The organism is Psychrobacillus mangrovi (assembly GCF_037104765.1).
GTDB lineage: Bacteria > Bacillota > Bacilli > Bacillales_A > Planococcaceae > Psychrobacillus > Psychrobacillus mangrovi.
Map to the genome: position 1 here is coordinate 1 of NZ_JBAWSY010000006.1, position 57,671 is coordinate 57,671.

Sequence of the window (57,671 nt, forward strand, 5' to 3'; positions counted from 1 at the left end):
TGTTCGTCGAGCCAAGATTTTATTCCACGCTTCCTCTAGCCCTTACCTCACGATAAGTACCTTGCGCTTCCTTAGTGGTTGGTCGATGTGTACCCCCACAGTGGACTTTCACCACCTAGATAGTTGCCATGCCTGGCACACATAAAAAAGAGGAGAAAAAATATTCTCCTCTTACGTAACTATTAGAAAGCTGGATAGTGACAAGCAACCCAGTGATCTTTTTTCACTTCTCGGAAGATTGGTTGTTCTTCTCGACAACGAGCAGTCGCAACAGGGCATCGTGTATGAAATCGGCAACCCGATGGTGGATTGGCAGGTGATGGAATTTCCCCCTTCACAGTAATTACCTCACGTTGTTGGGATAGATCAATACCCGGTATAGAGTTAATGAGCCCTTTTGTATAATGATGGGCAGGTCTCTTAAATAGAGTTTCACTGTCTGCTATTTCTACGAGTTGACCTAAGTACATGACTCCTATACGGTCTGAAATATGGCGAACAACATTTAACCCATGACCGATAAATAAATAGGTTAAATCTAATTCTTGTTGTAAATCCTTCATTAAATTTACGATTTGAGCTTGAACGGATACGTCTAGAGCAGATACGGCTTCATCTGCTAAAATAAATTGAGGATTTATCGCAATCGCTCTTGCAATAGCAATACGCTGACGTTGTCCTCCAGAAAACTCATGGGGATAACGATCATACGCTTTTCTCCCTAACCCTACCGCATCTAGAAGCTGTTCCACTTTTAGTCGGTTCTCTTTAGAAGTAAATGATTCATGAACCTTCAATGGTTCTTCAATAATATCTCCCACTTTCCAACGTGGGTTAACCGAACCGTATGGATCTTGATAAATCATCTGCATATGTTTACGTTTTTCGCGCAATTCTTTATTACTGAGTTTAGCCAAATTCGTACCTTGGAAAAACACTTTTCCTTCACTTGCTTTTTCTAATTGTAAAAGCAATCTACCTAGCGTTGATTTGCCACTACCTGATTCCCCTACTAAACCAAATGTTTCCCCCTTTCGAATTGTAAATGAGACATTATCTACTGCACTTACATACGATTGAGGTTGGAAGAAACCACGAGTCCCAATTGGATATGTCTTACTTAAATTTTCTATAACAAATAATTCCTCTGCTGAAACATCCACCGAATTTAGTTGAAGAGGCTCCTGAATTGAACTTTGAAAAACTTCACTGCTAGAATCAGTCTGATTCCAATCATTTCTTTGAACTAATTCCTCAGCATACCAGCACGCTGTTTTACGACCGTTTACTTCTCTTAATGAAGGTTTTTCCATTCTACATTTATCCGTTGCAAAAGGACAACGTGGATGAAATAGACATCCAGTTGGCAAATTAGATAACGAAGGAATGGTTCCTTCTATAGAAAATAGCTTTTGGCCCCGATCACTATCCATTTTGGTGATAGATTGAAGTAAACCATTCGTATATGGATGATGTGGTAATTCGAAAAGTTGAGAAACGGTCGCTTGTTCTAGAATTTCACCGGCATACATCACAATGATTCTATCGGCCACTTCAGCGGCAATACCCATGTCATGTGTAATTAATAAAATAGACATATGAAACTCTTCTTTTAATTCCTGCAGGAGTTGGAGTATTTGAGCCTGAATGGTTACATCAAGTGCAGTTGTCGGCTCATCTGCAATAAGTAAGTCAGGCTCACAAGCAAGAGCCATCGCAATCATTGCCCGCTGTAGCATCCCTCCGGATAGCTCATTGGGGTATTGTTTGAATCGCAACTCTGCATCCGATATCCCGACTCGATCCAATAAATATATTGCACGTTTTTTCGCATCCGCTTTGTTTCCTTGCTTATGTTCGATTATTGTTTCAATAATTTGTTTCCCAATTGTAAACACGGGGTCAAAAGCGGACATCGGTTCTTGAAATATCATCGCCACTTTCTTCCCGCGTATTGCCCGTAATTCCTTTTGTGTGAGTCTGGTCAAATCCATACCGTCTAGTGTAATACTTCCATCGGTAATTTTCCCATTTTCGAAATCAATTAATCTCATAATGGACTTTGAAGCTACCGTCTTTCCACTTCCCGATTCCCCAACTATACAAACCGTTTCTCCAGCTTTTATTTGCATCGTAACATCTCTAATCGCTGTCAAATAACCGTCTTTTGTAATAAAGTCTACTTGTAAATGCTGGACATCCAGTAATTGTGTCATTAGCTAATCACCTATCTTCCCCTACTTATTTTCGGATTTGTCACATCTTGAAGTTTATCCCCGATAATATTAACGGAAAGAACAAATGCAGTAATTGCAAGTCCAGGGAATGTAGCAATCCACCAGGCAACTGTTAAATAGTTTCTTCCTTGAGAAAGCAATGCACCCCAATCAGGTATTTCCTTGATCACACCTAAGCCTAGAAAACTTAACCCCGCACCTGTTAAAATAGCTGTCCCAAGACCGATTGTTGACATAACTAGCAGTGGAGACAAAGCATTTGGTACGATATGCCACCAAAGAATTTTTCCACTTGAAGTGCCAATAGAACGAGATGCAGCAACGTATGGACGTTTTTTAATACTCATCATCTGTCCACGCATCAACCGTGCATAGCCCGGAATTGAGGCAATCGCAATGGCAAAAACAATATTTTGTAAACTTGGACCTAGAGCTGCTGCAATAGCTAGTGCAAGCAGAATTCCTGGAATCGTCATTAATATCTCAATAATTCGCATAAAGATTGTATCAATAATTCCACCCAGATAACCGGAGATAGCCCCGATGCCACCACCAAGTATTAATCCGATTAACACTGCAGAAACCCCTATAATTAAAGAATCTTTACTACCATAGACAACAAGACTAAACACATCTCTCCCGTAATGATCCGTACCGAACAAGTGAGAAAGGCTAGGTGTTGCTAATATTTTCTCTGTATTCATGGCTGTTGGTTCATAAGGTGCAATCCAAGATGGAAGTAAGGCACATACAACGATAAACAATAAAATTAGACTTGCTATGAAAACGAAAAGGTTTGATATAGATAATTTTACTTTTAACTTAGATAGATTCCATTTTGGAAATTGTACGACTGCTTTTGTATTTGCCAAGTCTTTCATTTTACAATTCCCCCTTTATTAATTTCACGAATCAATGTGCTCTTCGGATACGTGGGTCAACTAACGAATAAGATAAATCTACTAATACATTTACAGTTACGTATACGATTGCACTAAAAAGAATTACACCTTGTATAACAGGCATATCCTTGACCATTATCGCATCTCCAATTACTCTACCAATTCCTTGTCTAGAAAAAACTGTTTCGATTACAACAGTTCCTGCTAACAATTCACCAATATGTAATCCCATAACGGTAATCGCCGGAATAAGTGCATTTCGTAATGCATGACGGAACATCACAATTCTTTCAGATATCCCTTTAGCACGGAGCGTTAAAATGAATTGTTCATCCATCACTTCCACCATGCTATTTCGAACCATTCTAATAATAAAACCTGCCCCTACCAAACCTAGCGCAAGTGAAGGCATTATAAGTGTCTTCCATCCTTCCGACCCCATAATTGGCAACCAGTTGAGTTGAACACCGAAAAGAAGGATAAGTAGAATCCCAGACCAGAACGTTGGCATAGAAATTCCAAACAAAGCTATTATACGAATAATTACATCCACCCATTTATTGTGATAAATAGCTGAAATAACACCAAATGTTACGCCAATAACAACAGAAAGTACCATACTTGTAAGTGTTAAGAGGAGTGTTGCTGGCAAATGGACGATTATCTTTTGTAGTACTGGCTCACTTGTAATCCGAGATTGACCAAAATCCCCTTGAAGTAAGTTCTTAAAATAATCTGCAAACTGAACATAAAATGGCTGATCCAGTCCTAATTCCTTGCGAAGATTTTCTATCGCCTCAGGTGTTGCTGTATTAGGATCCAGCATAGATAGAACCGGATCCCCTGGCAGCATATAAATTATGCAGAAAACAAGGACTAAGGAGCCGAAAATGGATAGTAATGCATTTATAAGTTTTTGTAATGTCTTGCTGACTAAAACCATAAACAAGCTCCTTTCTACTTTTTACTGTTTGATAAATGCATCATTAAATAATGGATAACCTAAAGCATCAAACTTAATTCCATCCACTTTTTTAGATGCTGCTACTGTATAAGGAAAAACATATATTGGAATAACATACGCTTGATCAATAATAATTTTCTGTACCTCTTTATATATTTCTTCCCGCTTCGCAGGATCAGATTCTACCGTTCCCTTTTCTAACAACTCATCCAGTTCTAAATTAGATGTTCCACCCAAGCCTTTACGAGTAATATTTTCAGGAGGTGTATGATATAAGCTACGTAGGGCATTTGGATCTGAATTCACTTGACTATTGCCGTACAAATCATAATCGGCGTTTTGATAGATTACCGTTAAATAATCTTGAGTTATATTAACCTCTACATCTACTCCTATTTTTTTCAATTGTTGTTGTATTATAGCGGCAATATCATTTCGTTTTTCGCGATTCGGAGAGACATCTACATAATTGAGCGTCAACTTTTTCCCTTCTTTTTCTCGGACACCATCTGCTCCGATTGTATATCCTGCTCCATCTAGTAATTTATTTGCTGCATCGACATCATATTTCCAACTATTTTCAAGCTTTTCATCATACCCTAAAATCCCTGGTGTTATAGGTGACCAAGCTCTTTCATACGTATCAAAGTACAAGGTTTTCAGAATTGCGTCGACATCAACCGCTTGTAAAACAGCTCTGCGGACATCTACATTATTCCAAGGTTCTTCCCTTTGGTTAAAAAAGAGTGTATACGGTAAACCAAGTGTATTAACCTTTAGTATTTGAGTATTTGGATCATTTTCTAGCGATACAATATTTTGTGGTGGAATGGTTTCTGCCGCAAGCACCTGCCCGCTTTGTACACTACCTACACGAGTCGCTTCCTCTGGAATAATTTTAAATGTAACTTTATCCAGATAGGCTTGCTCTTTGTTCTCTACACTTGTAGGTCCCCAATTATATTCACTGTTTTTTTCCACCTGGATATCTGCATTTTCTGTCCAACTGACAAATTTAAATGGTCCTGTTCCAATCGGATTTTTCCCAAACTGATCTCCGTATTTTTCAGCTGCTGTAGGTGATACAATTCCTAACATCGCTTGACTTAGATTTCCTAAGAAAGAGGAAGAAGGGGTAGATAGATTAAGTTTTACTGTAAATTCATCAACAACCTCTGAAGATTCGTATGGATCAAGTAATGCTGTTGAATTCCCTGCTTTCGTTTCTGGATTAAGTATTCGGTCAAAATTGTATTTAACCGCTTCTGCATTAAAAGGGGTTCCATCATGGAACTTCACATCATCACGCAACTTAAACGTATAACTTTTACCATCCTCCGATACGGCCCATTCTTTTGCCAGCCATGGTTGGATATTGTTATCCGCATCTTGGACAACAAGACTATCAAAAATTGTTCTAAATACACGAACGGACACAGCTAACCCACTTCGATGTGGATCTAGCGTATCTGGGGACGTTGCAAGTGCATAAGACAGCTCGCCACCTGAAACAGGATTAGATGAAGTATTATCCGTCGCCGAAGTTTGTGCACCTTGATTGGTCCCTGATGATTGACTGCAACCAGATACTACTAGTATTAATGCTGTAAATAATGTAAAAAAGATTGATTTTGACCTTTTAAAACCCATCATTATTATTACCTCCACACTTTTAAAATTAATGATTTTTAATCATATATGTTTAGTAAGTTTAAATTTATAAAAAAATAGAATCTCTATGAAATCCTTATATCTCTGGTTGACCTGCAGAGTTTAGAAAAAATCCCTCTAATTCTTTTGTTAATCCTCCAGGACCAAACTTAACCATGTTATGTTGATTTTGATTTAGCTTACTTTCATTGATAAAGCTTAAAAAAGACAATAAAAACGTTCTACGTTTATAGATATTTACTAACCCACGTTCATAAAACCATTGATCAATTGTGTTGTATATGCCGCGGTTTATACTGTAAGTTTCATTGCAAAAAGTATAAAAGAGCAAATCCGGTAGATTTAAAATTTTGTTTATATCATGAGATTGAAGACTTGGTAGGGTATTCGAATTATATGTGCTGTTATATTCTTTTACCTTCACTTGGAGTCCCCCTTTACGCATTTAAAATATTAGGATTATAAATATGGAAACTTCTATTTATTAACTACTTCCTTCGCATAACGGTTTATCGGATAAGGGATACCTAAGTTTCCTCGCAATGTATCAGACTCGTATTCTTTACGGAAAATTCCTCGCTCTTGAAGAATTGGCACAACTAGGTCAACAAAATCATCAAAACTACTTGGTAAATCATATCCAACAATAAAACCATCTGCACCTTGACCTTCAAACCATTCTTGTACACGATTTGCAACTTGTTCCGGTGTCCCAATGAACGGCGTACGTGGAGTAGCAGAACTTAGTGCCACTTGACGAAGTGTTAGATTTTGCTCTTTTGCCGTTTGTTTAATACGATCCGTTTCACTTTTAAAACTGTTTGAACCTAAATCTCCAACGTCCGGGAATGCTTCATCCAATGGATATTGAGAGAAATCATGATGCTCGAAAAATCTTCCTAAAAAGGCAAGTGCCTGTTCTATAGAAACTAAATTTGCAATTTCCAAGTATTTTTGTTCCGCTTCCTCTACCGTTTTTCCTATGATTGGACTTATTCCCGGCATAATTACAACTTCATCTGGATTGCGTCCGAATGCTATTGCTCGATTTTTTACGTCTTTATAAAACTTCTGTGCATCTTGCAAATTACCATGACCAGTAAAAATCGCATCCGCTTCCTTTGCTGCAAAGTTCTTACCATCTTCGGAGGAACCTGCTTGGAAAATGATTGGACGCCCTTGTTTTGAGCGACCGATATTAAGTGGACCAGCAACAGAGAAATATTCTCCTTTATAATTCAACTCATGTAACTTTTCTGAGTCAAAGAACACACCTGATTCTTTATCTCGAATGAACGCATCATCTTCCCATGAATCCCAAAGACCTTTTGCAACTTCCAAATATTCAGCAGCAATTTTGTAACGCGTTGGATGATTCGGATGCTCTTCTACCGTTTTACTATAATTTAGTGCCGTTTTTTCTAAAGGGGAAGTGACAATGTTCCACCCAGCCCGACCTCCACTAATATGGTCTAGTGATCCAAGCTGACGAGACACATTAAACGGCTCGCTATACGATGTGGATACAGTTCCGACAAGTCCGATATTCGAAGTCACGGAAGCAAGCGCAGATAGAATGGTCAAAGGTTCAAAACGATTTAAGAAGTGGGGAATTGATTTTTCATTGATATATAACCCATCCGCTACGAAAGCAAGATCAAACTTGCCTTCTTCTGCTTTTTGAGCACGATTTTTATAAAAATCTAGACTTACACTTGCATCCGTTTGTATTTCAGGATGTCTCCAACCAGAAATATTTCCACCAACTCCATGAATGATTACTCCTAGCTTCAACTTCTTTTGCTCTGTCATTATTTTTCCTCCTTTTATTGTTAGAGATAATTTGAACAAACAAAATGGTCCTTCAAATAAGAAGGACCATGCATAAAAAAGTCTCCTTCTTATCTACCAAGTTTTATACTTGCTGGAATTAGCACCGTGTTATTAACTATGTAATAACTGGTTGCTGAGGCTTCATAGGACCAGTTCCTCGACCTCTCTTGATAAGAATTTAAAATATGAAATTGTCTTTTTAATAAATACCTTTTCTACTCTATTACTCTAAATAAATTATTCGCATCGTTATAGTAGGGATTAGGTAAAAAAATAAAATACTTTCGTATTATATTTTCTTTCCAACTCTTCAAATTAGCCTAACTTTTAACAATAATTATTAATATGTATCCTATCACTTTTCATGACAAATTTGCAATACTTTGAATGATAGAATATTTTTTTCAATTGATAGTAAAATACTATGAATCATTAACTCATTTTTACCTTATCCTCTTCAACAAAAGAAAAAGGAAGAGCTATTTTGGCTCTTCCTTTTGATTATTATTGATTGCTTGCTTCAGCAAATGCAGCAGAAACCTTTTCGAATTCCTCGTCAACCTCTATAAAAGACAATTCTCCTTCGTCTTCTAATCGGAAAAAGAAAACATCTATGTCATCTTCCGTTTCTGCTTGAATATCTTCTACAAAACCGACTGCAGCATATTCAACTTCATCCACCGTCAACAGACCAAGCACTTCCATATCTTGCTCTTGATCGTTTTCATCTAGCACCGTAAAGATATTACCAATTTCAATTTTCCCCTGATTTTCTTCCATTCTAAAAAACCTCCTCAAACTATTTTTGCAAAATTACTCTTTCTGCTTTCAATTAATTATCCGTTAAAAACGAATTATTAGCAAAAAAGAAAATCTCTCTAGTTTTTGTCTTTGGATTAAGTTCTTTTTATCCATTCATTCCTCTAAAAAAATAAAAAGGGCATTATAATATGTAGGCGGAACAATTGCACAGTTGAACTATCCAATATCTCTGTCTTCAAACAAGGATGATTGGTTCATCATTATTCCTCCCACATAGAATTACTTATACATAGTATTTCAACCGCTCTTGTTTTCATCCTTTCTACTTATTACTTTTTATGCAAAACAAATTTAATAGATTCAAGACAGGCCTAAAAATTCTTTTTTTTATTGCATAGGTTGTAATTGAGCCGATGAATTTGCCTAATCACTTTAAATTTGGCTATACGATGAGGGGAAGTGTACCAATATTGAAATCAAGGGGAATATGTAAGCCTTTTGCTTTGTTTACTAGTCTACTACTGATTGTTGCAATGTTCCTATCAGCCTGTTCTAGCAATAACGAGGCTGAGTCAAAAACAACTACCAAACAATCAGTTAGAATAGGATATCAGAAAAATGGTCCATTAATTATTTTAAAAAATTTAGGGACATTGGAAGAACGATTAAAGTCTCTCGATTACTCGGTCGAATGGTTTGAATTTCAAGCTGGGCCGGCTTTACTCGAAGCTTTAAACGCTGGGAGCATTGATTTTGGTAGAACAGGTGATTCACCTCCTATATTTGCACAGTCCTCAGGGGCTACTCTGAAATATATCGCAGTAGGAAACCCAAAATTTAAGGGCTCAGGAATTCTAGTTAAGAACGATTCCCCAATTAAGACACTTGTGGATCTTAAAGGAAAAACTATTGGCTTCGCTAAAGGCTCAAGCTCTCACTATTTACTTGTGAAAGCATTGGAAAAAGCTGATCTTCTCTATGAAGATATAACACCAGCGTACTTATCACCTGGAGATGCACGAGTTGCATTCGAACAAGGAAATATTGACGCTTGGGTAGTATGGGATCCGTTTACAGCAGATACAGAAATGGCAACCGATGCCCGTCTTTTAGTGAACGGAGAAGGACTAACATCTGATCGAGATTACTTTCTTGCTTCTTCTGATTTCGCGAAACACAGTGACATCTCAAAAATCATCATAGAGGAAATCCAACATTCAAGTGAATGGGCAAATGAACATCCAGAGGAATTAACCACTATGCTTTCTAGTATTCTCGGTATCGATGAGTCCTCGATGAGGTTGGCTGTTGAAAGACGAGTATACGGTGTACAAGAAATTACGGCAGAAATCATAAAAGAACAGCAAGAAATTGCAGATACGTTCTATGAATTAAAAATTATCCCAAATAAAATAAATGTTGAGGATAGTGTTTATTCATTTGAAAAGGATGAAGGAAATTGAAGCATTCTTTTTCTTCTATCCTTTCTAAAACACTCCCTTGGATTGTACCTTTCTCACTACTTCTTCTATGGCAAATTTCTATAAAAACAGGCATACTCTCAACTAAAATTCTGCCAGCCCCTACTGATGTTTATTTTGCAGCTATAGAGCTAATGAAAACTGGTGAGTTGTTTCATCACGTTTGGGTAAGCCTTTGGCGAGCATTAATCGGTTTCTTTATTGGTGGTAGCATTGGTTTTATACTTGGTCTACTAAATGGATTGTTTCGTACAACTGAAATGCTTACGGATACATCTGTTCAGATGTTAAGGAACATTCCACACCTAGCTTTGATACCCCTCGTTATATTGTGGTTCGGCATCGGAGAGGAGGCAAAAATATTCCTTGTCTCTTTAGGTGTTCTCTTTCCTATCTACCTGAATACGTATCATGGAATTAAATCGGTTGACCAAGGTCTGATTGAGATGGGAAGAATCTACGGATTAAACAAATTTTCCTTATTTTTAAATATAATTTTTCCAGGTGCTCTCTCTTCCATCTTAGTTGGTATCCGTTTTTCATTGGGCATGATGTGGATTACTTTAATAGTTGCGGAAACTATATCCTCTACTTCCGGCATTGGTTATATGGCAATGAATGCAAGGGAATTTATGCAAATGGATGTCATTATCTTAAGTATTTTAATGTACGCTTTTCTTGGTAAGCTTTCAGACATTATCGCCAGGTTCCTTGAAAGAAGATGGTTGAAGTGGCATCCAGGTTATGCAAAGCATTCTTAGAATTGAAGGGGAAAGAGAATGAAAGAAGAAAAAGAAAACACTAGCCACTCTCATATACACCTGAAAAATTTATACAAGTCTTATAATGGTACCCAAATATTAAAAGATTTGAATCTCGCTATTCGCAAAGGAGAATTTGTTGCAATCGTAGGAAAGAGTGGCTGTGGAAAGAGCACCTTGCTTCGATTACTTTCCGGACTTGAAAAACCAACAGACGGGAAAATTCTTGTGGACGAGAAAGAATTGATGTCCATCAACAGGCAGTCATGTATGATGTTTCAAGACGGACGGCTTCTTCCGTGGAAACGTGTACTAGAGAATGTAGAATTGGGATTAAAGGGAATTCATCGAGAAGAAGCGATGGTGGTTTTAAGAAATGTCGGATTAGAAAATCGGATTCATGAATGGCCCTCCAAACTCTCAGGTGGCCAAAAGCAAAGAGTAGCCTTAGCCAGAGCCCTAATTCACAATCCAAGCCTCCTTTTGCTTGATGAACCACTTGGAGCTTTGGACGCATTCACTCGGCTAGAAATGCAGAGTTTAATAGAAGATATATGGATTAATCAACGTTTTACAACTTTGCTTGTGACTCATGATGTGGAGGAAGCTGTTGCACTTGCAGACCGCGTCATTTTATTAAAAGAAGGTAGAATTGCTCATAATGTACCAATTCCATTACCAAGACCTAGACAAAGAGATCATTCAGTTTTTACTACCACAGTTAAACAAATTTTAATGCAAATCATTGATCATCCGGATCATAAAGGACGTAATGTAGCGGAAGATCTGAACTATCCTATTCATCCTATTCCGAAAGTAGTTTTATAAATATGTAAAATGGCTGGTAATTCTGCTTAACTCATTAAAAGAAGAGTTATCAGCCTTAATAATGTCATTCCTAATAAAAGATAAGCATACACTTTTAGAACACGCAGTTTCATGTCTAATTTAGGATGATGTCATGTGAAAAGAAAAGATGATAGACAAGCTTCAGGGATCTTTCGACGCTTACGCAGAAAGTACTCATTAGTTATAGTAGGAGCAATAATTCAAGGTTTTGCAATGGGCGTATTTCTTTTTCCTAACTTCATTCCTTCTGGAGGTGCGGGTGGTTTTACAGTATTGCTAAATTATTGGTTTCATATGCCGTTGAGTATCGCATTATGGCTAGTTAACTCCTCCATGCTGCTATTTGCATTCCACTATCTTGGAAGTGGTAGTGCAATTGGTACTCTTTTTGGTATTACAATGACTTCTATTTCCGTAAATATATTTAATGTATATTTGGAAACGCCTTTTTCAAGTGTATGGGTAGACTTATTAGTCGGTTCTGTCTTCCTTGGTACTGGAATTGCTATACTTTTAAGACAGGGAGTTTCAAATGGTGGTGTTGGGATAATTGCTTTAATCATTGCCAAGTATAAAAATATTAACCCAGGGAAAACATTATTTTGGATAAATGGTTTGATTTTCATTATCACAGCTTACATTATTGATTGGCAAATTATTATCCAGGCAATCATCTGTCAATGGCTGTCTACTACAATTGTCAGTTGGTTATATGTCGTTTCTATTCCAAGAAAATCTCTTATATTTAATTTAATTTGGTTCAAAAAGTAAGCAATACTTTATAACTTTAGGCTTTGTTAAACTTTATTGTTATTTTTCTTGCCACAAGCTAAGCAGGAGCCACAGCAGGGCACTGAAAAACTCTTCAAGGTATCTCTTAGAAAGGATGTGAACGTTTACATCCTCGCTTTTTGTTTGGGCCTCGTTGATTCCGGTCTTGGCGGAAGCTTTAACAAATCCTAACTTAAAAAAGCATTAAACCTATTATTAAGGTTTAATGCTTTTTTCAATTAGCTTGACGTAACGAATTAATCGTCGAACCTACTGTTTATTCTAGATCTTCTCTAGCTTCAATAAATGCTGCAGATACTTTTTCAAATTCCTCGTCATTATCGATCAATGATAATTCCAAAGATAATTCATCCTCTTCAATTCTAAAAAGGTACACTTTTAAGTCTTCTTCAGACTCTTCTTGATTTTCTTCCGTAAATCGCATAGCAGCGTAAACAATATTATTGACAGTCATTAGATCTAGCACTTCAATTTCTTGCTCTTGATCATTTTCATCTATCACTGTAAGAATTTTGCCTACTTCAATTTTATCCGTTCTCTCTTCTATTTCTTTCAGCTCCTCACATTATTTAATTAGTCGTCGATAATCTTCCTACCTTTCGATTACCGCTTCACTCATTATTAATGTATTCTGCATGATAAGAATTTTCTCCAGCATGAACGACTAACAGTGTATCTGCATATCCAACTAGTCGGTTAATTAGTTCTTCAGCTATACTATAAACGAGATAGTGGAGTTCCGAGTCATGTAATTTAGGGTCATCAAAGATGATAGTTGTATTTATAAAAACATCTTTATTTCCAAATAAATCATATTGAATAATTGCTTTTCCAGCTGCACCGCCTGTTTTAGGTTCATGATAGTGAGGTAAGAAGATATACCATTCTTCTGCACTTGAAGAACGGAAGTTTTTTGTAAATGACAATCCATTAAGTTCAGCCTGAATGATATCTTGCATTTCTGGTCTTATAAAATTTTCCACCGTATTATTTTTATCCATTCCAATACTCCCACTCTAAAAAAGCTATTACTTAGCTTTTACATCGTCACTACTTCTATACTTAAAAAAGTGTCAGTTGCCATGACAAAATGAATTTGATTTGGCACTGACACTTTAATTAGTTGGAGTTTTCGGTTAACCATTTTTCAATCATAGGATGGATTTCATTAATCGCTTTACTTCCAGTGACTACAGAAACATGGCCAGTATTCACTAAGTGATATGTCTTATTTTCACTTGAGATTTTCGCATTGAGTGGTTCTGCTTGCCTTGGATTAACAATGACATCCTTCTTCCCAGCAATATTTAATAGGTTTGCTGTAATGTTTCTTAACTCTACCTTTTTTCCTCTTATATAAAGATCGTCGTTTATTAATTTGTTTTGTTGATACAATTCACCAATCCATTGTCTATATGCTTCACCAGTAAAAGGGATTCCATCCGTTAGCCACTTTTGCATTAGCTTCCAGTTGGCAACGAACTTTTCATTGTCCACACGATCGGCAAGACTAATGTATGGTCCGTAATAATTTCCTATTGGGTTCAATAATTTGTTTCCAAAATCAATCATATCGGGAGGAATTAATCCAAGTGTGTCTACTAATTTATCGACATTAAAATAACGTTCATCCAACCAATTTGTATATAATCCTGCATCAGAAAAATCAATAGGACTCGTCAATAATACAATGTTTCGAATAGGTAACTCTGGGTGTAGTGCTGCAAAGATTGTAGTCATCGTTCCGCCCATACAATAACCTAATAAACTGATTTCACTTGCTTCTGACGTTTTGAGAACTTTTTTAACGGCTTTCGGAATATAATCTAAAATATAATGATCCAACTTCATATGCCTATCCTCATAACCAGGTGTTCCCCAGTCTAGTAAATATACATCGTGCCCTTGATTAGTTAGATATTCAATTAAGCTATTTCCAGGAGATAAGTCTAAAATATATGGCTTATTGATCAATGCATAGATCATTAAAATTGGTACACGGTTCGTTTTTTTACTCTGCGGTTGATAGCGATACAATTTGGCTTTATTTTTAGTCCAAACGACCTCTTTGGGAGTTTGACCAACTATTGGATCAGGTTCTTTTGTCATAACATCCACTACTCGTTTATATCGTCGATAACTATTTTTCACTTCATCCGGTAATGTATTTAACCAGCTATCTAATTGATTTGTGTTGGAATACACCATGATTACCCCCTATCATTTTTAGGGGAACTCCACTTGGAGATCCCCCATTATATATAAAATTACAGGTTACATATATAAGCCGCCATTCACGTTAATGGATTGACCTGTAATATAGTTTGCTTGAATAAGAAATAATACCGCTTCTGCAATTTCATCCGTTTTTCCTAAACGCTTCATCGGTATTTTGGAAACGATATTTTCTCTCACATTCTCTGGCATTTCTTCCACCATCTCCGTCTCTATGAATCCCGGGCATACAGAATTGACGGTTATTCCATTTTTAGCAGTTTCTAAAGCAAGAGATTTAGTTAAACCAATAATGCCTGCTTTTGAAGCTGCATAGTTTGTTTGTCCAAATCCTCCCGCTTGTCCGATAATCGAGCTTATATTAATGATTCGACCATAATTCTGCTCCAACATGTGATTTATTACTTCGGAGGTTGTATAAAATACACTGTTTAAGTTAACATCAATAACCTCGCCCCATTCCTCATTGGACAGTTTACGGAACGTTCGGTCTCTTGTAATTCCAGCGTTATTAATAAGAATATCGATTTGTCCATATCGTTTAATTACTTCTTCAATAAGGTTTTTTACGTCGTTCGGCTTGGATACGTCGGACTGAATGGCACAAGAAAAACCGCCTTGTTCTTCAATTTCCTTCACGACAGCCTTTGCACAGTCCATTCTTAATTGATAATTAATGACAACGTATGCTCCATTTTTTGCTAGTACTTTTGCGATTGCAGCTCCAATACCACGAGAGCCACCTGTTACCACCGCCACCTTACCTGCTAGCGGTTTATTAATTGGGTTAAATAGAGTTAATTCAGCTTGACTCATTGTCACAGACCATCATTCCAATCCACTTTTTATTTTTTGATTCCACTATTTTTCAGTAACTTCAAAAGCGTTAAGTAGCTTATCTATTTTTTTGTCTAAGCTAGAAACAGCTATTTTTAATTGATTAATTTCTTCTTCCAATCCATCTTCCAGAGCGTCCAGTTTGCTTTCTACATTAATGACAAGTGAGGCAACATCTGCAACTTCACTACGGGTAGGCAAATTGACACTTTTTAAAAAGTTTTCCGATTTCTCATTCATCAGCTTTTGCGCTTGAAGGTATTGGTTTAATGTCTCTCCCATGCCTTCGGAGAAAGATTCCTTTTTTAACATTTCTTGAATCGCACCGGTCCAGTTCGCATCAGTATGTTCATAAAAAGTTTTCCACATGGTGAATGGATCAAATGGCAATGTTTTTGTCAAAAATCTCATCTCCCTACATATAATTTGCGTGTTATAGCCATTCCTTTGAAACGACTTTATTACTCTATGAACGAGTATGCTAACATATGCACAAAAAAACTAATCTATTTATTTATTTTTCAAGTCATATTTTTTAGACCCTATGTGTAAATTACATATATGGGATACAGTTTTTCCCCTAGCGTTGGAACATTTTTTTGCACCTATGTGTACATTACATGTATGAACTTATTTCGATTGGTGGTGATAACAGGTGGAAAGAAACAAGGAGTCCAATAGTAATGGAAAAAATGCTAATTTAGGTACTCCGAAAAACTTCCTTGTACCAATCATGCTTTTGCATCTTCGCGATTTTAATGCCCATGGCTATGAACTAATGCAAAAGATTTCACAATTCGGTTTCAACGCAGTGGATCAGGGAAATCTTTATCGGATTTTACGACAACTGGAGAAAGATGGGAAGGTTACTTCTGAGTGGGATACAGCGTCTGACGGGCCAGCAAAACGGATATATTCGATTACGGATGCAGGTGAACAATACTTAGAGATATGGGCAAGTTCTCTGGCAAACTACCAAAATATGATTAATCAATTCTTTAATTTGTACCAACCTTTTTTTCCCTTTCAACCAAAAGAATCAGATGCAGAGAAGTAAAAAATGGTACCAGTGCACTTGGTGCATAGCATATAGCTTACAATTCGCTTTACAATCAAAAGGAGGAAAATGGAATGAGTAATGTAGAAACTAAAAATCAAAAACCTAACGGGGTGGATTTAATACTGGATGGTTGGTTGAACAGTTTTAAAGTATTTCAATCTTTTCAAACGGAAATTGCAGAAAAATCATTACAGCATCTTCATACGCAGAGAGACATTCTAAATTCAACTCGAGAGACACTAAGTAAAATAGAAGAGGATAAAAATAAATTTGAAGTAGAGTGGAAAGCTGTATTACAAAATACGATTAAATCAATTAATAATGAACAAATTGAACGATTATTATCAACTTGGGTCAATCAAATTGACGAAATAAACAATTCCGTAAAAGAAATTTCAGGATTACCCAATCAAGCTATTTTAGACTTATTTGCACAATCCCAAGTTCAATTAGAGGCTAATGTGAAGACGGCACTTGAACAACAACAAAAAAACAGTGTAGAAGTATTCAAAAAAATTGAATTGCTAACAGAGCAAATAAAACAAGCACATCATGTTTTACTTCCAACTGTTTAAAAAACACAAAGACTACCTCCGATTTTTATAGGAAGGTAGTCTTATTTCATCTTACTTTCTTTCATTAGTTAATATACGCATCCTATAGGAATTCATTGCAGTCTCTCCCAGTTGGTCGAGCAAATTATAATTGGCAAATGCCCCAACCACTGCTCCAATACCAGGTACTAATTGAAACATCTTAACTAAATCAATGTAATCCCGGTATTCCTGTTGGAAGTCACGCCAATCCATATCGGAAATTAAATGCTTTTGTTGTTCCCAGTTTTCAATGATAAATAACGTCTCTTTTCGTTTATCCTCACTTGAAAAAGCTAAAAGGAAAATATGCAAGATGAAGAGACGCTCTTCATAATTCTTTGTGTCATATCCATAAATCGCAGCAGCTTCAAACAGAAATTTCATTTTAATGGATAAAAGTAATGGAAAGTCAGCGAGACCAAGCAGTAACCCTCCTGCTCCGGTTCCAGCACCTTCAACAACAGCTGTTTTTCTATAAGTTGAAAGCTTCTCTCTAAGTAGTTCGTCTCTTTCAAAGAGGCTTAGATCTAATGATGAACGTTTTTTAGTTGTAACATTTGATCCCACAAGCGTTGCTTTCACCATATTTTTGATGCTTTCTGTCATCACTTGATGAAACTTTTCTGGAATTAAACCATTAATCTTTGTCTGAGCGGCCTTAGTTAAACGACCGATTCGACCAGATTCTTTGGTCATTTTGCGCTTCCAAAAATAAAGTTCCCTCTCTACTTCTATTGTATAGTCAACCATATGCCCTTCCCTTTCTACACAATTCCTATTTATCTCCTTATTATAATGTATTAGAAGTTAATAAAAAAATGTACTTAGGTGGTGTTTACATCTAAGCCTAGAGTCGTAGCTGCTTTATTTTACAAAAAGTTTGTTTTTAGAAAAAAGAAAAACATCTGGATATATAGAATTCTATATTTCGTTTTTCTTAGAATATAAATAAACATTGTAGTGTTCAGGTTAAGCTTATATAATTATTAAAGAAATGTAGAAAAACGATCTTGTAGCTCAGTTGGGAGAGCGCCACCTTGACAGGGTGGAGGTCGCTGGTTCGAACCCAGTCGGGATCATCTTTTGAAAAAAGCTTGCAAATGCTGATATTTCAGTGTTTACAAGCTTTTTCTTTTACTAAAATTAACAGACATACACCTCTAGTTTTTGATTTGTCCGCAATTTTACCGCAAGATTAATCTAAAAATTTGTCATTTTCTTTGACTTTATTTTGAATAGCATCATGAAAAATGTCAGCAAGCGGTTATCGTCCTCAAAGGATGTGCAAAACTAAATTTTAATTTTTGTCACAAAACGCCCTTTCCATTCGCCTTATTAGTAAACAAAGAATGGAGTGTTTTTTATGAAACAGTACGATGTTGCAATTGTTGGCGGGGGGATTTCCGGGTTGGTAGCATCTATTTACGTAGCAAGGGCCGGTTACTCTGTGATTCTTTTGGAAAAATCCAGCCAATTGGGGGGGCGCGGGCTGACAATAAGAAAGAAGAGCGCGATGCTGAATTTAGGAGTGCACGCTTTTTATCAGGATGGGGCAGGTGAAAATATTTTAAAGGAATTAGGTATTTCATTAAAAGGGGCGAACCCTTCTGCTTCAGCGGTCGGGGTATGGAAAAACAAGGTTTATTCCATTCCAACTGGACCACTTCAGCTTTTGTCCGATAAGTTATTTTCACTAAAAGGAAAAATGAGTCTTACGCGACTGATGATGACGTTGAATAAGATCAATACTGATGAAATTGGTAACATTAGCTTAAAAGAGTGGGCTGAGAAGGAAATTGACGTTCCAATGGTTCGCTTCTTATTATTTGCCATTTGTCGTTCCAACTCTTTCGTCCCTTATCCGGATCTTCACCTTGCAGGACCCGCCTTACAGCAAATGCAGCGGACTTTTAGCGGCAAAGCTTTTTATATTACTGAAGGTTGGGGAACACTCGTTGAGGACCTTAAAATTCAGGCTTCTTTAGCAGGAGTCACGATCATGAATCGTCGTAACGTAATTGAAATTAAGCATGATATGAATGTTCAGAGTATTATATTTGGCAATGGCGATACATTAGAGGTACCCTACGTTATCGTTACTGCAGGACTTGAAGAAACGTACAATCTTGTAAAAAACGCGGAACATACTAAACTGGAGCTGTGGAAAAGCCAAGCACGTCCAGTAAATGCAGCGTGTTTAGATCTGGTTTTGCGGAAGCTTCCGAAGCCAGATGTCAATTTTATCGCAGGTTTCTGGATGGATCAGCCAATTTTCTATAACAACCCGACCTCTGTTACGAAAATGAGCGAAGATGGCTCCGTTGTGATTCATCTTGTCAAGCACCTCGGGACGAATTCAGGGAATGCGAAGTTGGATTTACTCCAATTAGAAAAAGCGATGGACGTTGTTCAACCCGGCTGGAAAAAAGAAGAAATTACTCGCCAATTTTTACCGCACATTACCGTAAGCCACGATTTTAACTCGCTCGATCGCAATGACCTTTCTCCAGGTCCGTCTGTCCCAGAGATTCCCGGTTTGTATGTTGCAGGAGATTGGACCGGGCGCGGCGAAATGTTAGTTGACGCATCATTAGGCAGTTCTAAACGGGCGGCACTAGCCATTATTGAAGAATTGAATGCGAAGGGAGACATTCATGAACACAGAGAAGTTATATAATGAATTTAAACCACTACTATTTTCATTGTCATATAATATTTTGGGCAGTGTATCAGATGCAGAGGATATGGTTCATGAGGCGTTCCTTTCATTAGAAAAAATACCGGAAGAAGATATACGCAATGTAAAGTCTTATATGTGTAAGATAGTGACACACAGGTCCATTGATTTACTAAAATCTGCTAGTAAGCAACGTGAAACTTATATGGGACCCTGGCTGCCGGAGCCTCTCTTGACAGATTCGAATCTTCACGGTGATCTTAATCCTTTGGAGAACTATTTGTTGAAAGAATCTCTTTCTACGGCTTATATACTTTTGCTCCAGCATTTCTCGGAGACTGAGCGGGTCGTTTTTTTATTGCGAGAGGTCTTTCAATACAGTTATCACGACATTGCGGGAATTGTAAACAAAAGTAGTACCAATTGTCGACAGATCTACCATCGCACCAAAAAAGCTATTGGTGATCTCCCAAAGGTAGATGTCTCAAGAAAAGCTGAAACGTACGCCATGTCAGAAAAATTTGCGAATGCCTTGATGACGGGAAAAATGGATCAACTGTTAGATGTATTGAAATCGGAGGCTGTGTTGTACACTGATGGTGGAGGGAAGGTACAGGCTGCTTTGCGTCCTATACATGGTTCTGATAAAATTATCCGGTACTTTAACGCGATTTTCCCAAAAGTGCCTAAAGGGTTCACTTGTGTATTATATGAGATTAATGGACAAACAGGGATCCTCATAAAAATTGGAGATATCACTTTCACAGTAGTTACCTTCCAATTTAAAGGTGACCACGTTTCGGATGTTTATATCGTTATGAATCCAGAAAAACTCACCCATTTTAATAACGGAAGAGAAATTAATATATATGAAAATGAACAGAAATAATTATTCGACAATGTCGAGATTTTAGAGGATTATGCTTAAACTAGATACTCAATACCTCTATACCCTATAATTTTCACAAGCCAAAAGTATACAAGTTATTATACATAACAAAGTATTTTTGGCTTGCTATTTTTCTTGACTCAAAAACCTCATTTACTTATGGTAAGATTCACCGTAATGTATCTAAATGAGGTTTTTAAGGTTAGGTATTTCACAATAAACTATTCATAACTAACCTATTATTATCATTATTCACGTTGTATCATTTGATAAGGATTCTCCATTTCCTCCCAATCTTATATACCCATTATAATTCACACATTCACATAATTTTATCGTTATTTAGAAGTGGATCATGAATGAATTATCCATTAACCCGATGGAGGGACGGGGGTTCCTTGTTCCAAAATAACTATCTAGAAGAGGCTAAAATAACTTCAAATATTAATTTACTTCTCCTATTAATTGAGATACATATAACAACGTATTTTACTTTGAACCTAAATACGTTTTTACCAAACTATTATCCCTTAATAATTCTCGTGATTCTCCATGCAACTTCACCTCGCCTACTTGTAAAACATATGCTCGGTCAGATATAGCTAAAGCAGCCATGGCTAATTGCTCGACAACCATAACCGTCTTGCCAGATTTCTTCAACTCTATCAGAGTATCGAATATTTGTTTTACAAATATAGGTGATAAACCCATGGATGGCTCATCAAGAATGACCAAATCAGGATCAGACATAAGTGCTCTAGATACAGCTAGCATCTGTTGTTCTCCACCACTTAATGTACCAGCATGCTGCGATCTTCTCTCCTTTAATCTTGGAAATCTTTCGTATTCTCTTTCTATAAGCTCTTGAATTTTTTGTTTCTCTTTTTTAATCGTAAATGCACCTAGAATTAGATTATCCTCTACCGACTGATCACCAAAGACCTGACGACCTTGAGGGACATGGGATAGACCATATCCTAAAATTTTATGAGCTGGAGTACCTAAAATCTCATTACCCTTATATAGGATAGTACCCTCCTTCGCCTTCAACAACCCCGTTATCGCTTTTAATAGTGTAGTTTTCCCAGCCCCATTGGGACCAATAACAGCAACAATTTCACCTTCATTTACTTCCAATGATACCCTGTGTAAAGCGGACGCTTGACCATAACTAACCGATAGATCTTGTACCTGCAACAAGCTGGTTCACCTCTTCCCCTCCAAGATAGGCCTCAATTACCCTTGGATCGTTTTGAATAGTTTCAGGAGTTCCCTCACAAATTTTCTTACCGAAATCTAATACGGTAATATAATCACAAACATTCATAACTATATCCATATGATGCTCAACCAAAATAATAGACAATCCTGCATTCTTCAGACGTTGGATCACATCCATGATTTTTTCAATTTCTTTTGGGCTAGCCCCTGCTGCTGGTTCATCTAGAATAAGTAAATCAGGTTTTAAAGCTAACCCCCTTGCTATTTCAACTAATCGCTGTTCACCATATGGTAAGTCAGACGCCTTTTCATGGGCTCTTTCTTCTAAGCCAACAATTCGTAGTAGATCATAAGCTTTTTGTGCATAGTATCGCTCTTCCTTAGATACCTGACCTAGATATAATAGGTTTTTCAGGAATCCTGTTTTGAAGTGACGATGAAAACCAACCATGACGTTTTGTAAAACGCTCATGTCCTCAAATAATTGAAGGTTTTGGAATGTTCTGGTAATTCCCTCTTGTGCTATACCATGAGGAGCATATTTTGTAATGTCCTTTCCTTTCCAAAGAAGGTTTCCGCCAGTCGGCATATAGACTCCACTTAGGACGTTAACAGTGGTACTTTTACCCGAACCGTTTGGGCCAATAATCCCATGAACAGTTCCACCTAAAACCTCAATTTCAACATCGTCGATAGCTTTTAATCCACCAAAATGCATAGAAATATTTTTAAGCTCTAAAAGCTTACCATTAATCCCATCAGGTAAATCTATTGTGGCCTTCCGATCATCATGTAAAATTCCTAAATCCGTATTGACTTTTTTACTAGAAAACTTTTTAAAGTATGAAAGTTTGGTGAAGGCACCCACGATCCCATCGGGTAAAAGGATAAGTGCGATTAATAATATTCCACCAAAGATCATTAAGTGATAATCTACAAAGTTATGAAGGAATTGCGGTAACCCAATGATAACCGCTGTACCTATAATAGGACCTATCTTTGTTCCTGATCCTCCGATAATAACCGCAATAAGGAACATAATAGAAAGATTCAATTCAAAAGTTGTACTACTTATAAATTGATTTTGAAAAGCAAACAGTCCTCCACCTACACCTGCTAAAAAAGCAGAAACAGAAAAGGCTAATATCTTCCAGTTTCGAACGTTAATCCCTAGCACCTCTGAAGCAACTTCACTATTTCCAAAAGCAGTAAAGGTCCTTCCAAAACGACCTCTAAAGATATTCGTTGCGCCTGCTGTAAATATTATAGCCAAAAGACCAATAAACCACATATATTGAATTTGCCCAAGCTCAAAACCAAATAAGGATGGTACCGAAGTTTTGATTCCTGCAGGACCGCCCGTGACATTTACCCAGCGGTTAGCTATAATACTAATCAATTCTCCAAATGCAATTGTTACCATTGCCAGATAAGGACCTTTCGCTCGTAAGGACAAAAGAGCTACAATCGCTCCAAATACAGCAGCTATTAAGCCAGAGATCAAAATACTTACGAAGAAATTCAATCCTACTGTCATGGTAAGTATTGCAGAAGAATATGCTCCTATCGCATAAAATCCTACATGCCCCAAGGAAAGCTGATTGGAGAGTCCCACAAGTAGATTTAACCCTACGATGACAATGTAGGTAATTAAAAATGTCTGGGCTACATGAATGGTATGAGCATTGTTAAAAAACCAGGGAAATGCATATAAGAGGACGAGCGGTATACCAATTTGATAAATCCACCATTTCGCTTTTATCATATTAGAATTTCTCCTTTACTCGTTTTCCAAATAACCCCTGAGGAAGGACTGCTAAAATGACAAGAATTAAAAAGAACGCAGCAGCTTCTTTCATGGATGTACTATATAAAGTAAAGAGATTTTCTAATACACCTAGTAAAAGTCCTCCGATAAAAATACCTCGTGGATTCTCGATACCACCAATAATTGCAACCGCAAATGCTTTTAATCCTAGGAAAAGACCAATAAATGCACCTGGATGTACCATAGGTCCGACTAAAACTCCACCTACTCCTGCTAGGATCCCCGCAATTATAAAAGCAATGGAAGCCATTAATCGAGGATTGATTCCCATTAATGAAGCAGCTTCTCTATTAAAGGCAACCGCTTCAAGCGCCTTTCCAAATAATGATTTCTTTAGGAAGACATATAAAAGTAACATAATAACTGCAGCACTAACTAGTACAAATATATCATGATAGCGGATTTTCAATATACCCAAATCTAAAATAGCGCGTCCAAATGGAGATGGGGCCATTAAAACATCTCTTCCCCATATAAGCATAGCTACGTTTCTCACAATCATAGAAACGGCCACAGTACTTAAAATCCAACCAATGGAATGCCAGCTTTTTAACGGACGGATCGCGACTTGTTCCAATCCCCAACCACAAATACCCAGTATGACGATAACCAATAGTAATGATGCTATAAAGGCAATCCAAACACCTCCACCTGTAGCAGTTATTGTCATAAAGGTGGATAATCCTATAAGTGAACCAAGCATGACGAAGTCACCTTGACCAAAGTTCAAAGTTTTTGTCGTAATAAAAGTAATATAGTAGCCCTGGGCAATAATTGCATAAACGCTTCCATACACTAACCCATTAATAATGGCTTTTAATATATCTGTTAATTCCAAAGCAAACGCTCCCCCTTGTGTAGTTATACTACAAATATCAAGAAATGGTGAAAAGGGAAATCCTCATATGGACTTACCCTTTACACCAGTTAAAAGATTTATATGATGACTCTATTACTCTGCTGCGACAATTTGTAAATCATCGTTATATGTGGCAATGAATACTTCGTCAATACCAAATGCTTCATGGTTATCCTTAGTAAAAGGTGCTGATTTAATTGCTGTTACACCTTCAAAGTCCGTGAAGGATTCAATTTGATCACGAATTTTTTCACTATCTGTACCAACCTTTTTTATAGCATCTAAGATAAGTTTTGCACTGTCATATCCTTGTGCCGTAGCAATTGGGAATACGTCTTCACTATACGCATCCATTACTTTTTCATGGAATTTTTTTGCTGCTTCATTTTGATCAATCGTATATGACTGTACAAAGAATAGATCACCCTTCACAAGATCTCCAACTAGTTTTAAAACAGTAGGATCACCTGTAGCCCAAGTCGCGTAAATAGGAGCATCCAACCCTTCATTGAAACGAGCTTCAAGTAACTTTGCTGACTGTGGTGCAAGCCCGTAGAAGATAACTGCTTCCACCCCTGCATTATTCATTTCACGAATAGAAGGCTCTAGATTCAATTCCTTTGGATCAAAGGCTGAAATAACAGTCGGTTCCAAATTGTAGTTTTCCTTCATTTGCTTAACAATATCTTCTCTTCCACCTTGCCCGTACCCTTCCGTATCATGGATGACACCAAGTTTCGTAAGTCCTTGTTTATCAATAAGCTCTTTTAAAATAGCGGACACTTGAACCCCATCAAGCGGAGCCACACGGAAAATATAGTTTTTATCAGCATCTTTAAACTCTTGTGTGATTTTTGAACCTGTAGCTACTGGAACAACTTCAGGAATTTTTGCCTCTTGAGTAAATTGAATGTGAGCCATGGCATTCCCAGAGTTAGCAGGTCCAACTAAGGCTACAATTTTATCTTGACTAATTAATTTTTGAACAATCTCGACAGACTTTTCTGGTTTAGCTTCATCATCATAAAGGACTAGGTTTGCATTTTGTCCCTCAAAGCCGCCAGCATCGTTAAACTCTTTAACAGCTAGGTCCACACCTCTTTTTACTCCTTCACCAAATAGAGCTGTCCCCCCCGACATAGAAATAGCTAAACCTATGTTAAAGGACTCCTTAACTGAAGAATCCCCAGAATTACTACTAGCTGCGGAATTTGTTTTTGTTTCTTCTACCTTCGGACTACATCCTGCTAAAATTGTAAATAATACCATAAAAACCACTAGAAAGATTGCACTTGATTTTTTCAAAAAAATTCCCTCCCTTTTTGATAAACCTAAAGTTAACTTATTGATAATAACAGCTAAATGAAAGAAAAATACCATTTACTAATACTCTTTCTTATTGGACTATGTAGCCACCATCAATAACAATCGCTTGTCCAGTAATACCCTTTGCTTTTTTAATTTGTCTATTTTTCAATAAGTCCCCTATCCCAATCGTAAACCCTACAATTATTGAAATAATCGTAAGTTCCTTTAACCCCCTTTCAATATAACCCCAAGATAAATTTTCCAGGTATACCTCTAGTCCAAATCCTTCAAAGAGAAATGTATTTCCGTCTTTGATCAATCGGAAAGTAATTCCATCCATCCAATTAACCTCCATTAAATTAAATAGAAAGGCTCTCTTTCACATTCTCAGCAAATAACGTTGCTTCTGTTGATTGAATGGCGTCTTGGATTGTATATCCTTCAAACACTTCTCTTAACTCAAGTCCACGTACTGTAACTTGACCTTTCTGTAATAATTTTATTGACCACCCCTTTCCCTGTTAGAGGTAATGAACATTCCATTTTAATTTTTGGTGAACCATCTTTTGAGACATGATCCATTATGATAATAATTTTTTTGGCACCATGAACTAAATCCATTGCACCTCCCATGCACTTAATCATTTTTCCTGGAATCATCCAATTGGCTAAATCACCTTGTTCAGATACTTCCATACCATCTAATATGGCAACATCAATATGCCCACCGCGAATCATCGCGATTGATTCCGAACTTTAAAAAAATGGGAAACCAGGTATTGTTGTCTACTATATAAAACTAGTATTTTTAGAAAATATTGTTTTAAAGCGCTTTCAATAGTATTAAAACAGAATATTTTAACAATTGCAATATTATGTGTCAGAACTGTGACGAAGAATAGGTTTAAATATTCCGAGAAATCGGAATTTATTACTAGAATAGATTTGAAAAATAAGTAAAAATGAAAATAAAAAAATCCGATATTTTGGATTTTTGTCCAAGTTATCGGAAATTAGGTCATAAGTTGTGTTTTTTATTTTTCATAGGGGGTTGAACGCTATTGGGTAAATTGAAAAGTTATTATATTCACAAAAATAAACCTTACGAATTAAAATGTAAAAAATAGACCGTGACTCTATCACTACCAAAGAAGAAAAATAGTAGTTAAATAGATAATAATAAATATGGAGTTTCATTAAGTACTATTCATTAATAAAATCACCATCACCTTTAATGAGTGGCCTGCTAATTTGATAGTAAAAGTTGCTATTTAAAACGCTGGAAACTAAAGAATGTTGGCAATTGGTTAAAGGGGGTTGAAAAATCTATAAGACATATGTAAGCACCAGTTATTAAATATCAATCTAATCACTTTGTCTTCCTCTTAAACCGGGCGCACGGTAATTTCATTCACATTTACATAACTTGGTTGTGTTACAGCATATATTACTGCCCTTGCACTATCCTTTGTTTCTAACTTTTTACGTTCGATATTCCATGAATTTTCAGTACTTGAAGACGTGTCCACCATACCAGGAGAGATATTGGTTACACGGACACCAGTATTCGCCAACTCTTTTTCAAATCCCATGGAAATAGCACGAACCGCAAATTTCGTTACACTATAGACAATACTTACTTTCGTTAATTCTAACCCAGAAACAGATGCGATGTTAATAATATGACGACTTGATCGCTCCAGCATGGATGGCATTACAGAATGAATACCAAAAAGCATTAGTTTTTATTTGTCAATTATTTGTTCCCATTCTTCTACTTTACCTGAAAGGACTGGGGATGTTAGCATTTGCCCAGCATTATTCACCAAAATATCAACGTGATTGAATGCTTCTTCGGCTTGTCTCACTAATTCCTCAACGTCATGCTTATTCGTTATATCTGTTTGAATAGCAAGTACCTTGCATCCCTGTATTTTATATAATGATCAAAGTTCAAAAACTACACTATACCCTGCAAGCTTGTGTTTAACGTTTAAAAATAAGATAGATGACCGTCAGAATTACCTGCCAATCCTTCGTTAAAATCAAGCCATTTTTCTTTTTCTCGCTCTACTGCTCGATTTTGCCATTCAAACCATACATTAGAACACTCACTACAATGACTTTCCACACCACTATTTTTGTTCAGATCTCTTCGTGTAAATAAGGACTTTTTGCGGCAGTTGTAGCAATAAATTAATTTATCATCTAGTATCATTATTATTTTCCCTCCAATATACACTATTTATTGTCTATTATTTGGCAGCTTATACTTTAACCAGATAATTTTATAAATAAATAGACTGTTAATAATTATTAGAGGTAAAATCTTAACTTTTATCTTTTGATTCTTTACACAATAATCACAGAATCCCTTTATTACTATTTCAGTATTGTTATTGAAGGTCAATTAGGTACAAAAAAATGATGTAATTTAAATGTTTAAACGAGAAAAAAATAAAAGTACCCCTCTTTTGGCGGTACTTTTTGTTATACATTTTTACTGACATTTAAAGTTTTGTTGTATTCGTGTTCAACTAAAGCATCCGATAGCTGATGAACTCGTAGTTGTGCTTTGTATTAAACAGTAGTGATTTTAACCTATCAAATTATTAATTGGTTATCTTAGATTGAATCAAAAAAATACACTAATCATTACAAGTTCCCTCTCTCAAACATGCAGGAAACTACAACGAGTGTATTTTCAGTAACTTGATTTATTTTTGTTCACTTTAGAATTCATAGAGAAGTCCTCCTGTTTGATGATGAGTCAATGACAGTTGACACTCAGCATCATACTAGAGGGCTCTCTTTCAAGACCCCGAACATCTCCAAACAGGAATGCTGCCCTTGGATAATTGAAGATTATTCGCGATATGAGGTTAATTTTAACATCTAACATACTTGCGTTTAAAACCAAGCTTTCCTTGATCGAATTTTTGAATACTCTCGTAAGCATTTAGGAAACTGTTTTTTTTCTTGTCTCGTTTAACTTCTACTGTACCTATTGCCTTTGCGGTCTCTACTGCCTTTTCGTGTAGCGGCAAATATGAAATACCGACGGTGTATAGAAAATTATTCATAGCGGATTTCGTTCGTTCTGGCGAATCGTGGATCGTATTTTTCACAATATCAAGCATATTGGAAATCTTGCTTACTGAAAATTCAACGTCTAGTCGATTCCCTAAAAGCCAACAGTAGCAACTCCAGCCCGCTGACATTCTCAGCTCTTCACCGCTTGCAATCCATTTATCAGCAACTTCTTGTGCAATATCTGACTCTGATAAAGTTACGGCAACTACAAAATCGGATAGCATATAAAAATACGCCGTATCCATCCAACGATCATAATCCGACTCAGTCATGGCTTTTGGGTCTGCAATAATGCCTGCAAAATACATTGCATCGTAGTTCCCTGTGGCATAAAGCTCTTCAGCTAAACGCTGATTTATTTTTATTTTCTTTGCGATCGGTTTCATAGCGCCCGTAGCCACGCCAAAGAGCGGCTCATGAGCACCATTGGATATGTATATTTTTTTAGTTCGTTCCTTACCAAGGGCTTCAAGCTCCTGTATAACCATTTCTAAATTCATCGTTTAGCACTTCCTTCTTTTGGAGTTTTTCCCCTAATATTTTACCCATTAAGTACATCATAATTATCATATAACAAACTACCATTATTTTGTTGCAAAAATTATGTTTATATATGTCTTTTATACCTCAAGAAGCATAGCCATCTGCTTCTTCCTAGTATTGGAACTTAGAACCTTTTGCTTCATTGTATCAATATTGACTCGCTGTTCTAATCTGTTCTTTTAGTATTGAAAAAAGTGGGAAATGAGGTATAACCTTTATTCAAAAACATTAGTTACACCATACTTCTATATGAAAATACATGTAAATATTGTGCGGGGTATGATATGGTAAATTATCGACAACTAATGATTAGAAGGTGAAGACCATGCTTGAAGTAAGTGAAAGTAAATTAGCACAGTATGTCGTTCATTATGTAAGCGATACACTTGTTTTGGGAGAAGAGGCATACTCTCAGCCGGAGGTCTTGCTAGAAGCAGCCCTTACACAATTAGCGTTTAACAAAATCGATTTGGAGCAGCAATACGAATTTTTTCACGAAACAGATATTGGATTAAATGAAGTGTATACATATGTGAAATCTATTTTCGATCAGGAGAATAGTTTCTTTGAACAGTCGAAGAATATCGCCTCACACTTACATAGTGCATCTCAACATCCTAATATTAAGAGTGGAGAATTGTTTATTGGATTATTCGAAAATTGTCTTTGGCATACAGATGTTAAAAAGGCTATTGCCATTGTAAAGATTGACGAAAAAGAAATATTTTTAGATGTGAAAAACGAGCAAAACAAAATGATTGTGAATGGCATCGACGGTATTAATGTTAAGAAACTTAATAATATGGCCGTAATCGTGGATATGGGGCCAGATGAAGCACCTGCTGTCTTTATAAAAACAAAAAAGAAAGAAGATGTTGTCTACTGGCAAGAACGCTTTTTAAAAGTTAAGGTAGCGGATGAACACTATCATAAAACGAACTTAGCGTTAACAGAATGTAAGAAATATATATTAAAAGAAGAGAGTTTTACGAATACTGAGAAATTGGGATTTTTAAACAAAACGCTTGATTATTTTAGAAGTGAAGAAGAATTCCAGGTAAATGACTTTATTGAAACTGTATTTGAAAAGGCAGATCCTGTACAAAAAGATATCATTGTAAATTCGGTAAAGCCATATGAAACAGTAATTTCCGAAAGTGCGATTGAAAAAGTGGAAAAAACTTATAAACGTAAAATTAAACTCGATTCCAATATTGAAATTCAAGTAAACGTTCGTAATATTGAACAAGTAGATGAACTAATTGAAGTTGGCTATGATGAATCAACAAATCGAAAGTTTTATAAAATCTACTTCCAAGAAGAGGTATAATTATAGGTAGTATTTTAAGGTCAGCCAGATATTTCTGACTGACCTTAAAATGCCTTTTATTTTTTACACTCAAATGAATATTCACTTGTGAGACTATTATGGATTTCTAATATGACTTTTCCACCAATTTCATGGCAACGAATACTAGCTAAATTTATTTCTTTAGTATTGAAATAACTAATAGCAATCGTTGTAAAAATGACTCCAAACAAAGCGATAACTAAAATCGACAAAACCCCTATAAAATGTTTATTTTTATACACAGTAATTTTCTGAACCCCCTTATTTAGATTGAACTAAATTGCCGATTACCCTAATACGTTTGAATCGAAAAGAAGTTCCACTACTGATTGATAGAATCTCCCACTTTAATTTAATAATAAATTAATCAAAAATTGTTTCTTTTATGGGGTTCCTTAAAAATTCAAAAAGAGATATTATTTGAGTTTCTGTATTCCTATTAGTGGAGAGCTCCGGTAAATTATCTTCTCCAAAAAATCCTATATTACTAGTTTCGATGCCTAGTGTTGGTTTGCCACCAATGATTTCACACAAGATAAATATTTTATAATAATGATATGGTTCAGGAGGATGGGGATGTTTATTTTTATCTAATAATGCAATTAATTTAATGGGGACTACTTCATATCCAGATTCCTCTTGAATTTCTTTGACAACATTTTCTGAAGGAGACAGCCCTATATCACAAAACCCACCTGGCAAAGCCCATTTATCATCAAATTTTTCTCTTACCATTAAAAGCCGATCTTCTTTAAAAACAACACCACGGACATCGACTTTTGGGGTTTGATAACCAGTTTCATTCGCAAACAAATCCCTTATCTTATTCATTTCAACTTCAGTGTATACTGCCATAATTTCTACACTTATTTTCCGAAGTTCTTCATAACGTTCGATATCATAAATATCTTTCGAGAAGGCTAGTCCAGCCTGAGATAATGCTTGAATTCTTTTTACCCATTCCAACCATTGATTACTCATTAGACACCTACTTTTAAGCAATCTAGTCTACTTTTTAAAAATTTATTAAATACATTTTGAAACGCATATAAACAAATTGGTTGAGTATTTGCCAAAGTACTATCAAAATCAAATATAACAGCTTTCATAAATTAACTCCTTTATAGTAAACTTCCATATAATTAATACGATAAATATATCGGAATGTTCCTACTTCACCAATTTTTGCGTACAAAGATGTGACTATCCTCTTAAATCTATAACTAGCAATAAATGGATTGGTCCCCTTTATTAGAAGAAAGACTTTTTCTTCTACATGATAATATCTTCATAATACTCAAAAAGATAACTATTTTATTAATATAGGACACATTGTTCAATCTCTTTTTATCTACCATCATAGTTTATAAATGAGGCTAGATTTTAAATGCCAGAAGGGAGGGATTGAATATGTGTTCTGAATGTAGAAGATTAAGAGAATCAGAAAATGAAAGAGACCGTGACCGTGATAGAGATCGTGACAGAGATTGCAACAAAGACCGCAACAGAGATCGCGACAGAGATCGTGACAGAGATCGTGACAGAGATCGCTGTAGAGGTTGCGCTTGTGACCAATTAAGACGATTAAGAATACAGACCGAGGTTGATGTTTTCTTAAAAGGTGGTCAAATTTTAGAAGATGTTGTTTTTATTAGCTTCGATCGGGATACTTGTTGTGCAATCTTTAGTGATCCAACTACTGAAAGAGGCTCAACACTTATCGTAGACTGCCAAGACATTGTAGCGATTCGAATAGAAAGAAACTAAGGTATAAGGGATCTCTTCCGTAAAGAAAGAGGTCCCTTCTGCTTTACTCTTACTTTTGATTCTAAAATATTACTTATATTTATATATATTTAACTATGATACTGTGATATTCTAATACAGGTGAAAGGAGGAATATATTATGTCAGAAAACACTAATTCAGAAAAGAATTTTGTGGCAGCTTTACTGCTTTGTTTCTTTTTAGGTTCATTAGGTGTTCACAGGTTTTATGCTGGTAAAGTAGGAACAGGAATTTTAATGTTGATTACACTAGGTGGCCTAGGAATTTGGACAATAATTGATTTTATTATAATTGCTGTTGGGAAATTTACAGATAGTAATGGGAAATTAATTAAAGCCTAATAATAGAAATTCGCCGTACATATCTCTACTTCCCTCAAGATAGTTTTAAACCTAAATAGTCACTACATCTAACTTGAAATCATTATAATATATATTACTAAAGTGAATGATGTCCTAAGACGACCAACATAGCAAAATACAATGGTCAATGATTACGCCCTTAGGTATATAAGAATTGAAGTTTAAACTTAATATGGGACGTAGAGATAATTTTTGGCATTATCAGTCCCGCGGTGAGTGTCATTAATATTATTAATTTACATATCAGTATTTTTCAGAGAATCACCCTCCCTGGAAAAACGTTCTTATAAATCATTGATAAAAACATACCCTAACAAAAAACACCTTGAAATGGCGATTTAACCATCTCAAGGTGTTTTATTAATTATGAAGTTAGATCAGAAGACTCTGTAATAACTACAGGCTCACCTGCTTTTATTAAAACTTTGTCTTTTCCTAATAATAGGCTAAGTATTAACATTAGCACTCCCGTACCTAATAGAATCCATTCAACTCTCACAATATCAGCCATTGGTCCGAATATGAGCATTCCTATTGGCATCATTGAAGTAGCAATCATCCCAAATACCCCCAAATATTCTACCCAAGTAATCACCCTCGACTCGCTCTTGAATTAGTACCGTCGTCGGTGTATTGAATATTGGCATTGAGACCCCGAATATCGCCATGAAGAGTAAATACGCCCAAAATATTGGCATAATCCCAAGCGCAATCGTACAAATTCCCATTATAATACTGGCAAGTGTCATCGTATGCACCTTGTTGGCAAAGCCTCCCCATGAAGCAATAATACCTCCCCCTGCCATCATTCCAACCGAAAAGGCAATTTCAATTGCAGTTAATCGCCATACGTCATCACCAAAGCTTCGAGTCACTTGTAAAGGAGTTAAAAATGCGGCTGGCGCCATCAAAACAAAAAACAACGCGAAAAACAAAAAGAACTTTTTCAAAAAAGCATGGTTGTTAATATATGTTAAACCTGCTTTAAAATCATTAAGATAGCTTGTCGTTTGTGCCTCGGATGCCTTTGCATGTACCTTTATTTTTAAGAATACGAGTAAAGTTACAATCGCTATAGCTGCAGTTACCACATCTATAAAGAAAATGATTTCTAATGTAGCCATCGTAAGCAATGCCGCACTGACCATAGGAGACACAAACATAATTATCGCTTGTATACTACCGTTAGTTCCGCTTACCTTTGTAAGTTTATCCTCTGGAACAATTTGCGGCAAAATAGCCCCTACTGCTGGACCTTGAATACCTGTTCCTATCGCTCTAATCGCTGACATAGCAAACAACAGCCAAATAGCATCATATCCCATTAAGAAGACAATTGCCATTATGAGAGTTGCAGTAGCAATAAGTCCATCCGATAAGATAATGAGCACCTTTCGGTTGTATCGATCTGCCCACACTCCAGCAAAAGGCGATAAAATAAATGTAGGGATGAATCCACATATTATAAACAGTGTCATCATCATTCCTGATTGTGTAGTGAGTGTTATATGCCACATGATCGCATATTGAACCAGTGAGGAACCAAAAAGTGATATCGTCTGGCTGCTTAAAAATATAATAATATTCTTTTTCCAATTTTCATATTCCGTATTCATTTTCTTCACGACCTTCTATATATATTTCCTGCTCTGAAAAGTAAATGGTTAAGGTCTTATATCTCGAATCGAAAAATTAAAACATTACTATTTTTAGACAACAAAAAAGAGGGTAGATACACCCCCTCTTTTTTGTTAAACGTAAAATAAAGTTTTCCTAAAAGACAGACTAATCCCATTTACTCTACTCTTAGGCAGAGTCCTTGACCATATTCAATTAACGGTTCAAAGTTTGGATTCTTAGTCTCATTGATGCTGTCAAAAGGAAAACCTCCATTTCTTAAAGTGACTTTCATTTTACCATAGCTTTTTTTACTATACAATAAATCCTATTTTGTACCGAATTCGTTTTACTTTAATACGTAAAAAGAACTACACCTTCTCTTCGGTACAGTTCTTTTATGATTTTCTTATTGTTCAACTAAGCTAGTAACTGAAACACTTTCCTTGTTATTTGGATCATTAATAAAGTGAATGGTCGCCAAATCCTTGTCTCGATCTACATGTTCAATATAAACCCTTTCTCCATTAAATGTAACATTAGACATACTTTTCGAAAATGCTATTTCTTGTGCTCGTTCTGCATTCATGGATTTCACCTCCTTAATTTCTACAAATCCTATTGTTCCTCCATTGATGGGGTTAATACCGATAATTACGGTTATATTATGTAAAGTAATGAGTAAAATTTAGGAGAGATAGTTAATGGAAATAAATGAAATACAGAAGTTTATATTTCACATGGAGAACGAACAAAGACAGATAATACTAAAGGGAGAAATCGAGGGCCAATCTGAGGTTCCTTCTTTTGATGACATAAAGTTTAAAGGGGTTCTTGCGTTGCTTAATTCTATTGATAAACAGAATTTCAGCGAATCAGGTAACAATGCGGTATTCGACCAGTACTTAATGGAAGTAGAAGAAACAATAAATGAGATGAAAAAATATAATTAATTTCAAGATAACGCAGGTTGTCGCGATGGTTTATAGCTTTTTCTAATAGAGTATATTCTGTAAAAAAGAGAGGAGTGTATCCTCTCTTAACAACCGTTTATTCATCTTCTTCATTAAAGTCTTCTGCTTCTTCTTGTGCTTGTAAAAAAGCTGCGGATACTTTCTCAAATTCAGCGTCCGTCTCTATTTCCGCTAGCTCCTCACCATCTATAATTTGGAAAAAGAACACATCTACCTCTTCTACTGTTTCTTCTTGCGCATCATCCGCAAATGCAACAGCTGCATATTCTTTATCCTCAATAGTCAACTTACCAATTACTTCAATTTCTTGTTCTCGATCTTCTTCATCCAGAACTGTAAGAATTTCTCCAACTTCAATGCCACCCATTTTCTCGTCCATTCAAATCCCCTCCTAACATAGATATTTAAAGGTCTCTAATTATTGTACCCTGTAAATAATCGAATAACCCAATAGGGGCTAATATTTTCTACAAAAAACTTTTACAAATAGAAATTTGAAAATGTAATAAGTAGATTTATCCCCCCTCTATAAAGCAAAAGTCCTTACTATACATTTCCAGGTCATACCCTTTCTCCTGTTTTTGAAAAATTCAAATAAAACATTCGTTTTTTGTTTTATCTTCTCTTAAAGTTTTAATACAATTAGTAAAAATAGGATATTTTAAAAGAATTATGGGTTATGAATGAAGGATTTTTCATGCACGCTAGGAGGGATTATATGCGAAGCAACAAAAAAGCCTTAGCACTCGGACTAGGCATAACAGTTATATTAGGAGGATGTAACATGGATACTGAGAATACAAAAAGCGCTGAAAAAGAAACAGTAGCGGCAACAGGAGGTCAAGGAATTGCTTTAAAAACAGAAAACCTAGTGAGCGTCCAGGAGTATACAGGTGAAGGATATGCATTAAGAAATGGTGAGGAAACGGATAAAATCGCAGAAGCAAATCGCGATGCAATTGAAGTAGCAGTAAAAAAATTCTTCAGTGAAAAATATAAAACAGAAGTAATTGTCCATAACTTGGTAGGTGCGGTTGATGGTGTTTCAGTATTCGTAGAATCAGTGGGAGAACCACATTTTCATGCATTTGCTATTGTTCCGATAGATGTAAAAAGTAAAACAGTAAAAACAGACAGCGTTTGGTCACAGGAAGGCCAAATAGAAAATGCCTTATCAGGCGGATTATTTGCAATGGCTTATGACGAAGAAATGGCCAACTTGGATAATTTTGCAAATCTAATAATTAAAGATTACCCTGTTGTCGGTAAAACTAAGGAGGCAGTAGAAAATACTGATACTGGTTACTCAACTCCCTATTACTATATGAGTTTTTTTACTGACGTTTTCGATCGTCTTAACTCTATGTACTTAGAAAACCAAAATGTAAGTAAGGAAGAGCTTAGAAATTTCCTAGATGAAAATAAATTTGAAACGGAAGCTGTAAAAATTACTATAAACCTATTCATGAAAGAAATGAATGTAGATCCAGATAAAGTTACCTATTCACAAATAATTTCTGAAATCGAAAGCACGAATGGTTTGCCAAGAGGTGCTTATACTCTTCTATTACACGATAATTTAATTAATAGTAAATATGGAAGTGGTTCGAAAAACAATAGTATTGAAGAAACTACGATTAATGAAATTATGAAGGAATAGGAGAATATAACCTATGACTACTATAAATAACATAACTAGTCCGAATACTAATGACAGAGATTTAGTTGAGCTAGCAGGCTATCATGCATACCAAAAATACGAGGTTAAAGATATCCTACAAGTTAATGGAAAAGAATTTTATGTTATTAATACACTTTATGATACATCCTCTGGGCTAGATGCATTAACCATTCAAAACTTTGAAACTAAAGAGCTATCCGTAGTATTTGTCGGCAGTGAACAACTAGACAAAGACTGGATTGGTACAAATACAAAGCTTCTAAGCGATGTTCCTCCTGCTCAAATTCAAGATGCTAAAGTTTATTTTCAGCAGATGAACAATAAATATGGGGAAATTTCTTCAGTCTCAGGAAATTCACTTGCTGGTGCTTTAACGAACGCTGTAGCCATCGAGAATCCTCAAGTAAAAGCCGTGACGTTAAATCCTGCCATTCTTCCATCTGGTATGGTTGACCCTACTAAAAATTATGCCAACATTACTAATTACTATAGTAAATATGATTTCCTGACTGGCACTGAAGAGACTATAGGAATGGGAGATCGAATTCCGGGTAACAAATACGGAATAAATAATGGAATTCCCATGTTTTCGATGCTTGGCTCCAACCATACTGGTTATGTAGAAGCGGATGCGGAGGGTAAATTTAAAATCGAAGTCGGCTTAAAAGGAGAGCCTGGTCACGGATTTATTTATGTTGGAGCCGATGATCATATTGTAACAAGTATTTGGTCCGGTTCTCCTTTGTATGGAGGCCAAACTGAAAAGATTCTTATAAACAAAGAAAACATGATCTTGCTTTCAAATGGAATAAGGGACCAAGTGAAAGGCCGTATCACAAATGTTAGAGACTATATCAGAAATTCTGTAAGCATTGTGGAGGATGAAAGTGCTCGATTTAATCAGCGAGTAACGGAGCTACAAGAAACTTTTCAATATATGTTTGAAGAGCTTGCTGGTGACCCAGTATTTAATGGTATTGCCAAAACAGGATTGATTATTAAAAGTTGTATAGATGAACTTTTATCACTTCTTGATTCAGCTGAGGCAAGATGCAGAATTCTAAATAGCATTTTAAACTCTAAGCCTGCTGAATTAATTGAATTTATTTTTTCAATAAATTTAGACGTTGAAGGACTCTTTGCTCCCGCAAAAGCTTATTTAAATCAATTAAAAGTAGATGTTGATCATTTAGTGGAAAGTGCACAGAATGTCGTTCAGAATGATATTCCAGAATTATTTAAAGGCGGGAAAGACTTTTTTGTGGATGCAGTTGTAGGGGAATTCAATGCTCACTATAACATTCTCAATGGAAATAAGGATAAAGTATATAAACAACTAAATGATTACGAGTCTCAAGTTTATGACATAGCCTCTTCTTTTCACAACAAAGATCAAAATTTGGCAACTTCTATCAATTCAGGTTCTTTTCTAGATGATGGAGTAGATTCCATTCAAAAAACAGATGTTTTTGCAATTGAACCTTCCCCTTACGTTGTAGTTGGGATGAAAATAAAGGAGGTACAAGTGGAACTTGCCCATCAACATATGAACGCAATTGGAATATCCATATTAACTCCTATACTTTTAAGTTTAGAAGCATTGCTATTGCTAATCGAAACAGCATTATCAACAATCATAATAGCTGTTAAGGCAGCATTAAACGTTGGTTTGTATGGAAATCCTGTTAGCTTACTCATTAGTTTATTCACTAACTACGAGGAAAGAATTAGAAGTGCTGTTCAAAGTGCGTTAGAACCTCTTGAGGAGATGGAGGTAACCGTGGAAGGTCTCCGAAAAGGCTTTGGTCGTATGCTTGCAAATCTTCCCGAAATGCTAAATAATTTTAAACCATATATAGATACAGCCATTTTTGAACCTGGGAAGTATGAAAATGTAAGAATATATAACGTTTCCGCATTAGCTATACTAGACGAAATGGAACTTCTTTTTAATGATATAGTCTTCCAATTATCCAATGAAAAAGCCAATTCGATTGAAGCTACATTAGAAATCTCTCAAAACGTCTTAGGAAATATACAGATTTTAAAAGAACAGGTGCATCGGGTAACATTATAGTTTTATATAACTGAAAATTCCAAATTTATTAAGAAAGAAAAAGACAAAGAGGGATCTACTCCCCTTTGTCTTTTTTCCCGTTATTCGATTTTTCCTTTTCGTTATTTCCTTGTTGTCTAGCCTCGGAGTCTTGTTTCTGTGCTGCACCCTTTATAGCATCTTCTTCAGCTTTCGCTGCCGCTTCTTTATGTTTAGCCTCTGCTTTTGATTTCGCTTCTTCAGCTTTTAGTGCTGCTTCCTTTTGATTAGCTTCTGCTTTTGCTGCTTCATCTTTTTGCTTAGCTTCTTCTTTTACTTTCTTTTCTTCTGCTTTCAGTGCGGCTTCCTTTTGTTTAACTTCTGCTTTTGCTTTCTCTTCTTCAGCCTTTTTTGCTACTTCTTCGGCTTTTGATTTTGCTTCTTCCGCTTTTTTAGCGGCCTCTTGTTTTTTCTCTTCAGCTTTCGAAGATGATTCTTGTACTTTTGGTGCAACTGGTGTCTTAGTATCTTTAACTTTAGGTACCATAACTGTTGAAGTAGCTACTACTTGTTCCGTAGATTCTTCTAGTACTTTATTTTCCTCTTCTAGGGGTGCTTCTTCTTTTGAATCTGTTGTGTTTTCCTCAACAGTATCATCGGAATCTACTTCTTCAGTCGGTTCTATAGGTTCAGTTGCTTCTTCCTCTGCCGTTTCTTCTGTTTCCTCTTTTTCAAGCTTAGCAAGTTTTTTCTCTATCTTTTTAGCCAATCTTTCTTCAGCTTTTACAACATTTTTAGCAAGTGCTTCTTTAGCTTTTGTATTTTCTACTTTTTCTAAAGCTGCTTGTAAAGCATGAAGATTTGATGAGAATTTTGCTTCTAGATCAGCATAAGCTGGATCTACTTCGGATTCTTCCTCCGTTGCACCGTCTTCATTAACGGGAGCATTTTCATTTGCAACTTCATCCGTAGTGTCTTGTTCAACGCTTTCTTTATACTTAGCTAAAGCCTCGTCTTGTTGTTCTATCGCTAATTGTAATGTTTCAATTGCCTTCTCTTCATCACCTTGTTCAAATAATGCAGTCGCTTCAAGAATTCGTTCTTCCGCTAATGCGCTAAGCAATTCTGCTTCTTTCATGTCATCGAATGTGAAAGCCAATTGCACACTTTCTTGCAATGATTTAAGAAAATAGAAAAAATCACCTGGTAATAACGCAGGTTCTTCCGTATCATTTGTATCTTCCGTAACTCCAGATTCTACTTCTAAGTCATCCTCTACTGTAGTTGTGGAATCATTCGTTTCTGCAAATGTAGGACTAACACCTACAAGAAACACAAGGAAAGCAACAATTATAGATGCAAGCAATGTGTTTCGCAAATTTCCTTTAAAATTGGACATAAAAAAACTCCTCTCTCCTATTAAAAATAGAAATACAAGGAAGAATGGTGAATTGAACCTTATTCAAGTTTTCATCCATATTCTTCGGTAGTTCAGCCACCATAGCCGCTAGACGTTAGGTCTGAAACTTTGCGTCTTTATCTTTCGACAAATTTGCCTTTTTCGAATAAGTATCTACATCTAAATAATGCAAGTCCCTATCAAGGACAATTATATATTACTAGATTATAGATATCTATCTATTTTTAACTAATTTATCTGCGTACTTTTGGCTATGAAAAAGCACCCCCAATTATTAGTGAGGTCACTAAACAAGTTAGATTGTACATGACGTAATTGTTTTTTGAACAAAAAAGCACTTACTGTTCAAAATTGAACAGTATAGCAATGTATGAACTTAAATTGAGTGTTTCTTGGGTTGAAATCATGGGGGCCTACCTGCATTTACTTTAATTTATTATATCGGACAACGATGTTTTATTAGATAGAAGAAAGGCTTAATTGTAAGCATACAATAGTTGATTAGAGTGGAGGGCGGCGACTCCAGCCGGAATAGCATGAGCTGAAGACCCTGGACTGAGCGTAGCGAGGGAAGCGGCTGAAGCCATGCCGGCGGAAAGCGTCCGCCTGGAACGGAAATCAACGTGGCCAGACAAAAAGCGAGTATGTGAACGAAATGTCGTTCACATACTCGCTAATAGATACCTTAAAAAGTGCCTTATAGGTAAGTGTAATTATGTTACTGCTCCATTAAGCTTGAGACAGATACACTTTGTTTATTATCTGGTTCATCAAGGGAATGGATTGTAGCTTTGCCATTTCCTTTGTCTACATGCTCAATATAAATATTTTCACCATTATAGGTTACATTAATCATATTAGGGGAAAAAACAATCTCTTCTGCTCGTTGTGCATTCATTGCTTCCACCTCCTTTTAATTTTAAATCTTTATTATATTTTCCCACTCTTACTTTGATATACGCTGTAAATTTATTTTCCATTATCTAATTGTCACTCATTATGTCTTTTCTTTATTTCTTTTGAAACTTTTTTCAACGCTTTTTTAGATCCTCTTTCTATATCACGTTGAAATTTACGTTCTTCGTAACGAACAAATATTGTATTTAAATCGTATCCCTCTGGATATAACTCTGTTGCTTTTACTTCTAGCTGAATTCTTTTTACATTTACCTTTAATATTTCATTATTATAGAACACTAATACATTATTGAGATTATCTTTTTTCTCATATACAATACCTGAATCATTTTGTTCCATTAATTTTACTCTGTCCCCTTTTTCAAATTCATAAGTGGTTTCATCTTGAATAGTCGTTTGAATAGGCTTTTTAATTTTATTGTCTCTAACCCGTTCTAAATCATAGTTTTTATTTTCAATATAATGCTGTGCCTTTTGCAGTACCTTTTCACGTAAATTCATTTTTTTTGAAATCCAAAGTGCGTTACTGTCTCCTGATTTACCTATTAATAGCTTATACATCGGCTCTAATGTTTCACTATTAAATTGCATTGCGGCATTCATGAAGTCACTATGAATTTCGGAGTAGCGTTTTATTTCCCCGTAATGAGTGGTAGCAACGGTTATACACCCCATTTGATAAAACTCCTCGAGAATAGCAATGGCTAGCCCAGCACCTTCATTCGGTTCTGTCCCACTTCCGATTTCATCAAAAAGTAGTAGCGTATTATTAGTGGACGCACCCATAATCTCAGATATATTTTTCATATGAGATGAAAAAGTACTAAGGGAATTTTCAATGCTTTGATTATCTCCAATATCCACAAACAGCTGATCAAACACAGCTATTTCCGTACTTTCATCTGCCTCAATATGAAACCCTGACATGACAGCTAATGTTAATATTCCTATTGTTTTTAAAACAACTGTTTTACCACCAGCATTGGGACCAGTAATAATTAAGCTGCGATAGTCATTTCCTATTTCGAAATCTAAAGGTACAATATTTCCAGACAAAAGCGGATGCTTACAATTCGTCAGTTTAATGTATCCATGATTATTTAGCCTAGGCTCAATTCCATCCATTTTTTTACTAAACTTTGCCTTTGCAAAAATCATGTCATACTGACCTATTAGTTCAATATTGATGTTTATTTGTCTTGTTTCTTCAAGAATACTTCCTGAAAGTGTCGCTAAGATTTGATACTCCTCTATGGATTCCTCTGCCTTAAGCACAGCCAATTCTGTATTTAGTTTTGAAATAGCTGCTGGTTCAATAAACACGGTGGACCCTTTAGAAGAAACCTCGACGATTGTGCCCGCGACTTGGTTTTTATAAGATGCCTTAATAGGAATCGTAAAACGATCATCTTTTTTACTAATGAAGAATTCTTGAATATACTCTTTGTAAGCACTACTTTTCAGGAACTTATTTAATCTTTCTTCTATCTTTTCTTCAGCTTTAGCGATATGATTTCGTATTCGCTTTAATTCCTTACTAGCTTCCGAATCGACTCTGTTTCCTCTTATCGAATGATTAATATTTTCTTCTATGTCTCTAAATTCCATCATCGAGTGAGAATAAGAATGGAGAACTGGAGCAAAAAATTCTTTATCTAACATGAATTTCTTTATCGTTCTACATCCTCTTAAAAAGTCCGATATAGCCACTAATTCAGATGGTCCTAAAATCATTCCCTTTTCAAGCTTTTCTATATGAAGATTTATATTGGAGATACCTTTCAGAGGAAGATGACTTTCAGCATCTAATAATTTCCTAGCCTCTGTCGTTTCATTTAACTTGTTTTGCACCACCTTCATATTCGTGCTTGGTTGAAGCTTATCAAGTAATTCCTTACCTAAACTACTCACACAATGTAATTTCACCATTTCCTTTAATTCGTTATATTGTAATTTTTCATATGTCATCGTATTCACGTGTAGTCCTCCTTAAATAATTTGAAAGCGTAAGGCGCCCGCATAACCGTAACAAGCTTTGCACAGAAGCAAATTGGCATTTGACCTCGATATGCTGGCGATTGTCTTAAATAATAAATGCCCGCAAGAAGCTTACCTACCATTCCATTTTCACGGATCACATCGGAAAATGAATAGAAAGCTCCTGCGGGCATTCAGTCGTCAACAAAAGATACGAAGAAAAAAGCATAGCAGGACAAATCCCACCATGCTCTTCGACTTAACATTTTTGTATGTTAAATGAATATATGGAAAAGGAAGCAGTCTTTAGGTAGGTATTCACAATGCTTCATAGACATTGTGAAACAAGGCACACTTAATAAACTGGAATAAAACCAGTTCTTAAAAGCCTTATTAAACTAATCAGTATTAGTTCATACCTGCTTCAGACATACTTCACCACACCTTTTATTAGAATATTTTCAATATAGCATCATTTAAAAATAGAGTCAATCGGTTAAATTATAGTCCCCAATCTAATTTTAAAACTTCTTTTAAAACTAATAAGTTTTCACTACCTATACGAACTGCAATTTTTTGTTCCAATACGGCCTTTAAGGATTCATTCTTCTCATAGCAGGCTTCACCTAATTTAGTTAACTGAATACATTTTTCTTTTTTATTGTTAGGAACAGGCTGAATTTCTATTAATTCTTTTGACTCAAGGCTCTTAATGAGTTTATGGGTTGCCTGCCTAGAGATATCTACATGTTTTGTAACATGAGAAATAGTAGGCCTCTTTTTATAGATCCTTGCCATGATAAACCATTCCGAATTAGAAATATAAATCTCGCTATTATCGTTCCATGATTGTTCCGTTATTTTCCTTAACATAAGATGTCTCTCACTTAATAAATCAATTAAATCTAGTTGCTCTAGCGCAGAGTTCAAGTATTTCACTCCATTCCTTTTCTCTGCTAACAATATACAAAAACCACCACTCAATGTCAACTTGGTTGACATTGAGTAAAAACTGAATTATAATTATTTTAGTTAACTTAGTTGACAATATTATTTGTTAGGAGCATGTAAAATGTTTAATGTTGGGGATTTAATTATTTATTCTGCTCATGGAATATGTCATATAGATGATATTTGCGAAAAAACGTATAATGATGTCACGAAAAAATACTATGTCTTGCACCCTCTTGATAATGCAAAAGTATCTATCAATATACCAGTAGATTCTCATACCGTCGTAATGTTAGATATGTTAGATCAAGATGAAGCAAAAGTAATTATGGAATTGTTTAAATCGCCAGGTGTTAGTTGGATCGAAAATAACAACCTGCGCAAAAAAACATATACAGACATTATCAATACAGGCGACCGTAGAGAAATTTCTAAAATATTAAACACATTAATGCGAAAAAAAATGGAAACGGATCTCACCAAAGAAAAGCTCCTTGATCAAGATATCCAGCAAATGTATTCAATACAGCAAATTTTGTTTAGAGATTTATCTCACTCATTACATACATCAGTCGAATCAATTAGACAACAGGTTTCCCACTCCCTGAAGTCTTCTATGCAAACAACCTAACTAGTAAACACTTCTTTATGAACGATATAAAGAAGTGTTTTTCACTTAAAACAGTCCATAATACTTATACGTTAGTATCATAGACCCAAAACCATTGAGCTTCCAAAGCACTATTTTTACCAACTATACCCATTTTTACTTGCGTGCTATAAAATTTGGTAACTATAATTATAAATGATAATAGAAAACCATTAATGATATGGGGATGAAGAATATGAAGAAAGCAATTTTGTTTTTAGGGATATCATTAACGATGATTTTAGCATCATGCGGTGATACGGACGAGTCAACGGAAGATAAAGACGTTTCCGATACAAGTGTTACTACTGAAGTTTCTGCAACTGAAACAACAAATGTCGAAGATGGTGAACAAAAAGAGGAAACAGAAAATACCGAAGAAAAATCAGAAGTTAATTCTGACGATAAAAGTACAAAAGCCATTCCTCAAGGAGAAAATCTGTTAAAAGAGGATATCGTATTTGAATATGAGGATGGAGACATAGTCATGACCATCAATCATGCTGAGTTCACGAAAGAATTTGCATCCTCTACTGGAGATGACAAGCGAAGTATAATTTCTGATAAGGAAATTTACCTTCATTTATCAGGGAGCATCAGTAACGACACACTAGATTCATTTAGTTATGGTCATCAATTAGGTAGCGTTAAGTTTAAGGCAATTTACGATAACAAACATGAATTCGATTTCCTAGCAACAACAGAATCATTAGACGGATCTAAATTGGAAGGTGCAAGTATCGATTCCTTACAAGAGCAAACTTTCCACTTATACTCACAAGTCCCTCTTCCAGTGTCTGAGCGGGATAACTCCCTAGTTTTTGTTGTAATCGATAGTGAAGGCGAGCACGAAATCACCCTTCGTTAATAACAGTAAAGCATCCAAGCCTTTAATCGGTTGGATGCTTTTATTTTCATTCTAATGTTTTTTGGCTATTCCAGAAATCTCATCTAACTTTGATACATGTTTTCCAACGAACACTGAGCGATCAAGGTATTTATGGAAAAACCATTCTCCTCCAGCAATTATAATCGCAGAGATGATTGCACCAACTGCGAGATTCTCGTTAGCATCCGTAAGTGCAATTAACATATACCAAATGACCAGGAAGCCAATGATTAAATCAGCGATAGTAGCCATTATATTACGCAATCGTTTTGGAGCTAACCTAAAGAGAATAAAATCACCCAATACATATGCGAATAAGGTTAAAACTAAGCTAGTCCAAATGGTATCCATGAAAGGAACATCGAATAACAGGGTTAATATAATTAAAAGAACCACTGCAATCATAACAAATTTGATACCGATTGCTTTTAAATGATCCATTATTCTACCTCCTCAATATTTTCTTCTCCTATTCTTTACCCTGTACTTGGTTGCATAAATCATATTTTTCCATTTTCGAATAAATTTCTGCATCGAAATTTACTTCGAAACTTCATATATAATAGAATAGTAATAGCCCAAGAAAGAGAGATGAAACATTTTGAGACTTAATGTTGTACAAACTAAAGAAGAACTAGACACGGCTTTTGATATTCGTATAAAAGTGTTTGTTCATGAGCAACTAGTACCTTTGGAAGAAGAAATTGATGAGTATGAAAATGAAGCAGTTCATTTTCTCCTTTACGATGATGAAAACCCAATAGGGACTGCTCGTTTTCGTATAGTCAACGGTGTAGGTAAGGTGGAATAGATGTATAATGCAAGGAATTGAGGAATACGCTAAACAACACAATATAAAAAAACTAGTACTGCATGGCCAAACGCATGCTGAAAATTTTTATCATAAATTAGGATATAAAACAGTTTCAGACGTATTCTTAAAGCAGGTATTCCACATATTGTGATGGAAAAAGAAATTATGTAAAAACAAATACATACCTAATATAATGTAAAAACAATCTGTCAAATTTTAAGAAAGGGACTACCATTAATTCATTGAATTAATGGTAGTCCCTTCTTTCGTTAAATATAATAGCACATAAAAAAGCCTCACTTCTTCAACAGTGAGGCCTCAAATTCCATTACTATGGAATTTCATGAGAAAAACGAAGGGAGATCTTCTTCAGTTATCAACTGTTTCTCATATTAATAGTGTAACCTAAAAATCAATTCATCTAACTGGTAATATAATCTAGTTAACTGATTAATTAGAAGTAAATGAATAAAAATTATTATTTAAAAAATCATAATAAATAGGATAAATTAACTTTATCTTTGCTATTTATTTCAAAATAATATGAAATAATATAAATTTGTACATTCATTTTTGTACAATTGTATCTACTGCCAAATTATCACTTTTTCACCTGTAAAACTATGACTCGTTAACATTTAATACATACTATTCACCTAATAGGACAGACTACAATGGAAGAGAGAATCTCACGGTTTTTTCTTCTTATTTAAATTCAATTTTAGGGGGTAGACGAATGCCGATTGTAGAAGTTAACTGTTCTGTTGCAAACTGTGTGTTTCATGCGGAAGGTAATATTTGCGGAGCTGATCAAATCAAAATCGATATTGATTCCCAATCAAAATACGACTCTGAGTTTGCTACGGAATTCGACTTTTTTAACCGTACCGAAGAAGCAATTCATTCTGCAGATACATGCTGTAAAACATTTAAACCAAAAAACAAATGATTTATTATTTTCAACATTCTATTGAAATCTATTTATCTGCAAAGATATCTCAATAGATGCGATAGAAGTCATGAAAAGGTTTTATAGTCTATTAAAGTTTTGAAAAGAAACGACTTTCCCTTAATTGAATTTAAATTTGTTTGTGGTCAGCCAGTTTATCTCTGGTTGGCCTTTTTTATATATACCGTGAACGTATGTAAATGGATCATCAGTTCCATGAATTGAGTAAAAGACCTATTACGGATAATTAACGACATTTAAAAAAGGCGTCCAAAAGCCAAGAAATGGACTTCATAGACACCCTTATTGCAGCTACAGTCATAATGTGACCACGTAATCGTAATGCTTGGATTCCTTGTACGACTACTAGTGGTACTCCTGTTGTGTCAAGTGCATAGTAAAGGCCAGTTAACCGTTGTGGGATTCAATCGGGTCAACTATCCTTTCACTTGTTCATATAATGTACTGAGAGGAGGCGTAACAGAATGGATCGAGTTATTTTTTTAATGTTGGCTAGTATTTTAGCTGGTTTTGCATTATTAAAGGTTCCTTTAGAAGGTACTTTCTTAGCAGGTATAGAGCCAATAACTAACCTAATCGGTATTTTAGCTATTGTGATTTTCTCTCTTTTCCTGATATTTAAAGGTTTAATGGCACTACTAGGAAAAAAATAAAAAGAAGTTTAGACTCAGATTTATTCTGAGTCTTTTTTGGTTTACTTCCTACAAGAAAAGTTTGCAAAATCAGGAATGTAACTTATTTAACGCAAATCTTCTCGTTTTTCATTTGATTGCGTAGCGAATTGTTAACGTGTCTGTCCTAACAAACATTCTTAGCTCTCTCTTTCGAAATCACCTAAAAATTCACATGTAAACTTTATGCGAATGCCCAATGAAAAATTAGAATCCATTTTCCACTAACCACTTCATAATGCTTTCTTCTCTCTCCTTAACATCGTCATGCTGCGCATCGTATTTACTCATTTTCTTCTGTGCCACAATATTCCCATCTACCATATACAATACTCTTTCGGTTTTTGCTGCGACCTTTGTATCATGCGTAACGAGCATTATGGTCGTCCCGTTTTTATTGATCTCTGCAAGAATTGACATAATCTCTTCTGTCGATTTGGAATCTAATGCTCCGGTCGGTTCGTCTCCAAATATGATATCCGGATCATTTATCAATGCTCTGCAGATACCGACTCTCTGCAGCTGTCCACCAGACCCTTGAGTGATATTATTATTTTCAAGCTTATCAATCCCTGTCATTTCCAGCAGTTTTTTTGCTTTTTGATATACCGCATTTTTATCAGCATCTTTTGATACAAGAGCAGGAAACATAACATTGTCAATAAATGACAGATTTTTCAAAAGATTAATATCCTGAAAGATAAACCCCATGTTATTCAATCGGATCTTCGCCAGTTCCTCTTCTTTGAGTCTTTCGATTTCATTGTCTTTAAATTTCACACTACCAGAAGTAATTCTATCCATACCGCTTATATTATATAGCAGCGTTGACTTCCCGCTTCCGGATTGCCCCATGACCGATACGAATTCGCCTTCTTCTATCTCTAAGTCTACATCTTTTAAGATATGAAGCTCATTATCTTTTCCTAATTCTACTTTTTTATTAATACTTCTAGCTACTATTATATTGCTCATATATAATCCTCCAATGCCAAATATTTAAACCAAAGTTTATACCGCAGAGGCACCACGGAATGCCTTATTTTTTAGGAATCTGCATTTTTATCTGCATCGGTGCCTTCACGCAGTATGCTTCTTCTATCTTCGGGGATACGCCTCGCCCCCAACCTTATTCAGCCGTTCTAACTTCTTAAAACTACAGATAAATCATCTTCTGCTGTTACCTTACAGCACACAGAAATAGTAAAACCAACGACTACAATCAGTACTAACGGACATAATAGCCAAGTCTGCCATGCAACATTAATTAATTCAATTTTTGCGGCTCCCATAGAGGACATTGCCATACTTACAAGAAATTCCCCTAAATAATTTGAAGCCAGCACTCCAACTATGATTCCCAATATCAGTACCATCATAGTTCCTGCCATATATTGATGTTGAATATTTTTAGAAGTTAATCCCATACTTCGCATGATTGCAATCTGAGACATATCCTTTGATAATAGCATCCGAAGGAATTGTGCAGTTATCAATACAGCAATGATTACTGCAATTACGATTCCGCCTATAACAATCAGGCTCATCTGTTCAATGATATTTCCAAGAGTCTGCCCAGTATATTCTTTGATATCATTTACCTGCGCAGAATCGTAAGCATTCTGGTAGTAGTCCATTTTTTCACGAATATCAACGCCTTGAGCCATATCCATGCTCACTATATACCAAAGAACTGCCTCTTCATTTACCCCAAGACTCGTATGTGCTTTTGCTGTTTTTCCCCCATTTGTAATATCCTGATAAATACCCGTTACTGATAAAGTCTGTTCTTCATCGCCAGCCCTAACTGTTACTTCATCTCCTACTTTCTTGTTTAATCCGTCAATTGCGGCATTGGCAAAGGAAAGCGAAATTTCTCCTTCACCCTCCGGTGCTCGGCCTTCCAGATATTTTAATGGAAATACGGAATAATCTCCGATTTCTATATTAATATAGTCCCAGGAACCTTCCGCGTTTTTGACCTGGTAGGAGCTTGTAATGTAGGCTGCAAACTTTTCAATATCAGAATCATTTTTCAACTCTTCCTGCAGTTTTATAAAATCTTCTGTAATACTATCAGTTCTTCGAAGATCGATTCTCATGTCGTGTTTCCCTATTCCCATATATGTGGAAAATTCGGGTGAATTCATGGTGTTATAAATATTTAAAGGGAGTATGACAATAAACGTACATACGATAAAAATAACAAAAAGCAGCCTGTATAATTTGAATCGTTTCCATACATCCCTCATCCCCATGTAAATATTGGTGCTTAAGAATTTGTTCTTTAGCAGCGGGAAACTGTATTTTCGGTTCTTTCCGCGCTCCATGATATCTGAACGTAAAGCTTCCACCGCAGAAATCTTATCGATGCTTTTCAGTATTCGCTGACAGTACATCACTATCATGAAATATACAAGTAATGGAGCTATAAGCGATAGCACATACTTTAAGCCGCCTGATAAATCGGAAGATATGTAAAGTCTCATATTACCGTTTAACAGATTTACCGCTGCAAAGGAAAGCAGATAACCGATAATACCGGCTGCTACTGAGATGACTCTGTATTTATTAAGATAGACCTTTTTTATATCTTTTTTGGATATACCCATTGCTTTCATAACACCGATTTCTCTAATATCTTCATCAATCGTTGCCAGAAATGTAAGTCTAATACAGAGCGAAGCAATTACAATAAGCAGAATACTAATGAATATAATGACAATCGCAACTGCCATATCTGACATGGCATTAAACATCGTAAATATCTTTCCTCCGATTATTGGACCGTTTGCCGGAAGACCTGCTTCGATATAGGCAGTCTGAACAGCAGCAGAATCACCGTTTTCATTCAGCTTGAACTCGATCAGGTATTCCAGTTCCCCACCTTGCAATTCTAGCATTTCATCATAGTCATTCTGATTTATCACAAACCGTTTCGAAGAAGTAAGGGAGGAGTTCATCTCAAAATCTCTTGCATAATCTGATATGGCAAACTCTTTTTCATACCCGCCACTTTTCACCGTAATCGTATCACCTATTTTTAAGTCATGTTGTTCCATAAAATAAATGGGAACAGCCACTTTTCCTTCCTTTACATCCAGTTTTTCATTATCCAAATCCAATATAAAATCAAATTCCTTATTCTGTACAACAAATGAAATATCCTGTATAGTTCCAGCCATCGTTTGATTTTGACCAAAATGAATATTGCTTCCATCAATATTCTGAAGAAACATCGTCTCCTGCATCGCTATATGGTCACTGTATTGATCTGTGAATTGGTCGATTTCTGCCTGGTCATATTCTCCGGCATGCATCACCGTAATGTCAGATGGTACTGCACTCTCCTGAAGATCTGACATCCCCTGAATCAGATTGGCTATGTTATTTATGGCACTGGCTGCCAAAATTACTGCCATCGTGATAAATACAAATACTGTCATCGTTACGATTTTATTTCTGATGAAATCATTCTTGACTATTTTCAAAAACATTATTTTTTCTCCTTCCTACATCGATAATATTTTTTCTATTTTATCCTTGTCTCTATCAATCTTGGTCATTTCTTCAGAGGAAGAATTTCCATCTACTTTTAAAATAATAATGTTCTTAAATGCTAGTTTCTTAGTAGACTTGACCTGAATGATTATTGAACTTACTAAAGTAATCATACAAAATGGTATTTATTCGGTAAGCCTGCTTAAGTCTAATTATTCCCTAAGCCCCCAGACCTATTTTATCAAGTGTGACTATGGGAGTATTTAATAGATAAAAAAATTATGTATCGATAAATATGATGATAGCGAATAGTTATTTATTACCCATTAATAAAAACTATACACATTATTCCCCCTTTAAAAACCTTCTATTAGAGTTTGATTGTAACCCAACTACTATTAATCTAGCGTTAATATTTTGTAATGTTTTTGTACGTAAAACACTCTTCTATTATTGTTACAGGAGTGTTACTGGTGCCTGGCACCCAAATTTGTCAAAGGAGAAGGATAACCTGTTTGTATAACTCCTCTTTACTCAGAATTTAATGAGACAGGAGATTATTTTGCTAAAACATTTACGGATAACAACAAAGTTTTTTTAGAAACTTAAAAGACACTGGTAGCTCAAATAAGGAAAACCATGCACACGGAATAAGCATGATATATGCCGTTGACCTTGAATAGATACGAAAAGTGAAAGGTTTTCAGTCTACAGGCTTGGATATTCAAACAAATAAATAACGAAGATGTATAACTTTATGTCACCAAAGAAGAAAGCTTCAACCTCTATACTTACAACCTCATTCTCAATAAAATATCTTACAAATTCACCAAATAGATTTGATTTCTAATGTTTGTCTCTGAAGTGTTCTTAAACCTTCTGTCATCCCAAAAATCTTGAAAAACAAATTCTAACAACATAAAAAAGACTACCTCCTTAAATTTAGGAAGTAGTCTTTACTTTTGAAAAAATTATTTACATAACAAGTTCTCAATATGAATGAAAAATAGAATTAACTATTTCTCTGATGTTTGGCTAATGATGCTACGTTTAGCATTCACAAGTCGTATATAGAACTTTTGAATAACCCACTTCATTTTATTGATGTGGAGTTTCCTTATTGGTTTTACGTGGTTTTGGTTTGTGATACAAACCGAGCTCTTTTTGCTCTTTTGCTAAAGAGCGATAAAGTGAAATCATCATTAAAATAATAATAACTGAAAATGGAAAGGCCGCTACAATCAAAGCATTTTGCAGTGCTTGAAGTCCACCACTATATAAAAGAACTAAAGCTACAATTGACTGTGCAATACCCCACGTTAATTTTACGGCAGTAGGTGGTATAAGTGATCCATTCGTTGTTTGCATGCCAAGTACGAATGTGGCTGAATCGGCAGATGTAATAAAAAAGGTACCGACAAGTGTAATTGCAACGATAGACAGAATTGTAGACCAAGATGATTCATGAAAAACAGCAAATAAAACTTCCTCAGTAGCTAACTGAGATAAATCAATACTTACAGCTTTTTGAACCTCGATTGCTGATGTACCAAACACAGCAAACCATATAAAGCTTACTAGAGCAGGAAGTAATAAAACCCCAATGACAAATTCACGTATCGTCCTTCCTCTTGATACACGGGCGATAAAAATACCTACGAATGGCGACCATGAAATCCACCATGCCCAATAAAAGATCGTCCAGCCATTAATCCAAGAACGGTGCTCTTCATTAAGCGGTGCAATACGGAAGCTCATTTGGACGATATTTTGTATGTAGCCTCCAAGCGAATCAGTAAACATGTTTAAGATGAGGATTGTAGGTCCCGTGATAAACATTAAGATTAATAAGGCAATCGCCAAATACATATTTGCGTTACTTAAAATTTTGATTCCTTTTCCTAATCCGGTCCATGCTGAGATGATAAATAGAACGGTAACAACAGCCACGATGATCAATTGAATGGTGAAATTAGTTGGTATTCCAAATAAATAAGATAATCCCCCATTAATTTGTGTTGCACCAAATCCTAAAGTTGTTGCAACACCAACAACTGTTGCAACAACAGCTAATACATCTACAACTGTTCCAAGGGGACCTTCCATTGCCTTTTTTCCTAAGACAGGTTTTAATGTAGCGGAAATGAGACCAGGTTCACCCTTACGAAAATTGAAGTATGCTAATGCTAATGCTACGATTGCGTAAATCCCCCATGCATGAATGCCCCAGTGGAAAAATGTATACCTCATTGCCTCTTTATGTGCAGCGTTTGTGCCTGCTTCAGCTAGTGGGGGTTCCATGAAGTGGGAAAGTGGTTCCGCTGCTCCCCAGAATACAAGACCAATTCCCATACCTGCACTAAATAACATCGCAAACCAAGAAGCTTTCGAAAACTCAGGTTTATCATCAGGTTTTCCTAATTTTATTGTCCCAACAGGGCTGAAAATAAGAAAAACACAAAAAATTACTATGATTGTAACTAAAATTAAATAGTACCATCCAAATGTGGTCGTAAGAAATGCTTGTAGATTTCCTGTCGCTTCTTCAAAACTCTCCGGTGCAGCAACACCGAATATAACTGATGCCAACACAATCGCCACCGAAATCCAAAAAACGCTTGAAATTTTTTTCATCAAAACTTCCTTTCTTATAAAAGTTTCACATATATTTTTTTCTAATAAGTACAAAAGAAACTAACCTTTTAAGCCTAACAAAGTTTCTCATTCTATACCAATAAATATGTAATTTTGTCAAAATTATTGATAAAATTTATTTTCATTAAAGTGTATATTAGTAATTTCAATAAAAATAAATACATATTCTTTTCTATTCTTTCACTCAACGTATTTTTCTATGCAGTGTAAAAATAATCTTATTAATGAATCGGAACCGAAAGTGAAAAAGAGAAAATCGGAGCGACTAGCTTTAGAAGAACGGATATCTTCATGTAACGAAAGACATAAAGAAAGAGACTTCTCAAAAGTTTGCACAACTAATGAGAAGCCTCGATTATAATCCTCTACGTTAGCAAAATGCTAGCATTTTGCTTTCAACCTACATAAAAGCCTTCATTATCAGGGTTTCAAGCGATAACTACGATCGATTACGCTAGAGATTCCTCTTATTTTAAGGAATTCAGAAAGTTAGAGAATGAAGCTACTACGTATTGAAAGTATCCTAGCATTTTGTCCTTTACTGCTTCTGCACTATCTTCTACTTGCTCACCTTCAGCTGTTGGTGCTGCTGGTTCTTCAGTTGCTGGTGCTGCTGGTTTTTCACCTGCTACGTCTTCTTCAACTGCTTCTGTACCATCTTCTGCTTGGCCATCTTCAGTTGCTGGTGCTGCTGGTTCTTCACCTGCTACGTCTTCTTCAACTGATTCCGTACCATCTTCTGCTTGGCCATCTTCAGTTGCTGGTGCTGCTGGTTCTTCACCTGCTAGGTCTTCTTCAACTGATTCTGTACCATCTTCTACTTGGCCATCTTCAGCTGTTGGTGCTGCTGGTTCTTCACCTGCTGCGTCTTCTTCAACTGCTTCTGTACCATCTTCAATTTGGCCATCTTCAGCTGTTGGTGCTGCTGGTTCTTCAACTGCTAGGTCTTCTTCAACTGCTTCTGCACCATCTTCAATTTGGCCATCTTCAGTTGCTGGTGCTGCTGGTTCTTCACCTGCTATGTCTTCTTCAACTGCTTCTGTACCATCTTCTGCTTGGCCATCTTCAGTTGCTGGTGCTGCTGGTTCTTCACCTGCTATGTCTTCTTCAACTGCTTCTGTACCATCTTCTACTTGGCCATCTTCAGTTGCTGGTGCTGCTGGTTCTTCACCTGCTAAGTCTTCTTCAACTGCTTCTGTACCATCTTCTACTTGGCCATCTTCAGTTGCTGGTGCTGCTGGTTCTTCACCTGCTAGGTCTTCTTCAACTGCTTCTGCACCATCTTCTACTTGGCCATCTTCAGTTGCTGGTGCTGCTGGTTCTTCACCTGCTAAGTCTTCTTCAACTGCTTCTGTACCATCTTCTGCTTGGCCATCTTCAGTTGCTGGTGCTGCTGGTTCTTCACCTGTTCCTTCTTCTTCAGCTACTGCTGTATCATCACTTATTTCGCCTTCTTGTAGCTCATCATTATTTATTTCATCTATATTATCATTAATTGTGCCAGATTTATCTTGAGCTAGTTTGCTAACTAGTTTACCTTTTTCCGGAGATCCTGGTAGACTTTTTGCTAATGCAGATACTTTCTGACCATGATTTTTCACTTGTTCAATAGCTTCCGGATTAACGCCCTTAGTATCAAGCTCTGCTGCAGAAATAGGAGCACCAGCTGCTAAAAAGGTTGCGGCCATCATTGATGTTGACATCACTAGTGGCGCTACTTTCTTCGACAATTTTTTATTTACTTTCTTAGAATCCATTTGTTTTTTATTCATTACTTGATCTCTCCTAATTCGTATTTTTTCTACTGATAGGATGGATTTTTCATAAATTCCGTTTTTTTGTCATTTCACCTCCTATCAGCCTAAGTAAGATTATTACTTAAATTTGCCGGCAGTACCATCATCTGCCTGCCTAGAATATACCAAAGCTTTGTTGCCATTTTGTGTTACTCAGATTAAAAAAAATGACGCTTCCATTACGTATTTGTAGAATTCTGCAATATATGAAATATTATATAAAGCCCAAACAACTCTATTCTAAAAAAAAATTATGCTTTCATATTTATCCTCCCTGACATTCCCCTTTTTTCCCACCCCATATAATTTGATAAAATTGTACAATTTTACATTACAAATAAAACTAGAAAGTAAAAATTATCAAAACAATATAAAAATTATTAATTAATTTTTATATTCAAACATCTAATGGCGTGCCTGTATTCTACCCGTTTCTCTCAAACCCTTGCCATAACTACCTATTGACATTGAAAAAACAGACACATTTTTTTGTGTCTGTTTCATTAATTAAATAAAGTTTTAATCAGTAACATTTGTAGCCTTGAAATAATGTTTGATTAAGAGCAAATGGAAAAATCAATTGAATCACCTTTTTATAAAAATATGATCTCAATCATCAATTCAATTATTTCATTTTTCACTAAAGCCACTTTAACTATAGTAGATTTTTCTACCGAATTTAACGATTGTAAAAATACCAAAAGTACAAGTAGTTTAGTACATTCTTTAACAATCCACTATAGTTAAAGAGGTTTCTTTAAACTGACAAAACCTTTCAGTTTAAAGAAACATACCCCTTATTCTTCAGCCTCTGCAGCAGCTTTAGTAGGGTGAACAGTTCCAAAAGGATGGTTAGGCGGGGCATATATCGAATAAAGTTTTAGTGGGATATTACCTGTATTTGTTATGTTATGCCATGTCCCAGCAGGTACAAAGATTGCAGAATCATCATATACATTTCTTTTAAAATTTAAATTATCTTTACTTTTCCCCATTTGAGCAATTCCTTGCCCCTGTTCAATACGTAAGAATTGATCAACATCTGGATGAATTTCTAAACCGATATCTTCTCCGGGATTCAGACTCATTAATGCAAGCTGCAAATGTTTTCCAGTCCATAATGCAGTACGATACGTATTGTTTTGTTTCGTCGCTTCATTAATATTAACGACATATGGGTTTGGTCCATAATCTCTTAACATCATTCTATTATTACCATTGGAAGCGTGATATTGTTTAAATTGATTTGCAAAAA

Annotated in this window: 53 protein-coding genes, 1 tRNA gene, 4 pseudogenes and 2 riboswitches (1 of these 60 running past the window's edge); of the genes and pseudogenes, 20 read left to right on the forward strand and 38 right to left on the reverse strand. The window is 35.7% G+C overall.

Annotated features, from left to right (window positions below):
• Nucleotides 1-182 precede the first annotated feature (182 nt).
• From WAX74_RS09955 to WAX74_RS09985, 7 genes are all read right to left on the reverse strand, one after another.
• A complete protein-coding gene (locus tag WAX74_RS09955; protein ID WP_336497516.1) occupies nt 183-2,216 on the reverse strand; it encodes an ABC transporter ATP-binding protein in 2,034 nt (677 codons plus the stop codon).
• An 11-nt stretch (nt 2,217-2,227) separates the two neighbouring features.
• Complete coding sequence (locus WAX74_RS09960; protein ID WP_336497517.1) at nt 2,228-3,118, reverse strand: ABC transporter permease; 891 nt, start codon at nt 3,116-3,118, stop codon at nt 2,228-2,230.
• A 31-nt stretch (nt 3,119-3,149) separates the two neighbouring features.
• Nucleotides 3,150-4,082, reverse strand: coding sequence for an ABC transporter permease (locus WAX74_RS09965; protein ID WP_336497518.1), 933 nt, complete (start codon nt 4,080-4,082; stop codon nt 3,150-3,152).
• Between the two features lie 21 nt (nt 4,083-4,103).
• Nucleotides 4,104-5,756, reverse strand: a complete 1,653-nt coding sequence (locus WAX74_RS09970) for an ABC transporter substrate-binding protein (RefSeq protein WP_336497519.1) — start codon at nt 5,754-5,756, stop codon at nt 4,104-4,106.
• A gap of 94 nt (nt 5,757-5,850) precedes the next feature.
• Nucleotides 5,851-6,198 carry a hypothetical protein gene (locus tag WAX74_RS09975; RefSeq protein ID WP_336497520.1) on the reverse strand — a complete coding sequence of 116 codons (348 nt, stop codon included), beginning with the start codon at nt 6,196-6,198 and terminating at the stop codon, nt 5,851-5,853.
• Between the two features lie 53 nt (nt 6,199-6,251).
• Nucleotides 6,252-7,586 carry an LLM class flavin-dependent oxidoreductase gene (locus tag WAX74_RS09980; RefSeq protein ID WP_336497521.1) on the reverse strand — a complete coding sequence of 445 codons (1,335 nt, stop codon included), beginning with the start codon at nt 7,584-7,586 and terminating at the stop codon, nt 6,252-6,254.
• Nucleotides 7,587-7,672: 86 nt separating this feature from the next.
• Nucleotides 7,673-7,784, reverse strand: a riboswitch (SAM riboswitch).
• 327 nt (nt 7,785-8,111) lie between these two features.
• On the reverse strand, nt 8,112-8,387 hold the full coding sequence (locus tag WAX74_RS09985) for a DUF1292 domain-containing protein (RefSeq protein WP_336497522.1): 276 nt from the start codon (nt 8,385-8,387) through the stop codon (nt 8,112-8,114).
• A gap of 395 nt (nt 8,388-8,782) precedes the next feature.
• Between WAX74_RS09985 and WAX74_RS09990 the strand changes: the two genes are divergently transcribed.
• The 4 genes from WAX74_RS09990 to WAX74_RS10005 all read left to right on the forward strand — a co-directional run bounded on the left by WAX74_RS09990 (nt 8,783) and on the right by WAX74_RS10005 (nt 12,231).
• Nucleotides 8,783-9,832, forward strand: coding sequence for a sulfonate ABC transporter substrate-binding protein (locus WAX74_RS09990; protein WP_336497523.1), 1,050 nt, complete (start codon nt 8,783-8,785; stop codon nt 9,830-9,832).
• A 17-nt stretch (nt 9,833-9,849) separates the two neighbouring features.
• A complete protein-coding gene (gene ssuC / locus WAX74_RS09995; protein WP_413788953.1) occupies nt 9,850-10,611 on the forward strand; it encodes an aliphatic sulfonate ABC transporter permease SsuC in 762 nt (253 codons plus the stop codon).
• Between the two features lie 18 nt (nt 10,612-10,629).
• Entirely contained in the window at nt 10,630-11,439 is an 810-nt protein-coding gene (locus WAX74_RS10000; RefSeq protein WP_336497525.1) for an ABC transporter ATP-binding protein, read from the forward strand.
• A 135-nt stretch (nt 11,440-11,574) separates the two neighbouring features.
• Nucleotides 11,575-12,231 carry a YitT family protein gene (locus WAX74_RS10005; protein WP_336497526.1) on the forward strand — a complete coding sequence of 219 codons (657 nt, stop codon included), beginning with the start codon at nt 11,575-11,577 and terminating at the stop codon, nt 12,229-12,231.
• 277 nt (nt 12,232-12,508) lie between these two features.
• Here WAX74_RS10005 and WAX74_RS10010 read toward each other — a convergent pair whose 3' ends face one another.
• The 5 genes from WAX74_RS10010 to WAX74_RS10030 form a co-directional block, all read right to left on the reverse strand.
• Nucleotides 12,509-12,754, reverse strand: a complete 246-nt coding sequence (locus tag WAX74_RS10010) for a DUF1292 domain-containing protein (protein WP_336497527.1) — start codon at nt 12,752-12,754, stop codon at nt 12,509-12,511.
• Nucleotides 12,755-12,863: 109 nt separating this feature from the next.
• Nucleotides 12,864-13,211, reverse strand: coding sequence for a hypothetical protein (locus WAX74_RS10015; protein WP_413788954.1), 348 nt, complete (start codon nt 13,209-13,211; stop codon nt 12,864-12,866).
• A 160-nt stretch (nt 13,212-13,371) separates the two neighbouring features.
• Complete coding sequence (gene phaC, locus WAX74_RS10020) at nt 13,372-14,460, reverse strand: class III poly(R)-hydroxyalkanoic acid synthase subunit PhaC (RefSeq protein WP_336497529.1); 1,089 nt, start codon at nt 14,458-14,460, stop codon at nt 13,372-13,374.
• 66 nt (nt 14,461-14,526) lie between these two features.
• Nucleotides 14,527-15,303: a 3-oxoacyl-[acyl-carrier-protein] reductase gene (gene fabG, locus WAX74_RS10025; RefSeq protein ID WP_336497530.1), complete on the reverse strand. Its 777-nt coding sequence runs from the start codon at nt 15,301-15,303 to the stop codon at nt 14,527-14,529.
• A 45-nt stretch (nt 15,304-15,348) separates the two neighbouring features.
• The gene (locus WAX74_RS10030) at nt 15,349-15,726 is read right to left on the reverse strand and encodes a polyhydroxyalkanoate biosynthesis repressor PhaR (RefSeq protein ID WP_336497531.1); all 378 of its coding nucleotides are present in this window, start codon (nt 15,724-15,726) and stop codon (nt 15,349-15,351) included.
• 253 nt (nt 15,727-15,979) lie between these two features.
• On the opposite strand from WAX74_RS10030, the gene phaQ reads away from it, so the two are divergent.
• Together phaQ and WAX74_RS10040 are read left to right on the forward strand one after the other, a co-directional pair.
• Entirely contained in the window at nt 15,980-16,381 is a 402-nt protein-coding gene (gene phaQ, locus WAX74_RS10035) for a poly-beta-hydroxybutyrate-responsive repressor (protein ID WP_336497532.1), read from the forward strand.
• Nucleotides 16,382-16,455: 74 nt separating this feature from the next.
• Nucleotides 16,456-16,959 carry a hypothetical protein gene (locus tag WAX74_RS10040; protein WP_336497533.1) on the forward strand — a complete coding sequence of 168 codons (504 nt, stop codon included), beginning with the start codon at nt 16,456-16,458 and terminating at the stop codon, nt 16,957-16,959.
• A gap of 51 nt (nt 16,960-17,010) precedes the next feature.
• Here WAX74_RS10040 and WAX74_RS10045 read toward each other — a convergent pair whose 3' ends face one another.
• Entirely contained in the window at nt 17,011-17,730 is a 720-nt protein-coding gene (locus WAX74_RS10045; protein WP_336497534.1) for an EcsC family protein, read from the reverse strand.
• Between the two features lie 256 nt (nt 17,731-17,986).
• Here WAX74_RS10045 and WAX74_RS10050 point away from each other — a divergent pair.
• From WAX74_RS10050 to WAX74_RS10060, 3 genes are all read left to right on the forward strand, one after another.
• A tRNA-Val gene (locus WAX74_RS10050) sits at nt 17,987-18,059 on the forward strand.
• Between the two features lie 284 nt (nt 18,060-18,343).
• On the forward strand, nt 18,344-19,657 hold the full coding sequence (locus tag WAX74_RS10055; protein ID WP_336497535.1) for a phytoene desaturase family protein: 1,314 nt from the start codon (nt 18,344-18,346) through the stop codon (nt 19,655-19,657).
• Nucleotides 19,635-20,546, forward strand: a complete 912-nt coding sequence (locus tag WAX74_RS10060; RefSeq protein ID WP_336497536.1) for an RNA polymerase sigma-70 factor — start codon at nt 19,635-19,637, stop codon at nt 20,544-20,546. Before WAX74_RS10055 ends, WAX74_RS10060 begins: the two co-directional genes overlap by 23 nt.
• Nucleotides 20,547-21,035: 489 nt before the next feature.
• Here the strand turns inward: WAX74_RS10060 and WAX74_RS10065 are convergent, their stop codons facing one another.
• The 9 genes and pseudogenes from WAX74_RS10065 to WAX74_RS10105 form a co-directional block, all read right to left on the reverse strand.
• Nucleotides 21,036-21,746 (reverse strand): ABC transporter ATP-binding protein, encoded by a 711-nt coding sequence (locus tag WAX74_RS10065; RefSeq protein ID WP_336497538.1) that lies wholly within the window; start codon nt 21,744-21,746, stop codon nt 21,036-21,038.
• The gene (locus WAX74_RS10070) at nt 21,718-23,532 is read right to left on the reverse strand and encodes a branched-chain amino acid ABC transporter ATP-binding protein/permease (protein WP_336497539.1); all 1,815 of its coding nucleotides are present in this window, start codon (nt 23,530-23,532) and stop codon (nt 21,718-21,720) included. Before WAX74_RS10070 ends, WAX74_RS10065 begins: the two co-directional genes overlap by 29 nt.
• A 1-nt stretch (nt 23,533) precedes the next feature.
• Nucleotides 23,534-24,433 carry a branched-chain amino acid ABC transporter permease gene (locus WAX74_RS10075; protein WP_336497540.1) on the reverse strand — a complete coding sequence of 300 codons (900 nt, stop codon included), beginning with the start codon at nt 24,431-24,433 and terminating at the stop codon, nt 23,534-23,536.
• Between the two features lie 114 nt (nt 24,434-24,547).
• Nucleotides 24,548-25,759, reverse strand: a complete 1,212-nt coding sequence (locus tag WAX74_RS10080) for an ABC transporter substrate-binding protein (RefSeq protein ID WP_336497541.1) — start codon at nt 25,757-25,759, stop codon at nt 24,548-24,550.
• A gap of 91 nt (nt 25,760-25,850) precedes the next feature.
• The gene (locus WAX74_RS10085) at nt 25,851-26,102 is read right to left on the reverse strand and encodes a hypothetical protein (protein WP_336497542.1); all 252 of its coding nucleotides are present in this window, start codon (nt 26,100-26,102) and stop codon (nt 25,851-25,853) included.
• Between the two features lie 19 nt (nt 26,103-26,121).
• Nucleotides 26,122-26,548, reverse strand: a pseudogene (locus tag WAX74_RS10090) (CoA-transferase); the annotation flags it as partial.
• A 599-nt stretch (nt 26,549-27,147) separates the two neighbouring features.
• Nucleotides 27,148-27,696: pseudogene (locus tag WAX74_RS10095) on the reverse strand (SDR family oxidoreductase).
• A gap of 59 nt (nt 27,697-27,755) precedes the next feature.
• Nucleotides 27,756-27,980 carry a hypothetical protein gene (locus WAX74_RS10100; RefSeq protein ID WP_336497543.1) on the reverse strand — a complete coding sequence of 75 codons (225 nt, stop codon included), beginning with the start codon at nt 27,978-27,980 and terminating at the stop codon, nt 27,756-27,758.
• A 670-nt stretch (nt 27,981-28,650) separates the two neighbouring features.
• Complete coding sequence (locus WAX74_RS10105; RefSeq protein ID WP_336497544.1) at nt 28,651-29,355, reverse strand: DNA alkylation repair protein; 705 nt, start codon at nt 29,353-29,355, stop codon at nt 28,651-28,653.
• Between the two features lie 368 nt (nt 29,356-29,723).
• On the opposite strand from WAX74_RS10105, the gene WAX74_RS10110 reads away from it, so the two are divergent.
• Nucleotides 29,724-30,728 (forward strand): nucleoid-associated protein, encoded by a 1,005-nt coding sequence (locus WAX74_RS10110; RefSeq protein WP_336497545.1) that lies wholly within the window; start codon nt 29,724-29,726, stop codon nt 30,726-30,728.
• Between the two features lie 56 nt (nt 30,729-30,784).
• Here the strand turns inward: WAX74_RS10110 and WAX74_RS10115 are convergent, their stop codons facing one another.
• The 3 genes from WAX74_RS10115 to WAX74_RS20985 form a co-directional block, all read right to left on the reverse strand.
• Nucleotides 30,785-30,961, reverse strand: a complete 177-nt coding sequence (locus WAX74_RS10115) for a hypothetical protein (RefSeq protein WP_336497546.1) — start codon at nt 30,959-30,961, stop codon at nt 30,785-30,787.
• Between the two features lie 151 nt (nt 30,962-31,112).
• Entirely contained in the window at nt 31,113-31,730 is a 618-nt protein-coding gene (locus tag WAX74_RS10120; protein ID WP_336497547.1) for an NUDIX hydrolase, read from the reverse strand.
• Nucleotides 31,730-31,858, reverse strand: a complete 129-nt coding sequence (locus WAX74_RS20985; RefSeq protein ID WP_413788948.1) for an HAD hydrolase-like protein — start codon at nt 31,856-31,858, stop codon at nt 31,730-31,732. Before WAX74_RS20985 ends, WAX74_RS10120 begins: the two co-directional genes overlap by 1 nt.
• Nucleotides 31,859-32,159: 301 nt before the next feature.
• Here WAX74_RS20985 and WAX74_RS10125 point away from each other — a divergent pair, with 301 nt between their 5' ends.
• Nucleotides 32,160-32,516, forward strand: a complete 357-nt coding sequence (locus WAX74_RS10125; RefSeq protein WP_336497548.1) for a hypothetical protein — start codon at nt 32,160-32,162, stop codon at nt 32,514-32,516.
• 139 nt (nt 32,517-32,655) lie between these two features.
• A complete protein-coding gene (locus WAX74_RS10130; protein ID WP_336497549.1) occupies nt 32,656-32,877 on the forward strand; it encodes a TM2 domain-containing protein in 222 nt (73 codons plus the stop codon).
• A 385-nt stretch (nt 32,878-33,262) separates the two neighbouring features.
• On the opposite strand, the pseudogene WAX74_RS10135 reads toward WAX74_RS10130, so the two are convergent.
• Nucleotides 33,263-34,514 (reverse strand): annotated as a pseudogene (locus tag WAX74_RS10135) (MFS transporter).
• A 410-nt stretch (nt 34,515-34,924) separates the two neighbouring features.
• Complete coding sequence (locus WAX74_RS10140; protein WP_336497550.1) at nt 34,925-35,104, reverse strand: H-type small acid-soluble spore protein; 180 nt, start codon at nt 35,102-35,104, stop codon at nt 34,925-34,927.
• A 115-nt stretch (nt 35,105-35,219) separates the two neighbouring features.
• Here WAX74_RS10140 and WAX74_RS10145 point away from each other — a divergent pair, with 115 nt between their 5' ends.
• The gene (locus WAX74_RS10145) at nt 35,220-35,468 is read left to right on the forward strand and encodes a hypothetical protein (protein WP_336497551.1); all 249 of its coding nucleotides are present in this window, start codon (nt 35,220-35,222) and stop codon (nt 35,466-35,468) included.
• A gap of 97 nt (nt 35,469-35,565) precedes the next feature.
• On the opposite strand, the gene WAX74_RS10150 is transcribed toward WAX74_RS10145, so the two are convergent.
• Entirely contained in the window at nt 35,566-35,868 is a 303-nt protein-coding gene (locus WAX74_RS10150) for a DUF1292 domain-containing protein (protein ID WP_336497552.1), read from the reverse strand.
• Nucleotides 35,869-36,273: 405 nt separating this feature from the next.
• On the opposite strand from WAX74_RS10150, the gene WAX74_RS10155 reads away from it, so the two are divergent.
• The gene (locus tag WAX74_RS10155; RefSeq protein WP_336497553.1) at nt 36,274-37,149 is read left to right on the forward strand and encodes a DUF1672 family protein; all 876 of its coding nucleotides are present in this window, start codon (nt 36,274-36,276) and stop codon (nt 37,147-37,149) included.
• Between the two features lie 13 nt (nt 37,150-37,162).
• Nucleotides 37,163-39,247 (forward strand): SA1320 family protein, encoded by a 2,085-nt coding sequence (locus WAX74_RS10160; protein WP_336497554.1) that lies wholly within the window; start codon nt 37,163-37,165, stop codon nt 39,245-39,247.
• Nucleotides 39,248-39,302: 55 nt separating this feature from the next.
• Here the strand turns inward: WAX74_RS10160 and WAX74_RS10165 are convergent, their stop codons facing one another.
• The 4 genes from WAX74_RS10165 to WAX74_RS10180 all read right to left on the reverse strand — a co-directional run bounded on the left by WAX74_RS10165 (nt 39,303) and on the right by WAX74_RS10180 (nt 44,393).
• Entirely contained in the window at nt 39,303-40,604 is a 1,302-nt protein-coding gene (locus WAX74_RS10165; RefSeq protein ID WP_336497555.1) for a DUF5667 domain-containing protein, read from the reverse strand.
• Nucleotides 40,605-40,687: 83 nt separating this feature from the next.
• A riboswitch (cyclic di-GMP riboswitch) is annotated at nt 40,688-40,772 on the reverse strand.
• A 571-nt stretch (nt 40,773-41,343) separates the two neighbouring features.
• Complete coding sequence (locus WAX74_RS10170; RefSeq protein WP_336497556.1) at nt 41,344-41,523, reverse strand: small acid-soluble spore protein H; 180 nt, start codon at nt 41,521-41,523, stop codon at nt 41,344-41,346.
• A 92-nt stretch (nt 41,524-41,615) separates the two neighbouring features.
• Nucleotides 41,616-43,520, reverse strand: a complete 1,905-nt coding sequence (locus WAX74_RS10175; RefSeq protein WP_336497557.1) for an endonuclease MutS2 — start codon at nt 43,518-43,520, stop codon at nt 41,616-41,618.
• Nucleotides 43,521-44,021: 501 nt separating this feature from the next.
• Nucleotides 44,022-44,393: a winged helix DNA-binding protein gene (locus tag WAX74_RS10180; RefSeq protein ID WP_413788955.1), complete on the reverse strand. Its 372-nt coding sequence runs from the start codon at nt 44,391-44,393 to the stop codon at nt 44,022-44,024.
• A 199-nt stretch (nt 44,394-44,592) separates the two neighbouring features.
• Here WAX74_RS10180 and WAX74_RS10185 point away from each other — a divergent pair, with 199 nt between their 5' ends.
• Together WAX74_RS10185 and WAX74_RS10190 are read left to right on the forward strand one after the other, a co-directional pair.
• On the forward strand, nt 44,593-45,102 hold the full coding sequence (locus tag WAX74_RS10185; protein WP_336497558.1) for a CarD family transcriptional regulator: 510 nt from the start codon (nt 44,593-44,595) through the stop codon (nt 45,100-45,102).
• A gap of 214 nt (nt 45,103-45,316) precedes the next feature.
• Complete coding sequence (locus WAX74_RS10190) at nt 45,317-45,988, forward strand: hypothetical protein (RefSeq protein WP_336497559.1); 672 nt, start codon at nt 45,317-45,319, stop codon at nt 45,986-45,988.
• Nucleotides 45,989-46,039: 51 nt separating this feature from the next.
• On the opposite strand, the gene WAX74_RS10195 is transcribed toward WAX74_RS10190, so the two are convergent.
• Nucleotides 46,040-46,450, reverse strand: coding sequence for a DUF2512 family protein (locus WAX74_RS10195; RefSeq protein ID WP_336497560.1), 411 nt, complete (start codon nt 46,448-46,450; stop codon nt 46,040-46,042).
• A gap of 160 nt (nt 46,451-46,610) precedes the next feature.
• On the opposite strand from WAX74_RS10195, the pseudogene WAX74_RS10200 reads away from it, so the two are divergent.
• From WAX74_RS10200 to WAX74_RS10210, 3 genes and pseudogenes are all read left to right on the forward strand, one after another.
• A pseudogene (locus WAX74_RS10200) lies at nt 46,611-46,994 on the forward strand (GNAT family N-acetyltransferase).
• A gap of 565 nt (nt 46,995-47,559) precedes the next feature.
• A complete protein-coding gene (locus WAX74_RS10205) occupies nt 47,560-47,772 on the forward strand; it encodes a DUF1540 domain-containing protein (protein WP_336497561.1) in 213 nt (70 codons plus the stop codon).
• A gap of 485 nt (nt 47,773-48,257) precedes the next feature.
• Nucleotides 48,258-48,446 (forward strand): hypothetical protein, encoded by a 189-nt coding sequence (locus WAX74_RS10210; RefSeq protein ID WP_336497562.1) that lies wholly within the window; start codon nt 48,258-48,260, stop codon nt 48,444-48,446.
• A gap of 225 nt (nt 48,447-48,671) precedes the next feature.
• Here WAX74_RS10210 and WAX74_RS10215 read toward each other — a convergent pair whose 3' ends face one another.
• From WAX74_RS10215 to WAX74_RS10235, 5 genes are all read right to left on the reverse strand, one after another.
• On the reverse strand, nt 48,672-49,439 hold the full coding sequence (locus tag WAX74_RS10215) for an ABC transporter ATP-binding protein (RefSeq protein WP_336497563.1): 768 nt from the start codon (nt 49,437-49,439) through the stop codon (nt 48,672-48,674).
• Between the two features lie 167 nt (nt 49,440-49,606).
• A complete protein-coding gene (locus WAX74_RS10220) occupies nt 49,607-51,961 on the reverse strand; it encodes an ABC transporter permease (RefSeq protein ID WP_336497564.1) in 2,355 nt (784 codons plus the stop codon).
• A gap of 1,102 nt (nt 51,962-53,063) precedes the next feature.
• Nucleotides 53,064-54,599, reverse strand: coding sequence for a glycine betaine uptake BCCT transporter (locus WAX74_RS10225; RefSeq protein WP_336497565.1), 1,536 nt, complete (start codon nt 54,597-54,599; stop codon nt 53,064-53,066).
• A 488-nt stretch (nt 54,600-55,087) separates the two neighbouring features.
• Nucleotides 55,088-56,392 (reverse strand): putative sodium/potassium/calcium exchanger, encoded by a 1,305-nt coding sequence (locus WAX74_RS10230; protein ID WP_336497566.1) that lies wholly within the window; start codon nt 56,390-56,392, stop codon nt 55,088-55,090.
• Nucleotides 56,393-57,213: 821 nt separating this feature from the next.
• Nucleotides 57,214-57,671 carry the 3' portion of a cupin domain-containing protein gene (locus tag WAX74_RS10235; RefSeq protein WP_336497703.1) on the reverse strand. 109 nt of this gene lie beyond the right edge of the window, so only the last 458 of its 567 coding nucleotides appear in the window; the start codon falls outside the window, past its right edge; it ends in the stop codon at nt 57,214-57,216.

Bases quoted from the DNA above. Each gene is read 5' to 3' on its own strand.
- WAX74_RS10210 (WP_336497562.1), top strand. From the start codon at position 48,258: ATGGATCGAGTTATTTTTTTAATGTTGGCTAGTATTTTAGCTGGTTTT.
- WAX74_RS10045 (WP_336497534.1), bottom strand. From the start codon at position 17,730: ATGGTTGACTATACAATAGAAGTAGAGAGGGAACTTTATTTTTGGAAG.
- WAX74_RS09990 (WP_336497523.1), top strand. From the start codon at position 8,783: ATGAATTTGCCTAATCACTTTAAATTTGGCTATACGATGAGGGGAAGT.
- WAX74_RS09955 (WP_336497516.1), bottom strand. From the start codon at position 2,216: ATGACACAATTACTGGATGTCCAGCATTTACAAGTAGACTTTATTACA.
- WAX74_RS10105 (WP_336497544.1), bottom strand. From the start codon at position 29,355: ATGAATTTAGAAATGGTTATACAGGAGCTTGAAGCCCTTGGTAAGGAA.
- WAX74_RS10195 (WP_336497560.1), bottom strand. From the start codon at position 46,450: ATGGATCATTTAAAAGCAATCGGTATCAAATTTGTTATGATTGCAGTG.
- WAX74_RS20985 (WP_413788948.1), bottom strand. From the start codon at position 31,858: ATGAAAGCTGTTATATTTGATTTTGATAGTACTTTGGCAAATACTCAA.
- WAX74_RS10125 (WP_336497548.1), top strand. From the start codon at position 32,160: ATGTGTTCTGAATGTAGAAGATTAAGAGAATCAGAAAATGAAAGAGAC.
- phaC (WP_336497529.1), bottom strand. From the start codon at position 14,460: ATGGTGTATTCCAACACAAATCAATTAGATAGCTGGTTAAATACATTA.
- WAX74_RS10230 (WP_336497566.1), bottom strand. From the start codon at position 56,392: ATGAATAAAAAACAAATGGATTCTAAGAAAGTAAATAAAAAATTGTCG.
- WAX74_RS10000 (WP_336497525.1), top strand. From the start codon at position 10,630: ATGAAAGAAGAAAAAGAAAACACTAGCCACTCTCATATACACCTGAAA.
- WAX74_RS10120 (WP_336497547.1), bottom strand. From the start codon at position 31,730: ATGAGTAATCAATGGTTGGAATGGGTAAAAAGAATTCAAGCATTATCT.
- WAX74_RS10220 (WP_336497564.1), bottom strand. From the start codon at position 51,961: ATGTTTTTGAAAATAGTCAAGAATGATTTCATCAGAAATAAAATCGTA.
- WAX74_RS10150 (WP_336497552.1), bottom strand. From the start codon at position 35,868: ATGGACGAGAAAATGGGTGGCATTGAAGTTGGAGAAATTCTTACAGTT.
- WAX74_RS10170 (WP_336497556.1), bottom strand. From the start codon at position 41,523: ATGAATGCACAACGAGCAGAAGAGATTGTTTTTTCCCCTAATATGATT.
- WAX74_RS10190 (WP_336497559.1), top strand. From the start codon at position 45,317: ATGAAGAAAGCAATTTTGTTTTTAGGGATATCATTAACGATGATTTTA.
- WAX74_RS09970 (WP_336497519.1), bottom strand. From the start codon at position 5,756: ATGATGGGTTTTAAAAGGTCAAAATCAATCTTTTTTACATTATTTACA.
- WAX74_RS10040 (WP_336497533.1), top strand. From the start codon at position 16,456: ATGAGTAATGTAGAAACTAAAAATCAAAAACCTAACGGGGTGGATTTA.
- WAX74_RS09985 (WP_336497522.1), bottom strand. From the start codon at position 8,387: ATGGAAGAAAATCAGGGGAAAATTGAAATTGGTAATATCTTTACGGTG.
- WAX74_RS10070 (WP_336497539.1), bottom strand. From the start codon at position 23,532: ATGATAAAAGCGAAATGGTGGATTTATCAAATTGGTATACCGCTCGTC.
- WAX74_RS10215 (WP_336497563.1), bottom strand. From the start codon at position 49,439: ATGAGCAATATAATAGTAGCTAGAAGTATTAATAAAAAAGTAGAATTA.
- WAX74_RS10100 (WP_336497543.1), bottom strand. From the start codon at position 27,980: ATGATACTAGATGATAAATTAATTTATTGCTACAACTGCCGCAAAAAG.
- WAX74_RS10205 (WP_336497561.1), top strand. From the start codon at position 47,560: ATGCCGATTGTAGAAGTTAACTGTTCTGTTGCAAACTGTGTGTTTCAT.
- WAX74_RS09960 (WP_336497517.1), bottom strand. From the start codon at position 3,118: ATGAAAGACTTGGCAAATACAAAAGCAGTCGTACAATTTCCAAAATGG.
- WAX74_RS10130 (WP_336497549.1), top strand. From the start codon at position 32,656: ATGTCAGAAAACACTAATTCAGAAAAGAATTTTGTGGCAGCTTTACTG.
- WAX74_RS10155 (WP_336497553.1), top strand. From the start codon at position 36,274: ATGGATACTGAGAATACAAAAAGCGCTGAAAAAGAAACAGTAGCGGCA.
- WAX74_RS10165 (WP_336497555.1), bottom strand. From the start codon at position 40,604: ATGTCCAATTTTAAAGGAAATTTGCGAAACACATTGCTTGCATCTATA.
- WAX74_RS10060 (WP_336497536.1), top strand. From the start codon at position 19,635: ATGAACACAGAGAAGTTATATAATGAATTTAAACCACTACTATTTTCA.
- WAX74_RS10110 (WP_336497545.1), top strand. From the start codon at position 29,724: ATGCTTGAAGTAAGTGAAAGTAAATTAGCACAGTATGTCGTTCATTAT.
- WAX74_RS09980 (WP_336497521.1), bottom strand. From the start codon at position 7,586: ATGACAGAGCAAAAGAAGTTGAAGCTAGGAGTAATCATTCATGGAGTT.
- WAX74_RS10015 (WP_413788954.1), bottom strand. From the start codon at position 13,211: ATGCAAGATATCATTCAGGCTGAACTTAATGGATTGTCATTTACAAAA.
- WAX74_RS10160 (WP_336497554.1), top strand. From the start codon at position 37,163: ATGACTACTATAAATAACATAACTAGTCCGAATACTAATGACAGAGAT.
- WAX74_RS10055 (WP_336497535.1), top strand. From the start codon at position 18,344: ATGAAACAGTACGATGTTGCAATTGTTGGCGGGGGGATTTCCGGGTTG.
- WAX74_RS09965 (WP_336497518.1), bottom strand. From the start codon at position 4,082: ATGGTTTTAGTCAGCAAGACATTACAAAAACTTATAAATGCATTACTA.
- WAX74_RS10180 (WP_413788955.1), bottom strand. From the start codon at position 44,393: ATGTTAAGGAAAATAACGGAACAATCATGGAACGATAATAGCGAGATT.
- fabG (WP_336497530.1), bottom strand. From the start codon at position 15,303: ATGAGTCAAGCTGAATTAACTCTATTTAACCCAATTAATAAACCGCTA.
- WAX74_RS10140 (WP_336497550.1), bottom strand. From the start codon at position 35,104: ATGAATGCAGAACGAGCACAAGAAATAGCATTTTCGAAAAGTATGTCT.
- WAX74_RS10145 (WP_336497551.1), top strand. From the start codon at position 35,220: ATGGAAATAAATGAAATACAGAAGTTTATATTTCACATGGAGAACGAA.
- WAX74_RS10185 (WP_336497558.1), top strand. From the start codon at position 44,593: ATGTTTAATGTTGGGGATTTAATTATTTATTCTGCTCATGGAATATGT.
- WAX74_RS10085 (WP_336497542.1), bottom strand. From the start codon at position 26,102: ATGGATGGAATTACTTTCCGATTGATCAAAGACGGAAATACATTTCTC.
- WAX74_RS10225 (WP_336497565.1), bottom strand. From the start codon at position 54,599: ATGAAAAAAATTTCAAGCGTTTTTTGGATTTCGGTGGCGATTGTGTTG.